Origin of the sequence: Pseudidiomarina sp. (assembly GCF_048268165.1) — a bacterium.
Lineage (GTDB): Bacteria > Pseudomonadota > Gammaproteobacteria > Enterobacterales > Alteromonadaceae > Pseudidiomarina.
On sequence record NZ_JBLWWA010000005.1, the window covers coordinates 1 to 51208 of the forward strand.

Here is a 51208-nt window from a genome sequence, read left to right on the forward strand (position 1 = left end):
CTTCTGAACCGGCGTCATCACTTGGTGACAACGGCGGCGAATTATAAGGATCGCCGCCAACTGCGCAAGATCTTTTTTCATATTTTAGTTCAACTGATTTATTTTTACCCAAATTGAACAAAGTTTGACTATTGTTTGTCTATAAAGACTGCTATCTTTACAAACGGTCACTTATTATTACTATAAAGACATAATGATTTAATCGGGGTGCGCCTATGAAAGTTATACCAACTTTATTGGCTGCGAGCGTATTTATGACATGCGCTACATACGCGGCAGATTCTGCTGTCATTGAAGCTTCTAAGGCTAAAACTTACGTTTTAGACGAGGAAAATCAACGCCTAGCCGAAACTTACGCACGGATGCTTCGATATTACGAACAGCGAAATTTTTCTTCAACTCGATCCGTAAGGGTTCTAATGGGTAATTATCCACAACATGTGGAACCTATCTTATATGCCGCTTTTGATCGATATCCAAACCATTATCGCCATATAATAAAAGCCGCAATTGACGCCGAGCCCGCATTTACTCGCGACATTATAACCGTCGCTTTAAACCTGGAAGTTGCAGATCCAGCCGAAATCGTTCGTATTGGCGTCGAAACTGAACCAAGTTATGCTGAGGCAATGGTGAATACGGTTGATCAAATTAATCCCGAACAATTTAATGAAGTAATTCGGGTTGCTGTATTAACTGAACCTCATACAGCCGATGGTATTTTACGCGCCAATAAAGAAGCTGAAGTTGGCAAGCTTGAGTCAATCATTCGCTCAGTACTTGCAGCTGCACCAGCTCTCGGTGGTTACCTTGCCGACACCATCAGCGATATCATAGGTAGCGCTTCAGATACCGATGAACTTCAAACACAAGATATTGAACGTCAACGTGCAATTGCTTTGTTACGAAGTGCTTATGATGCTGGCGGGATCACCATTGAACAACTGAAAGTTATCGCTGCTCGACACGAACTTTCTGAAGATGAGCTTGAACAAATCCTTAATCAGTAAAAGTTGATTATCAAGAAACGAAAAAGCCGCTCAATTGAGCGGCTTTTTTATGTAACTTCTTTCAAAGCTACTTATTCTACTACTGCAACTTCTTCAGTTTCAGTAACGTCTACTTCTGGACGGTCAACAAGTTCAACGTATGCCATAGGTGCGTTGTCTCCAGCACGGAAGCCACACTTCATAATACGAGTGTAACCACCAGCACGCTCTTGATAACGTGGACCTAGTTCATTAAACAGCTTACCAACTACTTCTTGGTCGCGAGTGCGAGCAAAAGCCATACGGCGGTTTGCTACGCTATCTTGCTTAGCTAAAGTAATTAGCGGCTCGATAACGCGACGCAGTTCTTTAGCTTTTGGCAACGTGGTTTTGATCACTTCGTGACGAACCAGTGAGCTTGCCATATTGCTGAACATCGCTTTACGATGGCTGCTGTTGCGGTTGAGTTGACGACCACTCTTACGATGGCGCATACCTATACCCTTCTCAGTAAATCTCTGTAAAAGATAACTTAGTCTCGATCAACCAAGCTTGCTGGTGGCCAGTTCTCTAGGCGCATGCCTAGCGACAAACCACGTGATGCAAGCACGTCTTTGATTTCGGTGAGCGATTTTTTACCCAAGTTCGGAGTCTTTAACAACTCAACTTCGGTACGCTGCACTAAGTCACCAATGTACTGAATAGCTTCTGCTTTTAAACAGTTCGCAGAACGCACAGTTAATTCCAAATCGTCTACCGGACGCAAAAGAATCGGATCAAATTCCGGTTTCTCTTCTTTCTCTTCTGGCTCGCTCATGTCACGTAACTCTACGAACGCTTCAAGCTGTTGAGCAAGAATTGTTGCAGCGCGACGAATCGCTTCTTCTGGATCCAACGTACCGTTGGTTTCCATATCGATAACCAATTTATCCAAGTCAGTGCGCTGCTCAACACGTGCTGAATCAACACTGTAAGCAATACGCTCAACTGGACTGAAAGAAGCGTCAACTAGTAGAAGACCGATTGGACGCTCTTCATCGTCAGCGGACTGACGTGCCGAAGCTGGAACATAACCGCGACCACGCTCTACTTTGATTGACATTTCAATCTCAGTATCACCTGTTAAAGTACAGATGAGGTGGTCAGAGTTAAGAATTTCAACATCACCATCATGCGTGATGTCGCCAGCCTTGACAGGGCCCGCTCCGGATTTTTTCAAGGTCAGAATCGCTTCATCTTTGCCTTCCATGACTACTGACAAACCTTTAAGGTTCAACAGAATCTCGATGATGTCTTCCTGAACACCCTCTTTGCTGCTGTATTCGTGCTGTACACCTTCAATCTTAACTTCAGTAACTGCCACACCTGGCATTGACGAAAGTAAGATGCGGCGCAACGCGTTGCCCAGCGTGTGACCAAAGCCACGCTCAAGAGGCTCCAACGTCACTTTAGCGTGAGTCGGGCTAATTTGTTCGATATCGACTAGCCTTGGCTTTAGGAATTCGGTAACAGAACCCTGCATTGTGTCCTCTCTTTATGCTTAAGCTTTACTTAGAGTAAAGCTCTACGATCAACTGTTCGTTAATTTCAGCAGACATATCTGCACGCTCTGGAAGACGTTTAAACTGACCTTCCATCTTAGTGCCGTCTACTTCCAACCATACTGGCTTCTCACGCTGTTCTGCGAGTTCCAATGCGGCTGCGATCCGCGCCTGCTTTTTCGCTTTTTCGCGAATTGTCACAACGTCTTCCGGGCGTACTTTAAACGACGGAATGTTGACTACCTGACCATTCACTACTACTGCTTTGTGGCTTACCAACTGGCGTGCTTCAGCACGAGTTGATGCGAAGCCCATACGGTACACCACGTTATCAAGGCGTTGCTCAAGCAATTGCAGCAGGTTCTCACCAGTGTTGCCCTTAATACGGGCAGCTTCTTTGTAATAGTTACGGAATTGCTTTTCCAGTACGCCGTAAATACGACGAACTTTTTGCTTTTCACGTAACTGCAAACCGTAATCAGACAAACGGCCGCGACGTGCGCCGTGCTGACCCGGTGCGCTTTCGAGCTTACATTTCGTATCGATTGCGCGTACGCCGCTTTTCAGGAACAAGTCTGTTCCTTCGCGACGACTCAGTTTGAGTTTTGGACCCAAATATCTAGCCATGTTCTTTCTCCAACTATCGTTTGGCGCCTATTAAACGCGACGTTTCTTAGGCGGACGACAACCGTTGTGAGGAATAGGCGTCACATCAGTAATGTTCGTGATGCGATAACCTACAGCGTTCAATGCGCGAATCGATGATTCACGACCAGGACCTGGGCCCTTAACGAACACTTCTAGGTTTTTCAAACCGTATTCCTTCGCCATTTCACCCGCGCGCTCAGCAGCAACCTGTGCAGCAAATGGGGTAGATTTACGTGAACCACGGAAACCCGAACCACCTGCAGTTGCCCATGCTAACGCGTTACCTTGACGGTCAGTGATGGTCACAATGGTGTTATTGAAAGATGCATGGATGTGAGCCATGCCATCAGCGACTTGCTTTTTAACGCGCTTACGAGTACGAGTTGGTTGTTTAGCCATTTCTTCTCAACTCCCTACTTCTTAATTGGTTTACGCGGACCTTTACGGGTACGCGCATTTGTTTTAGTGCGCTGTCCACGTAGAGGCAAGCCACGACGATGACGTAGACCACGAAAACATCCGAGATCCATCAAGCGTTTTATGTTCATAGATACTTCACGGCGAAGATCGCCTTCAACAGTAAACTTAGCTACTGCTTCACGAAGTACATCCAGTTTTTCTTCTGACAAAGAGCCGATTTTAGTATCTTCCGGTAACTCGATCGAAGCTAGGATAGCTTTAGAACGAGTACGGCCGATACCGTAAATCGCAGTCAAGGCAATGACTGCATGCTTATTGTCAGGAACGTTAATGCCAGCGATACGGGCCACTAACACGTCTCCTTTAGTTTATGGGTGACCGGATTTGAAAAGCCCGTTAGGATACTCAACCAGTCGCCAATTTGCAAACATATCAAAGCCGCAGCCAAAAATTTAATTTTGACTGCGGTCTTCTTCATCGAATTAACCTTGCCGTTGCTTGTGCTTAGGGTCACTGCAAATTACGCGCACAACACCGTTGCGCTTGATAACTTTACAGTTACGGCAGATTTTCTTCACGGAAGCACGAACTTTCATTGCTACACTCCGTAATTATCCAATCTTAACGGCCGAAGCCCTTCAGATTAGCTTTTTTCAGGACCGAGTCATACTGATGTGACATCAGATGAGTTTGGACCTGCGCCATAAAGTCCATGATAACAACTACGATAATTAAAAGCGACGTACCACCGAAATAGAATTGTACGTTCCACGCAATCATCATGAACTCAGGAACCAAACAGACAAAGGTAATGTATAGGGCGCCCGCAAGCGTCAAACGTGTCATCACTTTATCAATGTAACGGGAGGTTTGCTCACCTGGACGAATACCAGGGATAAACGCGCCCGACTTCTTCAAGTTATCTGCTGTCTCGCGTGGATTAAATACCAACGCGGTGTAGAAGAAACAGAAGAAGATTATTGCTGCTGCATAAAGCATTACGTACAGGGGCTGACCCGGTGACAATGTCAACGAGAGCTCTTGTAAGAAGTTTGCTACCGCACCTTCACCTTGGCCAAACCAAGTTGCGATGGTGCCTGGGAACAAAATAATACTTGATGCGAAAATCGGTGGAATTACACCTGCCATATTAACTTTCAATGGCAAGTGTGTGCTTTGCGCTGCAAACACCTTACGGCCTTGCTGACGCTTCGCATAGTTCACTACAATACGACGTTGACCGCGTTCTACGAACACAACGAAATATGTAACTGCGAGAACAATAACACCAATTAGCAATAACAATAATAAATGCAAATCACCTTGACGTGCTTGCTCTGCCGTCTGACCAATGGCCGACGGAAGGCCTGCTACAATACCGGTGAAGATCAGAATAGAGATACCGTTTCCAATTCCACGTTCGGTAATCTGCTCACCTAACCACATTAAGAACATGGTACCGGTAACCAAACTCACGATAGCCGTGAAGTAAAACCCAAAACTCGGGTCAATAACCAGACCTGGCATTAGGTTTGGCAAGCCAGTGGCAATACCAATTGATTGGAAAGTTGCAAGTACTAACGTACCCCAACGCGTATATTGGCTGATCTTACGACGGCCACTTTCACCTTCTTTCTTAAGCTCGGCTAAGCGCGGATGAACCACACTTGCCAATTGCATAATAATCGAAGCTGAAATGTACGGCATAATACCTAGTGCAAATACCGATGCGCGTTCAAGCGCACCACCGCTGAACATGTTAAACATGGCCACGATGGTGTCTTTTTGCTGATCGAATAGTTGCGCCAATACTGCGGCATCTATACCAGGAATCGGCACAAAGGAGCCCGCACGGAACACGATTAACGCGCCGAGTACGAACAGCAGTCGACGTTTAAGCTCCGACGTGCCACCTTGAGCTCTGTTAGATTCCAATCCTGGTTTAGCCATGTGCTCTATCCTTCGATTTTGCCGCCAGCAGCTTCAATAGCTTCGCGGGCGCCTTTGGTGACCTTGATGCCTTGAACTGTAACTTTACGGCTGATTTCGCCTGACTTGATGACTTTTACAGTCAACACGTCGTGACGAATTAAGCCAGCTTCTTTTAATGAAGCTAGGGTTACAGTATCACCAGCAACTTTTGCAATCTCTGCCAAGTTTACTTCAGCAGTCGTAATTGACTTGCGTGAAGTAAAGCCAAACTTCGGCAAACGACGTTGAATTGGCATTTGTCCGCCTTCAAAACCTGGCTTAATAGAACCGCCAGAGCGTGAAGTTTGACCTTTATGACCACGACCACTCGTTTTACCAAGGCCTGAACCAATACCACGGCCGAGACGCTTTTTGCTAGTTTTTGCACCAGGTGCAGGGGAGATCGTATTCAAGTACATAAATTAATCCTCCACCTTTACCATGTAAATGACTTGGTTAACCATGCCGCGGACGGCTGGAGTATTTTCCAGCTCGACCGTGTGACCAATCCGGCGCAGACCAAGACCACGAAGTGTAGCTCGATGCTTCGGTAAACGACCGATTGAGCTACGCGTCTGGGTTACTTTGATTGTCTTATTCGCCATCGCTCACTACCCCAAAATTTCGTCAACGCTCAATCCACGTTTAGCCGCTACTTGCTCAGGCGACTTCATACCGTGAAGTGCCTTAATAGTGGCACGAACAACGTTGATTGGGTTGGTTGAACCATATGCTTTTGACAGCACGTTGTGTACACCTGCAACTTCAAGTACTGCACGCATCGCACCACCGGCGATGATACCTGTACCTTCCGAAGCTGGCTGCATAAATACCTGTGAACCTGAATGACGGCCTTTAACAGGATGCTGTAAGGTATCACCTTTCAGCTGAACAGTTACCATATTGCGACGCGCTTTTTCCATTGCTTTTTGAATAGCAGCTGGAACTTCACGTGCTTTACCGTAACCGAAACCCACTTTACCTTGACCGTCACCAACTACAGTTAGTGCAGTGAAACTAAAGATGCGACCACCTTTAACAACTTTCGCTACACGATTAACCGTAATCAGCTTTTCTTGCAGATCACTTTGTTGAGCTTCTACATTTGCATTTGCCATGTTCGTCTCCTAGAACTGAAGTCCAGCTTCACGTGCTGCGTCAGCCAAAGCGGCGACACGACCGTGATAACGGAAGCCACTGCGATCGAATGCGACGATTTTCACGCCTTTTTCAATCGCCCGTTCAGCGATCAGCTTGCCAACTGCTTTAGCAGCTTCAACGTTACCAGCAGCTTTAAACTGCTCACGCATAGCTTTTTCTACAGTTGATGCTGAAGCGAGTACTTCAGAACCGTTCGATGCAATAAGCTGAGCGTAAATGTGCCGTGGTGTACGGTGAACGACCAGGCGGTTTGCACCCAACTCTTGCATTTTCTTACGAGGGCGCGTTGCGCGACGTAAGCGAGCTGTTTTTTTGTCCATAGTCTTACCTTACTTTTTCTTGGCTTCTTTACGGCGCACTTGCTCATCGGCATAACGTACACCTTTACCTTTATAAGGCTCAGGCTTACGGTACGCACGAATGTTAGCGGCAACTTGACCCACTAACTGCTTGTCGACACCTTTAACGACTACTTCAGTTTGTGCTGGGACTTCGATAGTGATTCCCTGAGGGATATCGAACTCAATAGGGTGTGAGAAACCTAGCGTAAGGTTCAATTTCGAACCTGCAGTATTGGCACGATAACCAACACCGATTAGCTGTAGTTTTTTCTCATAACCCTGCGCAACACCAACCACCATGTTTTGCAGTAATGCACGTGCTGTACCTGCTTGCGCGTTAGCGTTCGCAACACCTTCACGTGCAACAGTGCGTAAAACGTTGTCTTCTTTGACAAGTTCTACAGCATCGTTAACTACACGGCTCAATGAGCCTTTGGCACCTTTGATTGTTACTTCCTGGCCATTTAGCGTAACTTCAACGCCAGCAGGAATGGCAATCGGTGCTTTAGCAACTCGTGACATTTCCTAACTCCTCGTTAAGCTACGTAGCCAAGAACTTCACCGCCAAGACCCGCTTTGCGAGCGGCGCGATCAGTCATTAGGCCTTTCGAAGTTGAGACTACTGCGACACCTAAACCACCCATTACTTTAGGTAGTTCATTGCGTTTCTTATAGATACGCAATCCAGGGCGACTTACGCGCTCAATTGTTTCAATAACAGGCTTACCTTCAAAGTATTTCAGAGTAACTTCAAGTTCAGTTTTCACTTCACCTGAAACGCTGAAATCCGCGATATAACCTTCTTCTTTAAGAACTTGGGCAATAGCCAATTTCTGTTTAGAAGCAGGCATGCGCACGGCAACTTTGTTAGCACCCTGAGCGTTGCGGATGCGAGTGAACATATCCGCAATTGGATCTTGCATGCTCATATTTGCTTTCTCCCGTGACTCGTGGCTTACCAGCTAGCTTTTTTCAAGCCAGGAATTTCACCGCGCATCGCTTTCTCACGTACTTTAATACGGCTCATGCCGAATTTACGTAGGAAACCGTGTGGGCGGCCCGTTACGCGGCAGCGGTTACGCTGACGGCTTGGGCTCGAATCACGAGGAAGACTTTGCAATTTAAGCACGGCTTCCCAACGCTCTTCGTCCGAAGTACTCGGATCGCTGATCACAACTTTAAGTGCGATGCGTTTCTCTGCGTATTTAGCTGCTAGCTTTTGACGCTTCAGCTCACGCATTTTCATTGACTCTTTTGCCATAACTCTACACCTTACTTCTTGAACGGGAAGTTAAAGGCAGCGAGCAAAGCGCGAGCTTCGTCATCAGTGCCTGCAGTAGTGGTGATAGTGATGTCAAGACCACGAACCTTGTCGACTTTATCAAAGTCGATTTCTGGGAAGATGATCTGTTCACGTACGCCCATACTGTAATTTCCCCGACCATCGAAAGATTTCGGGTTCAAACCACGGAAATCACGAACACGCGGGATTGCAATAGTAATTAAACGTTGCAAAAAGTCCCACATGCGTTCGCCACGCAGAGTCACTTTACAGCCAATTGGGTAGCCTTCACGGATTTTGAAGCCAGCGACAGATTTACGAGCAACAGTTTTAACTGGACGCTGACCAGAAATAGCTTCTAGGTCTGCGGCAGCGTTGTCGAGAATCTTTTTGTCTGCCAGAGCTTCACCAACACCCATGTTAAGGGTGATTTTTTCAATCCGAGGGACTTGCATGACGCTGTTGTAGCCGAACTGTTTAACCAGTTCTGGAACTACTGATTCTTTGTAAAAATCATGCAGTTTCGCCATCGTAAAACTCCAAATTAAAAATTAAATGATTGCGTTGTTAGATTTGAAGAAGCGAACTTTCTTGCCATCTTCAATCTTAAAGCCAACACGATCTGCTTTATCAGTCTCTGGGTTGTAAACTGCTACGTTAGAAACGTGGATTGCTGCTTCCTGCTCCACGATACCGCCAGCTACGCCCAATGCAGGGTTTGGCTTTTGGTGTTTCTTAACGATGTTTACGCCTTCAACGAATACACGATTCGAAGCGGTATCGACTTTAAGCACTTTACCGCGCTTACCCTTGTCTTTACCTGCCAGGACTACTACTTCATCATCACGTTTGATTTTTGCCGCCATATCTGGACTCCTTACAGTACTTCTGGTGCCAGAGAAACAATCTTCATAAATTGCTCAGAGCGCAATTCACGAGTCACTGGTCCAAAGATACGAGTGCCAATCGGTTGCTTGTTATTGTTCAACAAAACAGCCGCGTTGCGGTCAAAACGGATGACTGACCCGTCTTGACGACGGACGCCTTTCTTGGTGCGAACGACCACCGCATTCACAACATCACCTTTCTTCACTTTGCCGCGAGGAATCGCTTCTTTAACAGAAACTTTGATGATATCGCCAATGTTTGCATACCGGCGGTGCGAGCCACCCAGAACCTTAATACATTGTACGCTGCGTGCGCCGCTGTTATCAGCCACGTCCAGAGTAGTTTGCATTTGGATCATTGCAGTGCTCCGCTTTATGTAAAAAACAGACTCTTTCGAGCCACTGATGTCCAGCCATCCTCAAAGACATTTGAGAATATAAGACTTCCCCTTATAAAAGGGCGGCGAATTGTAACAGATATAATTTTCAGATGGTAGTAAGAGATGTGAAATAAAAACAGAAAAGTTTGGGTGGTAAGGGTACTATGCCGAAACCCTGTTGAGTTAGGTTTCAACACCTGCCTCGAAATAGAGGCGTCACTATACCACAGAGAGCATTTTAGTCCATCGCTAATTGCCCTTCTTATTTATGAGTTCTGATCAATACGCAATCACGGTAAGCGGCGTATATCAAGCGTTCGAAGCTGTTGGCAACCGCTTGAGCTAAGTGGTAAATTCAGTAATACGAAATCAATAACTGATAGAAATTTGCAACCTAAGGATTCACATGAATCTCGCTATCATTGTTATGCTGCCGTTTGTTGGCGCGCTATTCCCCATGCTGGTGAGTCATAAACCACGCTGGGTTAGCACAGCCCTAGCCGCAGCAACGACAACCATTAGTTTAGCGCTACTACTAAGTTTGGCACCACAGACACTCAATGGCCTGATACCAAGTTATGCGGTGGATTGGCTACCATCTCTGGGCTTAAGTTTTAGCTTTCGACTTGATGGATTGTCATTACTGTTTGCGGGCTTAATTCTCGGTATTGGTCTGCTCATTGTCATTTATGCCCACTATTATCTGAGCACTAAAGATGACGCCGGTCGGTTTTTTTCCTGCCTACTGCTTTTCATGGGTTCAATGCTCGGTATAGTGACCGCCGATAATCTCATTCTTTTATGGTTGTTCTGGGAATTAACCAGCGTTTCATCATTTTTACTTATCGGTTATTGGTTCCATCAAAGTAACGCGCGCCGAGGGGCTCGCATGGCACTAGCTATTACTGGCGCCGGCGGCCTAGCGTTGCTTGCGGGTATTCTACTGATCGGTAATATTGCTGGCAGTTATCAACTCGATGCGGTGTTTGCAGCAGCTGACGCCATCCGAGCGCACTCGCTGTACTTACCAGCCCTAATTCTGGTTCTGTTGGGGGCATTTACAAAATCGGCGCAATTCCCTTTCCAGTTCTGGCTACCCCACGCCATGGCGGCTCCAACGCCGGTAAGCGCCTACTTACACTCGGCCACGATGGTAAAGGCCGGCATTTTCTTAATGGCGCGTTTATACCCAGTGTTAGGTGGCACCCCTGAGTGGTTCACAATTGTCACCCTCACCGGTCTTGCAACCATGTTATTTGGTGCATATTTCGCGCTATTTAAGACCGATCTAAAGGGCCTTCTGGCATTTTCAACCATCAGCCATTTAGGCTTGATTACTATGCTGCTGGGCTTGGGTAGTCCAGCTGCATTGCTGGCTGCGTTGTTCCACATTCTCAACCATGCAACCTTCAAAGCTGGCTTGTTTATGATTGCCGGTATTATTGACCACGAGACAGGTAGCCGCGATTTACGCAAGCTAAGTGGGTTAAGAAAGTTCATGCCATACACCATGGTTCTAGCTGTAATTACTTCGGCATCAATGGCTGGCATTCCACTATTTAATGGCTTCTTATCAAAAGAAATGTTCTTGATGGAGTCGTACCAGCAGCATTTGTTTGGTGGGCTTTCATGGCTTGTACCTGTGCTTGCAACTGTCGGGGCAATGCTTTCTGTGGCTTACTCGATTCGATTCGTGCACGGTGTATTTTTCGATAAAGTAGCGGAAAACCTCCCCAAAACACCGCACGAGCCACCGTTAATGATGCGTGTGCCCGTAATTATCCTTGCAGCGCTATGTATTGCCGTGGGTATCGCGCCGATGCTGTTTGTTGCCGACATTCTAACACCTGCCCTTGCTGCCGTTAGCCCTGCGCCAATGGAAATTGATATTTCCATTTGGCATGGTTTTAACTTGGCGCTACTTATGAGTGTATTGGCAATTGTCGGCGGTATAGGCATCTATGCTAACCGTGCCGATTTGCTGTCATTTAATCGTCAGTTTGATCATCACGATGCGAAAGAAGTATTTGCCCGAATTGTTAAGTCGGTCACTAACTTCTCTGATGCACTTATGAACCGTATCGAAACCGGTTCACTGCAACGCTACATTGCTGCATTGCTAATTTTGACTGTGGTTTTCGTTATTCCTGAGTTATACAACATAGATCAATTAACTGGCGGACGTGAGCAATTGCCAATAAATGTCGTCAGCCTAACTGGAGCAGTTATTGTCATTCTTGCTGCCATCGGCACCGCAGCATTCCATCATCAGCGCCTTACTTCGTTAATGATGCTGTCGGTGGTTGGTCTCATGGTTTCATTAACTTTCGTACATTTTTCAGCGCCTGATCTCGCGCTGACCCAACTTGTGGTTGAAGTCGTGAGCATCATACTCATGATTTTGGCGCTATTTTTCATGCCACAGCGCATACCAAGGGCGTCAAGCGGTGGCCGCGTAGCGCGTGATATTTTGCTGGCTGGTTTCGTTGGTGGAATCGTTGGTACGCTGAATTATGCGCTCTTGACGCGCCCCGCCAACAGCATCTCTGATTTCTTTTTAGAAAATTCAGTACCCGGTGGTGGCGGTACCAATGTGGTTAACGTTATTTTGGTCGACTTCCGTGGTTTCGACACCTTGGGTGAGATCACGGTATTGGCCATCGCTGCCGCCGGTATCCATAAATTGCTCAATAACTTGAGACCTTTCATGCCATCCAGCGACGTTGATGGTCGTCCCTGGCACCGCGTGAAGCACCCGCTCTTGGTACAAACTGTTTCGCAAGCGATTCTGCCTTTAGCATTAATGGTATCGGTTTATATTTTCTTGCGCGGCCACAATTTACCTGGTGGCGGCTTTATCGCGGGCCTGATTACCGCATCGGCAATGATTCTTCAGTACATGGCCAACGGTGTGGATTGGGTAAAACATCGCTTTAACTATAACTATCAAACCCTAGCTGCCGTAGGCGTTATGATTGCTCTGTTTACTGGTGTTGGCAGCTGGTTCTTTGGACATAATTTCCTAACGTCTTGGTTCACTCATGTCGACTGGCCGATTGTTGGTGAGTTTGAAATTGCCACTGCAATCTTATTTGACCTAGGTGTTTACCTCACGGTAATTGGCGCCACGCTGATGATACTTGCCAACTTTGGCCAAATGACCACACGCCACCGCCCTCGACAGGAGAAGCATTAATGGAAGCTCTGTACGCTATTACAGTGGGCATGCTTACCGCATGCAGTATTTATCTCATTCTTCGTGGTCGGTCATTTCCAATTGTGATCGGTATCACCATGCTTTCTTACGCGGTGAACTTATTTTTGTTCTCGACGGGTCGCTTGGTGCTGAATCAATTACCAATTATTGGCAATCAAGAGAATTACACTGACCCGCTTCCGCAAGCTTTGGTGCTTACTGCGATAGTAATTGGATTTGCGATGACTGCGTACTCGATTATTTTGGCAGTGCGGGTGCGCGGTGAGCTCGGTACTGATGAAGTAAACGATCCGAGCCCCGTTGATGATGAGGGGCAACGCTAATGCTTACTAAACACCTCGTTATATTACCGTTGCTAATACCTATGCTGGCAGCTCTGCTGCAGTTGTTACCTTGGGGTGAAAACCCTCAGCGCTATCGGCGGGCTATTGGCATGACGTCCTGCTCGTTGCTCATCGTTGTAGCTATAGCACTCATACAACAATCAAACGCAGGCCCGTTAGTTTATGCACTAGGTAGCTGGGAAGCGCCGTACGGAATTGTCTTGGTCGCGGACGGCTTATCGTCATTAATGGTGCTACTCACCTCAATCTTAGCCTTACCTGTGCTCTGGTACGCTTGTTATGGTGAAGACAATCTTGGTTCACATTTCCAAGCGTTGTTTCAGTTTCAGCTACTCGGCATTCTTGGCGCATTTTTGACCGGCGATTTATTTAACCTATTTGTATTTTTCGAAATTCTACTTATTTCAAGCTATGCCCTGCTGATGCACGGTGGTGGTAAACAAAAGCTGCGCGCTTGCTTACATTACGTGCTTTTAAACCTGACCGGTTCGGCTATATTCCTCATTTCATTGGGCGTGTTATACGGCATTACCGGCACGCTTAACATGGCTGATTTAGCGGTGAAGATTGCTGCGCTCACAGGCGACGATGCAAGCATCGCGAGGGCTGGCGGATTGCTATTGCTCATTGTATTTGCACTTAAGGCCGCGTTACTGCCTTTATATTTCTGGCTACCGCAAGCCTATGCCATGACTACAGGTACCGTTGCTGCACTGTTTGCAATTATGACAAAAGTAGGTATCTACGCGATTATTCGCGTCTTCACACTAATGTTCGGTGATGATTCGGGCGCAGCTGCCTTATTGGGTTACGACTGGCTGTGGTGGCTAGGCCTCGGCACCTTAGCCATTGGCGGCATCGGCGTTATGGGAAGCCGCGATCTTCGCTTGGTTATTTCATATTTAGTGGTGATTTCAGTCGGCACCATGTTAACCACTTTCAGCATGAATACTGAACGTTCAATCACAGCAGTCATGTATTATATGTTGCACTCAACTTTAATTACGGCGGCTCTTTTCCTCATCGTTGATGTGGTAGCTAAACAGCGTGGAAAAACCGCCTCGCGCATTGTTAAAGGCCGAAAAATGGCGCAGCATGCAACTTTGGGTATCATGTTCTTTGTTGCCGCAATCGCGATTATTGGCATGCCCCCTTTCTCCGGATTCATTGGCAAACTATTTATACTTGAAGCCGCACGAACTGGGGCGCAAGTAGCATTGTTATGGCCGCTAGTATTGGGCAGCACCTTTTTAGTGATGGTTTCATTATCACGTGCCGGTAGCAGAATGTTTTGGCATACTTTTGAAGGTAAGCCTGGAGATGTTACCAATCCACCCAGCCAACTTGTGGCGATAGGTTTGTTATTAGCTGCAATTGTCGCCTTAACCTTATTCGCCAACAGCATTAGTGGATTCATTGAAGGCATCGCCTATGATGTCATGCACCCGTCAACATATATCGAGGCAGTGCTTGGAGGGAGTCAACCTTATGAATAAACTTCTACCAGCACCTTTTTTAAGTCTGTTTCTATTAGTGTTCTGGCTACTGCTGCAGAATACAGTTTCTGCTGGGCTTATTGTTATCGGCATAATTTTAGCGATATTGATTCCGCTGTACACCAATCGCGGTCGGGACTTTCCTGCAACAATCCATAAGCCCTTTAAGGCGATTGAGTACTTTTTCTTGCTGATGGTCGATATCCTTATTTCAAATCTCAATATTGCCGCAATTATTCTGTTGCCATCACGACGAATCAAGCCAGCCTTGATTGAATACCCGCTCGATATCGTTGGTGAAGTTCCCATCACAGTGCTCGCCAGTACCATCAGCCTGACCCCAGGTACGATTACGGCAGAAATTCGACGAGACGGCCGAGCGCTAATGATCCATGCATTAAATGTTGATGATCATGAGAAACTCATTGCCTCAATAAAACAACGCTACGAAATGCGTTTGAAGGAGATTTTCAAATGCTAATTTACGCTGTGCAGTTCGCATTCATTGCATTTTGTGTTGCGCTACTACTTAACTTATGGCGCTTGTTCCGCGGGCCTGATTTGCCCGACCGCATTCTCGCGCTCGACACCATATACATCAACTCGTTGGCATTATTGGTTTTATTTGGCATCTGGCATGGCACTGCCTTTTATTTTGAGGCGGCACTGCTTATCGCTATGCTTGGATTCATTGGCACCGTGGCTGCGGCTAAATTTTTATTGCGCGGCGATATCGTCGAATAATTAAAGCAAAGGTATCATTATGGTAGAACTTCACGGTTGGGCTGATTGGTTAGTTTCTAGCTTACTTATTATCGGCGCTTTATTTGCACTTATAGGCTCTGTTGGCTTAGCTCGGTTGCCGGATTTTATGGCTCGTTTACACGCACCAACCAAGAGCACAACCTTAGGGGTTGGAGGTGTTATTCTCGGGTCGATTGTCTACTTCTCGGTAACAGCATCATTTTCATGGCACGAGCTGTTAATTACAATTTTCCTGTTTTTAACCGCACCCATCAGTGCACATTTGCTTGCCAAAGCGGGTTTGCATTTAGAGCTTCGCCGCGTTGAGAATACGCGAGACTTACGTGCTCAACCTAAGCAATACTCTGACGAAGATTAAAATGGCGATGGCCCTGGGGCTTGTTTGTCCATGTAATCACTTAATTCCTGATACTGAAGATTAATTCGGTTCAGTAATGCTTCAATTTGGGGCGCCATATATCGTGTACCCGCAAAGTAATCGACATATAATGCGCCCGGAATAGTAAGCTGTTCAATAGTGCCTTGTTGCGTCTTCAGCTGGCTCAACGTCATTAATTCATTAATATTGATAGTTTGCGTTGTCAGTCTATTCACTGAAGTAATATTAAAGCTAGCCATCGAGAGTGCGCTGTTCATGGTTGCCGGTGCTACTCGGCTTAGCTTGGTTGACTCGAGTTCGGAGTCAACGGCTTCAGCCCGCATGATAAGCCCAACGCTAGTTTCTGCAACAACTAAGTATTCAGGCTGAATTGTTGCACTGATACGCTCAACAATCTCTTGTTGCACGTTCAACCAACTTAAACGAAAATCCAATCCCTCTCGAACACCTAACAAATAACTCGGCGGTTCAGGCAGTTGATAACTAGCTGCCAAAGCAGTTAATGAATCAGGCCATACACCATATTTCTCGTAGTAACTAAAAACAGCTCGTTGCCAATGCCACCACATCGCGTGACGATAATTCGCACGCTGAACATTAAGCGCATCTTGCGATGGCGGAAGCGGTATCACCGTAGCCGTAACCAGCAGAGCAAAACCAAGCATAAGCGGTAAGAAGAAGCCTTGTTGCTTAATCATCGCTATTCATTTCTGTTGAATATCCTGCTACACCATGCAAGCGCCCCAGTTCGTTCAATAAGCGGGTATAGTTGACGGCAAAGGAAGATGCGCTACCCGTCTCGTTTATCTCAGGAATATAAGCGCGGCCTGTTAATAAAAACTCGGTAGCTTGACGCAACTTTACTGCCGCCAGGTTATGCCATATTTCAGGCTGCTCTGGGGTTATCGACAAACATTTTTGATAAGCATTCGTTGCCGCCAAATAGCGATTTAAACGGTAGTTAATATGCCCCAGCTGACACCAACTTACACTGTCTTTGGGTAGGCTCGAAACGATGCGTTGCAAGTAACCTTCAGCGACATGTAAGTCGCCTTGTTGATAGGATTTAGACGCAATTGCTCGCTGTTGCTCAAGGGTATTAAAGGTGGTTTTCCCGGTAGCGGCGCAGCCCGACCCCATGACCACTGACGGCAGCACCGCGAGTACACATAGCTTAACTATCTTCATAACAGACTTCCTTGCTCATAAATTCCAACGCTTCCCCCTGCCATAACTCCAAAGGTAAAGGACAACCTGCTTCGCATTCGATAATGGAATCCACGTTAACCAGCCGAACAACATTTGCCGGCTGCACATTTCTGATAACCGTTTGAATACGCTGGTGCTTATCCAGGCCTATTACGTCGATTGCAAAGCGCATCCCCCACGTATGCACAGAGCTGCAACGAGGAAACCAAAACGCGCGCTGTGGCGACGCAACGCGCAAGTACAGCATTCCTACTAAGCGTTGCGGGAAATATTCCATCACTTTTACATCGCGCCAAACGCAACGACCTGTTTTGCCTAAATAGAAACTTCCTTGTTTCATGAAAAACCTCCTTGTGTAAACCCAATAAAAACGGGACCTAAAATTAACAGCATGGTGACTGGGAAAAAGCAAAAGATTAGTGGAAACATCAGTTTCACAGACACTTCTTGAGCGCGTTTTTCTGCTTCCAGCAACTGCTGCTGCCTAAGTTGCGTCGCTTGCTGTTGTAACGTAGTAGCTAAACCACCGCCGGTTGCTTGTGCTTGCACAACCGCGCCAACAAATAGTCGAACCCAAGGGTGCGGTAGCCTTATTGATAGACTCTCCAGAGCTTGTGCAAGGCTATATCCGCTTTGCTGTGCGCGCTGAACTCGCACCAGCTCATGAATAGCTGGCGAATCTTTTGGGGCGCTTTGAAATGCATGAATTGATGCGCGAAGTGATAACCCTGAATGCATAAGCATTGCTAAAATATCTAAGGCACTTGGCCACTCCCGTAATGCTCTGCGAATGTGCCATTTACGCCGTTGAATTTGCCGTAGCCCAGCAATCGCGAAGAACAGCGTAACTCCTATTTTCATCGACAGCGATACCGGCAATAGCCATACAAATAAAATAGTCACTAGAGTTACCATTCGACGTAACAACCAACGCGCTGCTGACTGCTCCTCAAGAGCGCTTTGAGCAGAGCTCTCTATGGTTTCTTGAAACCACTCAGGCATAACGCTTAGCCGCTTAGCGAGCTGTTCTTCAATTTTAGGGTTACTAATAAGCGTCTGCGTAAAATTTAGCCACGCCCAAGCCAACCAAGCACTGAAGCTGCCCAACATTATCCAGAGCAATAATTCATTGCGCATAAGCGCTACCTAAAACTTTTCGAATTAGATAATTTCCCAATAGCATGAGTAAAAAACAACCGAATAGCAGATAATTCCCTGCAGAGGTTTCGATTAATACGCGCGTGTTTTGCGGATGCAAAAAGTGAAGAATAATAAATAGACCGACAGGAAGTAGCATCATAACCTTACCCTGCATGCGCGCCTGCGCGGACAAACTTTTCACACGCTCAATGGCGTAATGCTGCTGACGTAAAGACAGCGCCAAACGCTGTAAAACCTGGGCCTGTTGGGCTCCGTGCTGTAACCCGAGCTGAATCGTAAGGAGCATCTGTAATACGCCTTCCGTGGGCACACGATGATAAAAGTTTTGTAGCGCTGACGTTGTCCCTTCGCCTGTGCGTGTTAAGCGAGAAATCAATTGCCATTCGAAGCGTAAAGGAATTGGGAGCTGGCTGGCAGTCCGCTCTAAAGCAGCATGAAAACTTAGTCCTGCGCTGGTTGCTGTAACCAGCATATCGAGTGCATCAGGAAGTTGTCGGGTAATGAGATGATGACGACGCGCCAGCATAAAATTTTTCCCAACAACCACAGCAATCGGCAAGCACACAGCGCCTAGTACCGCAATATTGACCGAAATAGAAACCCCAACAACGCACAGAATGGGGGTTATTGCTAACGCTAAGCGAGCCCAGAATACACGCGCGGGCATGTAAATAAGGAAATCAGCCAGTGACTGTTCGGTACTTACTTTCAGCCAGTTTTGCGCTGGTGCTTGCCACTTCTTAACACACCATAATAAGCCATAGACCACAGTCATGTTCACCGCAAAAATGAATACAAAGAGTACGATTAGGTTTGTCATAGCCATTCGGATAACACTCCAGTCGCTTTGCATTCATTGTTATTTCTAACAAACATCTGGCTTAGCTGAATAACCTCAGCATCAACACCCGTAACTTCACTGATCTCGGAAATAACACGTTGACCGTTACTGCTCCGATGTATTTGAATCACGATATCGATTGCCGAAGCTATTTGCTGACGCACTGCCGTCAGCGGTAAATCCAGACCAGCCATAAGCACCATTACTTCTAAACGTTGGAGTGCATCTCGCGCTGTATTGGCATGCAACGTCGTCAATGAGCCTTCATGACCGGTATTCATGGCTTGCAACATATCGATTGCTTCGACACCGCGGCACTCGCCTATGATTATTCTATCGGGACGCATCCTTAAAGCATTAATAAGTAACTCTCGAATACTAATTCGACCATTCCCTTCTGCATTTGCGGGCCGCGCTTCTAAGGCAATTAGGTTTTGGTGATTGAGTTGCAACTCTGCTGCGTCTTCAATCGTGACCAGCCGCTGATGTGCAGAAACGGCGCTAGCTAAGGTATTAAGCAATGTGGTTTTGCCAGTGCCAGTTCCCCCGGCAATCAGGATGTTTCGCCGTTGCTCAACAGCTTTTCGTAAATACTCAGCAGCATCTGCCGATAAAACATTTTGAAACACCAAGTCGCTGAAATTTAACTGTTTTGTTAGAAATTTACGAACGGTGAGACAGCTTCCATTTAATGCAATGGGGGAAAGTACAGCATTAATGCGTGATCCATCTGGCATGCGCGCGTCAACCATTGGCTGAGAGCTATCTAAACGACGACCTAATGGCGCAATAATTCGGTCGATAACACGCAATAGATCATCTTCAGATTCAAAAACCACCGGCGATTGATGCAGCTGCCCGCAGCGTTCAATAAATATTGTCTGGTAATTGTTAACCATGATCTCGGTAATACTGGAGTCATTCAGTAGAGACGTTAATGGACCAAACCCGATGCAATCGTTAATGATTCCATCCTTTGCGGCGTGTAAATCAAACTGCTCTTGTTCCGAAAGCCCTTGACCATAAGTTTGCAAGATTTCCATCGAATGTGCGCGAAGCTCGTCTACGGCCATGAGCTCAATATTTGATTCACTGCGTTGCAAAGACTGGCGTAAATAATGACGCGCATGATTGATATCAATAGCCATCGATAAGTCCTACGCAAGAAGCTTGGTCACGAAATTCATGGATTGCACGCTGCGCTGCAATGTGGCGCAGAGATTGCCGCTTGATTTGCTGACTGAGCCTTGGTGTAACCACCACTACGAGCTCGGTTTCTGCATCTCTGAACTCTTTCGATGTAAATAAGCGACCTACAATCGGAATTTGGTGTAGAAATGGAAATACATCTGCTTGATACGATTGTTCGTGACTAATTAAACCCGAAAGCACGATTGATTCACCGCTAGCGGCGGTGATCATTGAACTAACTCGCCGCGTTAGCATGCCGGGAATTCCATTGACACTGGTCGCAGGATCGATAGTGCTTATTTCAGCCTTAATGGATGTCGCAATTCGCTGCTTCCCCAAGTCTTCAGGGGACATCGTTAAGGTAATTCCGTACTCTCGAAAATCAACATCCTGCAAACCTTGAGCAACAACTTGTGGAACTGGGAACTCCCCCCCAACCAAGAACTCGGCCTGCCCACCGCTCGCTGCGGTTAATTTGGGCTCAGCAAGTACTTTTGCACTACCGCTTTGCTCCAGTAGGTTTATCGTCGATTGCATCGCAACTGGGAAGCTCAGCCACTGCCCTACATCACGAGTTATCAATGGACCATTAACTGCACTTGGCCACGACAACCCCAAGTTTTTTAAATGATGTCGTTTTACTTCGAGTATCTTTACTTCAAGCTCAATCATTTGAGCTAGTGATGCTTCTGGTCTGGTAATTTGTAATAGCCAGTTAGGGTTTCGTTGAGCGTGGTTCAGTAGAAGTTGGTGGTCAGTTTCGTCCAGTTCACCGGCGATAATCACGATGCCTTCTGTCTCCGTGATAGAAAGCTTTGGCATATTCGCCTTTATCCAGTTTAATTGTGTTTGCTCAGTTTCATTTTTAAAGCCGTTTATAGTTACTTCAATGCGCTCTGTCAGCCCGTTTGGTCGTCGTAATAACAGTTCAGTGACACCGGGCTTTAGCGCTTTAATAATTAACGTGTCGGTACCTAATAATTGCACCTGCGCTACGTTGTCATCGCCGATTACAATATCAGTTACTTCTTGCATAGTGATTACACGCGTTTTGCCAACTACCAGTTCGATAGTCGAGTCCACCGCGGCAACTGGCCTCGACATGATCAACAAACCAAGTAGCACCTGTTTAATAAGTCGCATGCGGGGATGCCTCAATAGACTTTAATCGGTGTATTGCAATCGGTTCATCGACCTTTATATCCATGTAGGGTGTGTCTGGATGCTGCAACCAAACAGCAAAGCTTTGCTGCCTCATCGTCTCAAAAACAATCGCTTGAGAAGGCGTAAGCTCAAAGGTAATGGTGCTTGGTAGATACTGTGTAGCCGACATATCGAACTGACTGTTATGATCAAAATTATCCAATGCGACAACTTCTATATTTACCAGTACGGCTTGTTGCGCTTCGCTCATAGCGTTGTGCGAAACTAAGGTCACTTTGTCGCCCACTCGAATCAGGCCATTGTGAAGCTGCTGCTTCGATATCATGCTCGTGACTGCGTAGTTACCCGATTGAATTCTTTTTGAAAAGCCATGGTTATCGAGCGGCAAGAGCGCATCCGCAGTTAATGGCTCGCCCTTCTCAATATATCGGGTGGTTGATAATCCAATTATCATTGGCGCATCTTCTGGACGCAACCAGCTATCCTGAACCAAACTCATCGGGTAACTCCTTCTAACGAGACCTTCTGCATCTATGATTTCACCGGCGAGAAGATCGTCTCGGCTGACCAGAACCGCAAACATGTGCTCTTGCTGTTGTTGAATTTCAATGCTCGCTTTCTCTTCAACGTAACTTTGAATCAGCTGATAGCCCGCAATGGTCATTAATAAACTCACCAGAATAAACGAGCTGATCTTTGCACGCTGACTAACCCTCATTGACTACCTCGGCTATAAAACCAATGGATTTAACGTGAACTGCGTCCATATCCACGCCACATGGCGCGAGGTGGACTGCGCAATTTGCTCGAATAATGTAATTACAGTCGCTTGTGCTGACGTGACAGGTGTTAGCCAAATGGCTGCAGCAACAAGCATCATCAACAAGATTTCAATCGCGCTCTGCCCGCATTGATATTGCAATCGTGTCCGGCGCGGCTGCCGGCTCAATTTTCTGTTGGATAACCAGCAAATCCTCGCGCGGCGCACGCAATTGCACGTGATAACGTCCATACTCAATCTCCCTGATAGAAACGATACGCGTGGCCTGGCGAAACCTAAATCCGCGAATTAAAGTGTCCGCCGAGATCCGATTGCGATAAGTGGAAAGTACAAATCCATCAATTCTGTACTCACCTAAATGCTCACCAAACCACGCATGATGAGCGGCACTGTCGCGCGTCAATGATTCTCTTAATTCAAAACCTTGCACATAGTGCTTGCTGCCAACTTCGCTAAACAACCAAAGCCGCGTCGGCGTGCGACACCACCTTTGTCGTTCCATCTCCAACTTCTGCACACACGGCAAACGCGCTTGCAGAACATGTACATCTGCTGCTTCCGATATTTGCCACAATTCGCTTTCACGTGAATTGGTTATGAGCTGCGCATTTACCGCCAGCCATGCGGCGGCTATTGACATGATGCGTCCAAGCATCTGAGTTCGAATGGGGTAATTTCGGCATCCACCTTACCGAGTACCAGGGATTTATTTCTTAGCTCTTGAGCAATCGGAAGATGACCAACACCATCAAACACTGCATTAAAACCCATACTTTTCAGGTGATGGCTGACTGTTAGCTGGGCAGGACGTTGGGTAAGTTGAACGAATGAGTCAGCTTGCCACCCGTGTGAAAGGCGCGCTAGCTTGTATGGAGAGTTTTCAGCGTGCACTTGAATGACGTTATTCATTGGTAAATCAAATTGAACCACTGCATTAAGCGCATCAACGACAGGCTTTACACGCTGACTAAATTCGTCGTTCGGTTTGTGTTGCCATTGCAACTGAGGAATTGGCTGAAAAATTTCAGCACGGAGCTTATTCAAGTGCCCATGCTGAGCAATCATACTTTCATTCAATTTCCCCAAGGCAAATGACAGCATGACTGACATCACACCAAGCGCCGTCACCAACTCAATAATTGCTTGTCCATGGTGTTTGTTCATGACTGTTGCTCGCGAAGTTGACTGATAATTAGCTTTTCTGGTCGCGTCAGTGATTGCAGTTCAGGTTCCCAAATTGCATTAAAGAGATTAGCCCGTTCGCTACGCCCATCGCGACGGGGGAAAACGGCATGCGGCCGTGAGAACCGTATTCCAGCTTTGGCAACCACATCATCAAATTGAATAATTACCGACGGCCAGTGCGCGGGTTCAAGCTCTTCGCGGTTGAAATAGCTTGGTGTGCTCATTCCACCTAAGCTATGTTGTTCCGTAAGTGCCCAACGTGCCGTTCTCGGATTCTTTCTTGCACTGCCACCAAACCGCTGCACCTGTAGTCTTGTGACTCTTCTATCCGTGTGGGTAACACCGTTGCCCCACGGGACTTCTTCGCGACCAAACAATAACCGAACATGCAGCGCAACCGTATCCATCGACTGCCATGACCAGCTACCTTGTTGACTCACTACAAGATCGGTTCCGCCGGTTTTTTGTGCTTTGATAAGCCCAACGTTGAACCAGGTATAGGTTCGATGCTGAGAAAATGAATCCTGACTGCGACGCACCAAATCGGCCAGCAAGCCTTTATCGCCAGCGGCTGACTGCGGCGGGATAAACGTCCACCACAGCCATGGAAACTGGACTAAACCCGGACCATGTAACAAGGTCCATTCATGCTCAGAAATATTCTGTAGCTGCGCCAGCTCTGCTAGAGTTTTGGGAATTATCATGGCAAATGAATAGCGCACCATAATTTGAGCGATGCGCAATGACTCAACCAAGGCACGTTGCAATATGAGGCCTGCTGCTAAGAAGGTTTGCAATGGCGTATTGAGATGCCTTGTAGCGTTCGCAAGGTGACGCGTAACCACGTTCAAATAAGGAATCCAGCTACTTACCAGCGCCAGCCGATCAGTAGCTGTAGCAAGATTGCGATACCAGCTGGACAGTCCTAGCAGTTGTGCTTGCGCCACTTGATTGGCAATCAACGCCCGATTAAGCACCGCGAGTAAATTAAATTCACGGGCCATAATCGTTGCGGCACTGTGAGCCATGGTGTCCGCAGCACTTTGCAAATGCCAGCGTTGCTGAAGCTTGTGCTGCTGGCTGACAACGCCAAGTAATAGCATCAGCAAACCAGCTAATGCGGGCAAGATTAAGACGCTGACATATCCGTTGTGGTGCCTCATATTAATTGCCCGACTCGGTAACTTCATCGTAATTACCCAGGCTCACATCCTGGCGACCCAATGTATTGGCTCGTCGAGCTGCAGAACGTGCGCTATTAAGTTGTTCAGATGAGCTTTGACCGGTTATTTCATTAGCTATGCCGGCAACTTGACCGCGCACAGTTTTGCCCAGCAAGGAATAAACGCCGATGGCAGCAACGGCAATGAGTGCAACGATAATGATGTATTCGGTCATGCCCTGACCACGGGTTCGTCTAATTATTGGATAGGTACTGGAATGTAAGTAACGGCGAGCCATCTGAATTTCCTCTTGCTGCTGGGCACTGGAAACTCAGTATAGGAATAACTAAATGGCAGAGATTAAAAGTAGGCTGAGCGCCTACTCGATTTTGAGATACTTGTGCAACTGGGCAGACAGACGCCAATTTCTCTCGATACAAACCTTAATCGCAAGCTCGGTGGCGCGTGGACGCTGGCTAATCGGTTGTAACGCGATGATAGCCTCAGGTCGTGGCGGACAAGCTTTTAAGAGTTTATCAAACTGTTCAATGTGCTTTTGCATGGCAACCGGGTACTTGATCTCGTTCGCGCGATTCATACAGTCGGGCCGCACAAGATAGCCGCCCGGCATGTCTAACTTAGGCGATACAGTTACCCAAGTAGCGGGCGTTACCTGAATTGCGAACGTTCCACTCGTTTCAATTTGAAGCTGATAGCCCTTTTCCTCTAACGCCTGCCCAAGCGGAATAAGATTAAACATTGCTGGCTCACCGCCAGTAATCACCACATGCTTCGCAGTGTAACCTTTATTCTGAAGCAACTTAACCATTTCATCGGCAGTCATGGAGGCCCAGTTTGAGCTTGGTTGTTGCTTTTCAAAGACCTCTGTTGCATCAACCTGATCACTCTCACGTTGCTCCCAAGTATGTTGCGTGTCACACCATGGGCAACCCACCGGACAACCTTGCAGACGGATGAATATGGCTGGCACGCCAGTGAATATCCCCTCGCCTTGAATGGTTTGGAATATTTCGTTAATCGGATACAGGGTGCTAATAGGATTCTCCAACATCTGCTAAAAGAATTGCGATACAATACACGTGCGCATATTTATACATTGAGCGCATAATTTTAGCGTAAATTCAGTAAGAATAGGATCTTCTAATGGCAAAAGTTGTCGTTATTTACTCAGGTGGTATGGATTCCTTTACCGTGTTGCATCATGCACTAAAGCAAGGACACGACGTATACGCCTTGAGTTTCAACTATGGGCAACGCCACGTTCGCGAGCTCGATGCAGCCGCCACTGTCTGCAAATCTTTAGATATTCATCACAAAGTAGTGGATATTACAGCGATTAATACGTTGCTGGCTGGAAGTTCTTTGACCTCAGATATCGACATCCCTGAGGGGCATTACGAAGCCGAATCAATGCAGTCAACTGTTGTACCGAACCGGAATATGATTTTGCTTGCGCTTGCCATCGGGTACGCGGTGAGCATTAAAGCTGAGGCGGTATATTACGGCGCGCATTCTGGTGACCACGCAATTTACCCTGACTGTCGCCCTGAGTTTGTCGAAAAGATGAATGCCGTTAGCCTAATCGCCAACTATGAACCGATACCTATCGAAGTGCCATTTTTGACCAACACGAAAGCGGAAATTCTTGCAGCTGGTTTAGCCATGGGCCTCGACTACGCGCAAACATGGACCTGTTATAATGGGCGTGAACAAGCATGCGGTAAGTGTGGCGCCTGCGTTGAACGACTTGAGGCATTTGCAGCGAACAATCGTGTTGATCCGCTGCCTTACGCCTCAGTCTAACCTATTACGAGTCAGTTGATTCCGACGCCATTTCTGACAATATTGCCTGCGCTGCGTGCCAGCGCGGGTGATTATGTAGTACCGATAAGGTCATGCCTGCTGGCTTGGCCAACTGTTGGTAGCAGCGTTCTTGTTGTTTATTGAGCTGCGCCAAGCGTGGCTCTATTGCTTCGATGACTTCAATAGCGCCTGCTCTATCATTACAGACCAACACCATGTCACAGCCCGCATCCAAAGCAGCATAAGCGCGATCCGTCATAGAACCCGCAACCGTTGCCCCAGCCATACCTAAATCATCACTAAAAATAATACCTTTAAACTGCAGTTGTGCACGCAGAATATCCTGTAGCCAATAGTGCGAGAAACCTGCTGGTTTATCATCAACCGCCGGATAAATAACATGGGCAGGCATCATCGCATCGAGGCTACTGGCGAGCTCGATAAAGGGTGGAAGGTCGGTCTCAAGAATTTCATTCCAGCTGCGCTCATCAATCGGTATTTCAATGTGTGAGTCGGCACGCACAGACCCATGCCCTGGAAAGTGCTTGCCTGTAGCTTTCATGCCAGCTTGGTGCATGCCTCTGATAAAAGCTCGAGCGACAGGTATGATTTGCTTGGCTTCAGTGGCAAATGCACGGTTACCAATTACTTCGCTGATGCCGTCAACATCGAGCACTGGCGCAAAACTGATATCAATGTCCATCGCCAGCACTTCTGTTGCCATCAACCAACCCATTTCTTGAGCCCAATGTAAGGCCTGCTCATCGCTTGCGGCTTTTACCAAGATATCTGCCATGGCAGGAATTTTGCTAAAGCCGTCTTTGAATCGTTGTACCCGACCGCCTTCATGATCAACTGCAACTATCAGTGGGTTTCTCGCTGCGGCACGTGTTTGTCGCACCAGTTCCACCAACTGCTCAATGTCATGAAAATTGCGACTAAATAAAATCACCCCACCTACCGCTGGATGCGCAAGCAATTCGCGCTCCTCAGCTGTAAGCTCATGGCCTGTTAAATCGATCATTACTGCGGTCATAGATGAATCTCTTAAAAACGACGTGGCAGGCAGTGTGCCAAATTTGATGACGCGCGTCACTAGGGAAAGTTTGGCGATTTGCGTAAAAATCTGTCATCTTAATAACGTACATATTACCTGTAGAGAGATTGATAGAATGAAAACAAATCAAAAGTTTGTACTGTCGAGTCTAGCGAGCTGCTTTATTCTTGCGGGATGCGGAAGTGATAGTGGCGAAGAGTTTACACCTATCGTGGATCAGTGCAGTAACGCTGGTCAAGTGAGTCGTTTTTACGACTACATGCAGGACGACTACTTGTGGAATGAAGATTTGCCAACCAATGTCAATCTGGCGAACTATTCCAATGTGTATGACTTGCTTGAAGATTTGGTCATTCCTGAAGATCGCTACAGTTTCATTTTAACCGAAGAAGAATACCAAAGTCGCTTTGTGGATGCCGAGTATGCCGGACTTGGGTTTAGCTCTCGAATCACCACCGATAACCGTGTTTTTATTAATTACGTTTACGCCGAATCGCCAGCCGAAGTGGCGGGTATGAAACGCTCTGATGAAATCACGCACATTAACGGTGTGTCGGTGCAAACTTTGCTTGAGCAAAACCGCTACGAAGAGGAGCTAGGCGCCAGCGACGTTGGCGTAAGCGTTGAAATTACCTGGCGGGAACAGGCCGGAACCAGTTTTACTGATGTCTTGACCAAAGACATTGTCGAAACCAATACAGTTTTGGCTGTTGACCGCTTTGCAGTTGACGGAAAAGATGTCGGGTACTACGTACTCAATAGCTTTATTAATCGTACCGGTGAAGATCTCAATTCGGCCTATGACCAATTTGCCGGCGTCGATGAGCTGATCATCGATGTTCGCTATAACGGCGGTGGCTTAACACGATTCGCCAACCAAGCGGCAACACAAAGCGCAGGGGATAACGTTATCGGCGAAGTGTTTACCAAGTATCTGTTTAATGCCAATAATTCTGACTCTAACTTTATTGAGCAATTCCAACTGTATGAAGGCATCGAGCAGCTCAACCTGAACCGTGTTTACGTATTAACAACACGGGCCAGCTGTTCCTCATCGGAATTGATCATTAATGCGCTAGACCCATACGTTGAGGTTGTTGTTATTGGCGGGCCAACGTGTGGCAAACCAGTTGGTCAAATTCCTGAACTGCTCTGTGACAAACGCGCTTTTGTCGTCAACTTTGAGACTGTTAATGCGCTTGATGAAGGGCGTTACTTTGACGGCTTAGCACCAAACTGCGCCGCCAGTGACGTGCTTGTTGGTGACTGGGGCTCTGCCGATGATCCGATGTTGCAGGCTGCTGCTTATCACATGACATTTGGCCAATGCGAACCGGTCAGCACCAAAGGCGCAGACTCTGTGCAACGCAGCCAGTCGGCCACAACGAACGCTGTTCGCTTAGAATCACGACCGCTTACATTGCCAGAATTATGGCGTCAGGAACATTAAAGGCGGCGCGGCAACATAGCCACACCTTTTGGATTACATAACCAATCAACGCTAACCTTGTACGCAGTGGCAAGGTTAGCGTCTGTTAATACTTGGTTGGGTGTGCCATGCGCCAGCAAGGCACCATGATGTAAAAGAAGAATTTGATCGCAATATTGCGCTGCCAAGGCCAAATCATGCAGGGCAACAAACACCAGTTTTCCCTGCTGACTGCTAGTTTTAAGCCAATCCATGGTGAGTAACTGATAGTTGAGATCTAAGCTGGCTGTTGGCTCGTCAGCAATTAACAATGGCCGGTTCATGGCATGTGTACAGGCCAACGTCACGCGTCGCTGTTCACCACCTGATAGCTGGGTCACCGCTCGCTCTAAAAGAGCTTCAAGCTCAAACTGTTCAATACTTAACTGACGCCACTGAGCTAACTCTTGCGCGCTAGCACGAAGATTGATTTGCGCAGTTCGCAATAAGTCGGCAACCGTTGCAGGTTCCTGAAATTGTGTTTGCTGTGGAATAAAGGCTAGGTGTTGGCGGCGCTCGATTGCCGACCAGCGCGTTATATCCTGATCACCCCACGTTGCCACGCCTGATACATCGTTAAGTAGCCCGGCGATAATTTTGAGTAGTGTCGATTTACCAGCTCCATTTGCACCAATCACACCAATCAGTTGCCCTGTTCCTGTGCGGAAGCTTAATGATTTAAGGCGCTCCGAGTGTGCAATATTATCCAGTTTAAGCATCACGACTTTCCTGCTTTGTCAGCAGCACCAGAAGCCACGGAGCACCTAATAAAGCAATAACCACACCAAGCTGCAACTCAACACGGGTGTCCATAGATTTTACCAAAGCGTCTACAGCAACCAATAAAACACCGCCAACAATACCGCTGAAAATGACAAGAGGTAACGGGCGGTTAACACCCAGCAGCCGAACCACATGGGGTGCGACTAATCCTATAAAACCAATAATTCCGGCGGTCACTACCGAAGCGGATACCAGCAATGCCACCGCTAACAGTAACAGGAACTTACTTCGCCCTTCATGAAAGCCTAATGTCTCAACGGTTACCTCATCGAAAACTTGTGCCTGCAGGTAACTGCGCTGACTTACCAATAACGCAATCGCAAACACCACAGCCGGAATCATCAACCACACATAAGCCCATCCTCGGTTTGCCACCGAGCCCATTAACCACAACGCCCACTCTTGAAAAGCGAACGGATTGGGCGCCAAATTCAACACCACTGCAATCAACGCGCCGGAAATTGCAGCCAACGCCACACCAACCAAAATTATGCGTATACCACGCGGCTGAGAACCCGCAAAAACCCACAATAAGGCGAGCGTTATAAGCCCTCCAGCCATACCAATAAACGGTAACCACCAAACCACTGGGCTTACTGCACCCCAGTAAAGGGTAACTACAGTAGCCACGGCTGCACCGCCGGCGATACCCGTGATTCCTGGCTCTGCCAAAGGGTTTCGTAACAACAATTGCAAAACACTGCCCGCAACACCTAAAGCAACTCCATTTAACAGAGCCAGCATGAGACGGGGCGCGCGGATTTGTTCAAGAATGTAGTAATCAAGTGTACTTTGCGGAATCAGTGACCAGCTTTGACCACCGCTACCAAGGTGCCAAAGCACAATCAGTAGCGCCAAAGTGGCAATAATTAATAGCCGCACGGTCATGATTGCGTCACCTTATTCAGATAGTCATGGGCGCGCTGGGCTGGACAACCACCCAGCTCTGTCGGTATTTGCACCACCTGCCGCTGCTGCAGCCATGGCTGCAGCGCATTATGCCAAAGCCAGTCGTTTGCGCGCGCATAGTCACTTGCAAAGCCATCCAAAACAACGCGTTGAGGTTGCATCTGAATAAGTTGCTCTAAGCGTATTTGAACCAACGCAACATCTTCATCAGCAACGTTCACGGCAACCCCATGGTGACGCAACATATCAACAATAAAACTGCTCCCACCCCAGCTGTATTGGTTCGGCATAATAATTAATATGTCTTGCTGGAAATTTTTCCCGACCGACATGCGCTGCTCTTGTTGGGTTGCCCAGCTTAAAATCTCATCGTCCAGTTGCAGGGCATCACCGACGGTCGTCAAACTCCGCTGCCACTGTGACCACGAGTTCGGTTCATCCACCAACACAATCTGAGTTGCCTCATCGAGCGCTGCAACTAAGCGCGCATTGGTATATGTACCATAAAGAACAACATCAGGTTGCTCGGCTAAAATACGTTCCAACCGATTTCCATGCACGGTGCTCGGCACAAATTCCCATGACGTCGGCAACCATTGCGGTACCCATGCATCGAAACAAGGATTCAACGATACGAGGCGCTGCGCAGATACATTGCCACTCATCATGCAGGTCATCAAAACCAGACCAAGCGTTCGCAACACTGTCAAATCGCCTCTAAAGCATCTTGTAGGCTTTTAACACCGATAACTTGCATACCTTCTATCGCTTCTTTGGGTTTATTACCAAAAGGTACGATGGCTCGCGTAAAGCCGTGTTTGGCAGCCTCATGCAGGCGTGCTTGCCCATTTGGCACAGGGCGAATTTCACCTGACAGCCCAACTTCGCCAAATACAATTAAGTTTTTCGGTAACTCATTCTCACGAAAGCTTGAGACAATAGCCAACAGCAAGGCTAAGTCAGCCCCAGTTTCGGTAACCCGAACGCCACCAACCACATTCACGAATACGTCTTGGTCGGACATATGTAAACCACCATGCCGGTGGAGTACTGCGAGCAACATAGCCAATCGGGTGGTTTCCATGCCCACTGCAACCCGCCGCGGGTTCGCCAACTGACTTGCATCAACCAATGCTTGTAATTCCACCAATAACGGACGTGTACCTTCCCAAATAACCATCACCACCGAGCCACTACCATGTTGCTCACCGCGCTGTAAAAATATTGCTGATGGGTTAGTCACTTCTTTCAGCCCTTGACCGGTCATTGCGAATACACCCAGTTCATTCGCAGGGCCAAAACGATTTTTATGGCCGCGCAGCGTACGAAACCGTGAGTCAGTGTCACCCTCAAGAAGAATTGAGCAGTCAATGCAATGCTCCAGTACCTTAGGGCCCGCGAGTGAACCGTCTTTGGTTACATGACCAACCATGACAATCGCTACCCCATTCTGTTTCGCGTAGCGAGTTAAGAAGGCCGCACACTCTCTAACCTGTGAGACACTGCCTGGTGCTGACTGAATATCGGCTAAATGCATTACCTGAATGGAGTCAATCACCATAACTCGTGGCTTTTCTTTATCCGCTAAATCACAGATGGTCTCAACTGACGTTTCGGCCAGCATCCGCAGCTTATTAGTTGGCAAATTGAGGCGCTGAGCACGCAACGCAACCTGCTGCAATGACTCTTCACCCGTTACATAGAGCACAGCCATGTTCTCAGCTAAACGGCACATAGTTTGCAGCAGTAAGGTACTTTTACCAGCTCCTGGCGACCCACCTATCAGGATAGCCGAGCCAGGCACAATACCGCCTCCCAATACGCGATCAAACTCTGCAAAACTGCTACTAAAGCGCGGTAGCTCTTCAAGGTTAACATCGCTAAGTGTCTGCACCGTTGCACGCGTAGAGCCAGCATAGCCGCGCCGTTCGGCGCCGGTCGGTTTAGCACTTGCCAGGCGCAATTCTGTAATTGTGTTCCACGCCTTGCACTCAGGACATTGCCCTAGCCAGCGCGCAAAGTCTGCTCCGCACTCATTACATACAAACGTTGTTTTTGTTTTTGCCATAGCGAATTTTTCCTGAGCTACCAAGCGTGTGATGGGGTGTTTATTGTCTGTTGTTCGAAATAACGCACGATGGCCATTAAATCAGGTTCATCAATGACCAAATCTGCAATTTCCCGCAAGGCAGGTTTTGCACAAAATGCAACGCCAAAACCGGCGGCGGTCAGCATAGGAATATCATTGGCACCATCACCAACAGCCAATGTCTGATGCAACGGAACATTAGCTTCACTGGCCCAGCGTTCAAGGCATTCCGCTTTAATTCGGGCATCCACAATGGGCTCGTCAACGTCACCGGTTAGCATGTCATTGTCCCATACCAAGTGATTTGCAAGGCAAAAATCAAGTTTGAGCGCCTTGCTTACCGATGCAGCAAACCAAGTGAACCCGCCTGAAACTAGTGCTGTTTTCCAACCTTTTTGGTGCAACCAGTGCAGCAACTCTTGCGCCCCTGGCGTAAATGGAATGGGGTCAAACAGCTGCTCCAACTGAGCGCGTCGCACGCCACGCAATGCGGCAACGCGTGCCTTTAAACTTTCTGCGAAGTCTAGTTCGCCGCGCATAGCACGTTCCGTAATAAGGCTAACTTCGTTCTTGCATCCCGCTATCGCGGCGATTTCATCAATGCACTCAATGGTTATTAGGGTTGAATCCATATCAAAAATGGCAAGTCCCGGTTTAGAAAAATCAAGCATCAAGCTTTAGCCTCTGGCGTTAATTTTGTTGCGAAACCCATACATATCAACGTATATTTGACCCATGATAAAAATCCCTACTCATGTTAACAGCCTATTTAAACTTGTCTATCGGCGTGGCCGTCGGTTGGGCTTGGCTGTGCTTATCATACTACTCATTGAGCAGTCTTGGACTGCTATGCATACAACCAGTTTGCAGGAGTTTCAAGCGCACAGCCACAACTTAGTGAGCCTAACAGCTGAACAGGCCGCCTCAGAAGCGCACTACTGGCTTGAAACTGATCAAGTCGTGAACTTGCAAGAGTTGGTGAATAACTTACAACAGCAACCGTTTGTTGCTTCAGCTCAAGTTCAAAACCGCTATGGCCAGAACGTTGTAGAGTCGACTTCATTAAGCGATACCGATGAAGTGCAGCAGGCTTTAACCGTCGTGAAAGAAATCACCAATGAAACCCAGGTAATCGGCTACCTAACGTTAACGATAGATGAAACGTTATTATTACAAGGCCCTGTAAAAACCCATGCCTATTTGACTTTTTATGGTCAATTTTTGCTGTTCTTTGCAATTATCGCGGGTGTATTTATCGCAATCACGTTCAACCGCTGGCGTTACCGTCGCTTACCCATGCCAACCAAATAAACGACACGCGTTGTTCCAAGTTGCAACAGCGAGTTCTTCAGCTGATTCCTCCCGCAATTCCGCCAACACCCGAACGACGTTGCTACAGCGAGCCGGTTCATTGCGCCGACCTTGATACCCCGAAATTGGCATATCTGGCGCATCGGTCTCTAGTAGCAAATGCGAGAGCTTTACTTGCGCCACTGCTGCACGCGTTTTACTGGCCCTGTCATACGTAATAGTGCCGCCAACGCCCAGCATAAATCCAAGTTCGATCCACGCATTGGCCTGCTCTTTACTGCCACTAAAAGCATGAATGACACCTGGGTTTTCAGGCAGTTTATTACGAGCTTGCTTCAGTTTACGCAGTAATTCCGGCTGTGTTTTACGGTGGTGAATGACAACGGGACGCTGAAACTCACAGGCGAGGTCTACTTGTGCGGTAAATAATCGGGTTTGAATAGCGTAGTTGTCGCAGCACGCATCCAGACCAATTTCACCAACAGCTGCGGTGGGGTGGCTTTCCAGTTGCTGCGCCAGCCACTGTAAGTCATCATCATGATGTTGCTGAATAAAATACGGGTGCAGCCCAAAGCCTTGCAGCAGCGCAACACCAGCACAATCGCCCGGCCATTGATTGTCGTTACGCGAATTGCTAACGCTTTGTTGACGCGAAACACCGGGCACAAAAATTGCGCGAACACCGGCATTTAAGGCGCGAGCAATAACGTCTTTGCGGTCTGATGCGAAGGCGTCGAAATCAAGATGACAGTGACTATCAAATAACTTCATAACGCCCTCCGACCATTTTAAATAAGTTAATGTTCGCGCGTGTGACTAAACACAATCTCCGGATAGCGCTCCGTGGCTAAACTAAGGTTAACCATTGTTGGTGCAATGTAAGTGAGGTTATCGCCACCGTCGAGCGCCAAGTTTGACTCTGCTTTACGCCGAAAATCATCAAGTTTCTTCGCATCAGAACAGCTTACCCAACGCGCGGTCGCTACATTAATACTCTCATAAACAGCATCCACGTTATATTCAGATTTCAAGCGATGTACAACCACATCAAACTGCAGCACACCGACCGCACCGACAATCAAATCATTATTACTTAATGGGCGAAACACCTGCACAGCCCCTTCTTCAGAGAGCTGCACAAGGCCTTTTAACAACTGTTTTTGTTTCAATGGGTCTTTCAGGCGAATACGGCGGAATAGCTCCGGTGCAAAATTAGGTATACCGCTAAACTTGAATTTCTCGCCGCCCGTAAACGTGTCACCGATTTGAATGGTGCCATGATTGTGTAAGCCGATGATATCCCCCGGATAAGCCTCTTCCACGTGTTCACGATCACCAGCTAAAAAGGTGAGCGCATCTGCAATGCGGACATCTTTACCAATGCGCACCTGATGCATCTTCATGCCCTTTTCATACTTCCCCGAAACGATTCGCATAAACGCCACACGGTCGCGATGCTTCGGATCCATGTTTGCCTGAATTTTGAACACAAACCCAGAAAACGCTGGATGCGTTGCTTCTATCACCTCTGCGTTATCGGTTTCGCGGGACAGTGGTGTCGGGGCCCAGTTAACTAGCCCATCAAGCATATGGTCAACACCGAAGTTTCCTAAGGCGGTACCAAAATAGACAGGGGTTAATTCACCCGCTAAAAACATTTCTAAATCAAAATCGTTCGAGGCGCCTTTTACCAACTCTATCTGCATCCGCAAGTCGTCTGCATAGTCACCAATGCGCTTATCGAGCTCTGGATTATCTAGCCCTTTAATCACATCAACTTCTTGAATGCGGTGACCTTGGCCAGTCTTGTAGAAAATAATTTCATCGTTAATAAGGTGATAAACCCCTTTGAAATTCTTCCCCGAACCAATCGGCCAAGTAATTGGGGCACACATTATCTTCAGTACATTTTCAACTTCATCGAGCAGTTCGATTGGATCGCGAATATCGCGGTCAAGCTTATTCATGAAGGTAATAATCGGCGTGTCACGCAAGCGCGTAACTTCCATTAATTTAATGGTTCTATCTTCTACGCCTTTTGCGCCGTCGATAACCATTAAGCACGAGTCAACCGCGGTAAGGGTTCGATAGGTGTCCTCAGAGAAATCTTCGTGTCCCGGTGTATCGAGTAAATTGACCAAAGCACCGCGATACGGAAATTGCATCACCGAGGTCGTGACCGATATACCACGTTCTTTCTCCATTTCCATCCAGTCAGACTTTGCATGCTGACCTGATTTCTTTCCTTTTACAGTACCGGCCTTCTGTAACTTTTGCCCATGCAACAATACCTTCTCGGTAATGGTGGTTTTACCCGCATCCGGGTGAGAAATGATCGCAAAAGTGCGGCGTTTAGCGACTTCTTTTGCAATTGATTTAGCCAGTTCTGACATGCGTTGACTCTTTTTACCTTAAGGAACAGAATTGAATACGAAAGTGCCGCGAATTCTAACCGAATTCGCGGCACTTTTGTACGATTAACTCAATTCTGGCTTAGGTCACTTAATGATGCAGCAAGTGATTATCATCGATTACTTTAATTAAAGCCGCGGCGGCGGCGTCTATAGGGCGATTCAATCCTTCAGTACGCTGCACAATACGCCCTTGTGTATCGAGCACTGTAACGAGATTACTATGATCAAAATCGCCATCTGAACGTTTGCGATAGCGCACACCTAGCAAAGTAGCCAGCGCGCGAATGTTGTTATCGTCACCATGTAAAAATGTCCAAACATCATCGCCAAGCCCATATTTATCGGCATATTCAGCAAGTGCAGCTGGCGTGTCACGATCTTGATCGAAGCTAACCATGACCAATTTCACATGCGCCTGATACTGCTCAGGCAATGCTTCGAAAACGCGACGCGCATCATTCACTAGCACTGGGCACGCGGTGGTGCAACTGCCGTAAATCATTGAAATCACAACGGGCTGCCCCTGTAGGTCAGCCAGGGTTAAGGTTTCACCGGTGTGGCTCTGCCATGTACCATCTAAATGATAAATAGAGTCGTCCTGGCTTACTTCTGCAGCACCCAACGTGGTGTGGTTTTTGTGATCGTGATGGCTGTGTTGGCTGTGATCTTGCGCAAATGCAGCCCCAGATACCAAGCAGAAAGTTGCGAGCGCCAAAATTAATTTGTTCATCGTTCGTTACTCCATGTCATATGCACAACGGAAACCTAGCGTGCTGGTTGTGCTTTGGGCGCGATAATTACTGCGTGACTGATAGCGGAAGAATGTTGCATAGCTGGCATCGCCAAAGTCAGCCATAAACCGCGCGCTATCGCCGCAAGAGCCCGCCAACAAATCTGTGTTATCGCCGTTAGTGAGCAACAACTGGAAATCTTCCACCCACTCGTTGACTCGATCATGCATATGCATCAATTGTTTCGAGCCACTTTCGATTGACTGCTGTGCGTAAGCGGTCGGATTGCTATGTCGGCCAAACAGCAGCCGCGCATAGGCTTTGTCACTTAGCCCTTGTTGCTGCAGTTGATAATTCGAGGCATATTCCCATTCATCCAGTGTTGGTAGACGTCCACCTTGAGCTGAACAATATGCTCGAGCAGCAAACCAAGACACTTGGGTGATCGCTGAATCGGCGCGCTTCGCAGGAATGCTTTCGGCGCTCGGCCAATCACCTAAATAATTACCATCGTGGAAGATGGCGGCGATATTATCTCGCCGCCACTTCTTATTGGCTTGTGTAAACACCAAGTAATCTGCATAAGTGACTGGTGTCGCATCGAGCTTGAACGCTGGCATAACCACTGTGTCAACGGACTCGTCCAACAATACGGCAGGCTTATACTCGCCGGCTGGAATAATTACCGGGTCTGCATTCACGCTGGCTACTACCAATAAACTCAAAACACTCAGCCACTTAGTCATTTCATCACCTCAATTACTTAGTTTTGCGAGGGCCTGCGTATAAAGCGCCAGCAGCACCACGTTCAGCATCAGCAAATTCATGGTCAACTAACTTGTACACGCCTTCTTCTGGCACAATAAACTCTACGGTTGCGCTGCTACTCGCGCCCAACAGCACGGTCTGCATGCCATACCAAGTGTTACGCGGGTCACCTTCAGCCCACACGCGGTCAAAAATGGCACCAATAACGTGGAAGCTTGAAGTGCCTGACGGACCAGCATTTAAGAAGTGAATACGTACACGGTCACCAGCATTAGATTTCAGCGGGTTTTCGCTTAGAGCTGACACGTGGCCGTTAAATACTACGTGGCTTGGGTCACGTGCTAACGCTGCGGAATGGTCGTAAATGTAGCTATCACCCATTTCTGATAGGTACATTTCTGACTGAACAATTACGTATTCTTGATCAACTTCTTTGTCAGTTGGGTAGCCTTCTTTTGGTGATACAACAACAGCACCATATTGACCCATCGCGGTGTGCATCAACACGCTCGAAGTACCGCAATGGTACATGTAAGTACCCGCATAGTTTGCAATCCATTCAAACTCAATAGTTTCGCCTGGGGCAATAGTCGCCCATTTATCGTTGGCTGCTACGGTACCGCTATGAAAGTCCATTGAGTGCGGCATTGGCGCTACAACAGGTTCATGTTTTTGCAGTTGGTTTTGCGCGACTTGATTGTAGTAAGGCGCTGCACCTTTAAACGGCTTAGTAATAACCACTTCTTCGGTTGAGCGGTTTTTCATTTTGAATACCACACGATCACCTTCGCGAACGTGAAGTACTGGGCCTGGAACACTGCCACCGAATGTCCATGCGTTATAGCTAACACCTGGCGCTACTTCTACTTTTTGTGAAAAAACGTCCATGCGTACTTCGTGTTCTTTATTACCTTTATAATCAAGCTCAGCAAGGTGCGGCACCATAGTTACATAGTCACCAACAACCGCTGGGCCGTTGTAATCTTCACGGTAGATTTTAGCTTTTGGCATGCCGTAGATTTTACCGTCAATTACGTATTCGCTGTCATGCTTAAGTGGAACGTTTGCATCAGCGATTGCTGGTAAACCGGCAATAGAGACTAATAGCGCACTAGCAACTGCAGTTTTAACAAAGTTTTTCATGAGACTTACTCCAAGTAATAACTAATTATAAATTAACGAACCGCTTTAACTTCTTCAGCTGTGACAGTCTTGTTGCCGCCTGCAAACTTCTCGTTCACATAATTCACAACTGCTGCTATGTCTGCATCGCTCATGTATCCCATGGGCGGCATCATGCCGTTGTAATCGGCACCATTGACGGTGATTTTGCCTGACTTACCTGCAATGATTGTTTCCGCCACATAGTCTGGCTTATCGATAATGTTTGAATTACCAGCAAGCGGTGGGAATACTGCTGCCATGCCTTGGCCATTTGCTTGATGGCATGCCATGCAATTTTTTTGATAAACCGAAGCACCCGCGTCCGCTTGAGCGACACCGCTAAAAAGTGCAAGTGCAGCTGCTGCACCAACAAACATGCCTGATTTAATTTGATTAAATTTAGTCATCTTAATACCCCTATCCGAAGTTCTATTTGATGACTATAGATTAGCGGAAGCCCGCTTATTTACGAGTGAAATGAGGGAGTAAGTAGAAGCTACCCCTTTCAGGTTATAGCCTCTATTACCGGGGGGTAAAATTTAATTTTGAATTAGAAAAAGTTATTAAAGGCAGTATTTATTAACAATTAAATGAGGGCATCGAGGGTCAATTGCACCATGTCGCGAAAACCGCTTTGGCGTTCACTTGAGCTCATGGCTTCGCCGCGCGCGATATGATCAGAAACAGTAAGTACTGTCAGTGCCGCAACACCATATTCAGCTGCAACTCCGTACAATCCGGCTGCTTCCATTTCTACACCGAGAATGCCGTGTTTACGGAGTAACTCCAGCCTCGACTTATCGTCCTGATAAAAAAGATCGGCAGAAAACACATTACCAACTCGCACGTTGAGGTTTGTTCGCTCGGCTTGCTCCACCACTTTTCTAAGCAACCCAAAATCTGCAATCGCAGCAAAATCCAAACCATTAAAACGCTGGCGATTTACGCCTGAGTCGGTACTGGCACCCTGCGCTAAAATGATGTCGTGAAGATTGATATCCGGTTGCACTGCGCCGCAACTGCCCACGCGGACAAGTTGCTTAACACCATAAAAGCGGACCAACTCAGTGGCGTAGATTGAACAGGATGGTATACCCATACCGCTGCCCATCACAGACACCGGCACTCCTTTGTAGGTACCCGTGAACCCCAACATATTGCGTACATCGGTTACTTGCTTAGCATCAGTTAGGAATGAACTCGCTATAAATTCGGCACGAAGGGGGTCGCCAGGGAGCAAACAGATTGGTGCAAAAGCATCTTTGGCTGCATTAATGTGGGGTGTCGTCATGATTATATTTACTCAGTTAAAAAGCTTTTGCCGTAATCGAGCGGTGCCAGGTTTAGCCATTGAGCCACTGTTTGGCCTATATCTGCGAAGGTTTCCCGACGCCCCATGGAGCCAGCCTCAATTTTTTTACCAACAGCAATTACCGGCACATACTCTCGCGTGTGATCGGTGCCCGGCCACGTCGGATCACAGCCGTGGTCTGCGGTAAGTATCAATATATCATCCGGTTGCAGTGCCGCTTTGAGTTGGGGCAACAGTTGGTCAAATAACTCCAACGCAGCGGCATAGCCACTTACATCGCGGCGATGCCCGTAGTCGCTGTCAAAATCGACCAAATTGGTGAATATAATACTGTTGTCAGGCGCTTCTTTTAGCTGCGCTATGGTAGTGGCAACCAAAGCCGGTATACCCGTCGCTTTTAGTTGTTTGGTAACCCCCTGATGCGCAAAAATATCGGAAATTTTACCAATACTAATAACTTCACCACCCGCCTGAACAAGCTTATCCAATACCGTCGGGGCCGGCGGTGGAACGGCATAATCGCGGCGGTTTCCAGTGCGTTTGAATGTAGCTGCATCATCACCGATAAATGGACGAGCAATAACGCGCCCAATGTTATATGGCTCAAGCAACTCGCGCGCGACTTCACTCAGGCGGTACAGCCGCTCAAGTCCAAAACTTTCCTCATGACACGCTATCTGAAACACCGAATCTGCCGATGTATAAAAAATAGGTTTACCCGTTCGAATATGTTCTTCACCAAGCTCAGCAATAATGGTGGTTCCAGAGGCATGACAATTACCTAGGTAGCCTGGCAGATTGGCTTTCGCAACAATCGCGTCAAGTAACGAGGTTGGAAATGAATTCTGTGGCTCAAGAAAGTAGCCCCAGTCAAATAAAACCGGTACACCCGCCATTTCCCAGTGTCCGGACGGGGTATCTTTGCCCGACGACAATTCTTGCGCCCATCCAAAACGGCCGGTTATCTCTGCCGCCGGCTCAATGCCTTGGGGCTGTTCATTGGTTGCCCCATAATAGGCTTCACCTAAACCTAACTGAATCAAGTTCGGTATGCTTAATGGGCCAGTTCGCCCGACTTCTGCGCGCCCTTCGGCAGCTTCTTGCGCGATATGCCCAAAGGTATCAGCGCCAACATCACCAAACTTGTCGGCATCCGCTGCTGCACCAATACCAAATGAATCAAGCACCACAATAATTGCACGCGCCATAATATACCGTCCTGTTCGGGGCTAATTCTAATTACGAATATAGCGGTAGATGACTTTACTCGCCGCCACCGGTTCAGCTGCTACTGTCACAGCGTTGCGTACACGTTCTGCAGCAAGTTCCCAACTGTCTTCGTCTCGAGCATAAAGCATCGCGACGGGTGTCTTATTGTCTATATACGCTCCCAAACCCACAATTGCATCAAGACCAACACCAAAATCCAGGCTGTCTGTGCTGCGTTGACGCCCGCCCCCCAGTGCAACAACCGCCATTCCCACCGCACGTGTGTCAATCTGCGTGACGAACCCAGTCGCGTTCACAAATACAGGTTTAGCCACCTTAGCGAGCGGTAAGTGACGATGGTAGTTAGAAAGTAAATCGTTCGGCCCACCTAACTGCCCTACCATTTGGCTAAAGTGCTCTGCTGCTGCACCGCTCGATAAAGCCTGTTCAACCTTACTTTGGGCTTGCTCAAAGTTTTCCGCCAATCCGCCTAACAACAGCATTTCTGCCGAAAGCGCCACGGTCACTTCATGCAGCCGCGGCGCTCTATATTCACCGGTTAAGTACCTAATGGCTTCACGCACTTCAATGGCATTGCCAGCAGACTCTGCCAACACTTGATTCATATCGGTCAGAATAGCACTCGTCGCTAAACCGGCACCGTTGGCCACCACAACCAAGCTTTCTGCAAGCTCTGATGCATCGGATTCGCTCTGCATGACTGCACCATTGCCAACTTTCACGTCAAGTACTAAACCCTCAAGACCTGCTGCGAGTTTTTTTGACAGGATTGAAGCGGTGATCAGCGGAATCGATTCAACTGTTGCGGTAATATCTCGCGTGGCGTAAAAACGCTTATCGGCGGGAGCCAAATCACCCGTTTGGCCAATAATAGCAACACCTGTCAGCTTCACCACACGCCGCAAGGTTTCAAGGTCAGGCAGCGTTTGATAACCGGGTATCGAATCCATTTTATCGAGCGTACCGCCGGTATGCCCTAGCCCACGCCCAGAAATCATCGGCACATAACCGCCGCACGCAGCAATGATTGGACCCAGCATTAAGCTAACGACATCCCCAACACCACCCGTTGAATGCTTATCCAAAACTGGCCCATCCAGATCCATGGCTTTCCAGTTCAACACTGTACCCGAATCGCGCATAGCTAGGGTTAAGGCGACTGTTTCATCGGCCGTCATTCCACGAAAAAATACCGCCATCGCGAGCGCAGATATCTGACTTTCAGAAATCGAGCCTTTGGTAAGCCCCTCAACAAAGAACCTAATTTGGTCAGATGTAAGCACACCACCATCTCGTTTAATTCGAATAATTTCTTGTGGTAAATACATTTAGTATCCTTCGCTAGCCGCTGGATTTTGTCCCGCAAGTGTCGCCAGCAGATTCTTCAATAAACTGCTGGCACCAAAGCGGAAGTGCTCCGCGGTAAGCCATTCGCGACCCATTATCGACTCGGCTAAAATCAAATATTCAGCGGCTTCAGCAGCAGTGCGTACGCCACCAGCTGCTTTAAACCCGCTATTCTTACCGCTAACTTTGATAGCGGTGAGCATAACTTCTGCAGCTTCAAGCGTTGCATTAACAGGCACTTTGCCAGTTGACGTTTTAATAAAGTCAGCGCCCGCTGAAATCGCTATTTCACTCGCAGAACGAATTAAATCTTTGGTTTGCAGTTCACCACTTTCGATAATCACTTTAAGCTGCGCTGTATCTGCACAGACGGTTTTACACGCTGACACTAAATCAAAACCGCATTGGGTGTTACCGTCTTGCAACGCTCGCCAAGGAAATACCACGTCCACTTCATCGGCACCGCAGGCAACTGCGCGTTCAGTTTCAGCAACTGCGCGGGCTATATCTTCACTGCCGAAAGGAAAGTTAGTTACCGTAGCAACCCTTACGTGCGGCAAGTTTAGCCGCTGTAATTCATGCTTTGCCCACACCACCATTTCTGGAAATACACAAACCGCCGCGGGGGAACCAAAAGGCGTATCTGCAGCGGCACACAATGCGCTAATGTCTTTGGGCGTGTCGTTGTTATTTAAGGAAGTAAGATCGGTAAAGTGAAGTGCTTTTAACGCAGCCTGTGAAATATCCATAGCAATTAAACTCTGTATTTTTCGATATCGAAGTGAAAGGCGTCCGGCAGTAACGTCGCAACGGTCCAACTTTTCTGGCCCGTATCGCAGGTTGATATAACTTCCGTTTCTGGTTGAAAAAACTCTGCCATTACCTGCCGGCAAGCTCCACAAGGAGAATAGACTTGCTCACTGGGTGTATAGATAACCAATTGTTTAACTTTAGAGAGGTCAACGCCTTGTGCAACAGCAGTAAAAATTGCAGTGCGCTCCGCACAATTTGACAGCCCGTAAGAAACATTTTCCACATTGCAGCCCGTGATAAGTTTGCCAGCATCCGTGACCAACGCAGCGCCGACTTTAAAACGACTATAGGGCGCGTGTGCATGCGCAGCTGCTGCTTTTGCTGTTACATGCAGATGGTGCAGTTCTGAGCTTTTATTACTCATAATGAATCTTCTTTGTGTATGGCAGTAAAGCTTACTCCGTTAGCCTTTCGAATTAAAGTACGCCAAATGGGGGAGGTTAATTAAGTAATGACTAAATTAATGATGCAAATCACTTTGCGATTATAAAATTTAGAGCTATGCTAATTTAGAAACTTCTTAATTACGGAGAGTATCATGAGTGTAGAACGTGCTTTAACTGCCTTTGCTGGCTTTATGGTGTTATTATCTGTTGCCTTAACCGTATGGGTTCATCCAAATTGGATCTGGTTAACTGTGTTTGTTGGTGCTAATTTATTCCAGCAGTCATTCACTGGCTTCTGTCCAGCCAAGATTTTTCTTAAAAAAGTCTTTAAATTGAAAACCGAGCGCGAGCTCGCTCAATCAAACCAATAGAGAGATAGTTATGAGCATGCTGATGGATGCTGAAATGCAAACCGATGAAGCACAAGATGCCGCAGCGTTCTTGCGCTCAATTGCGAACGAACATCGTCTGCAAATTTTGTGTCACTTGGCCGGTGGTGAAAAAAGTGTTGGTCAATTAAACCAGCATTTTCCGCTTAGCCCATCAGCATTCTCACAGCATTTAGCTGTATTGCGTCAACAAGGGTTAGTGAAATTCAGAAAAGAAGCTCAAACTATTTTTTATTCCATTAATGACCCTGACACCATGCAATTTATGCAGCTTTTGCGCAGTAAGTTTTGCCCAACTTATACCGATTGAATCTCAGTAGGTTTGTTCCAGAGCATCACAATCGCATCCTCTTTCGTGCCACTCAGGGTTGGATAATAATTCTTGCGCAAGCCAATCTCTTGAAAACCCACCTTCTGATAGAGCTTTCGTGCTGCGTTATTGCTTGAGCGCACTTCTAAAAATACCTTCGCCGGCTGCCGAGCCGCTTTCGCCACTACGTACCGAACTAAAGCTTCCGCATAGCCTCGCCGTTGCGCCTGCGGTACAACCGCAATATTAATAATGGTCCATTCATCAGCAAGGGGTTGATGAACTAAGATAAAGGCGTACAACTCGCGTGCATCGTGTGACCAAATACCGAAATTTTGATAATCAGCCTCAAAGCATGATCTTAAATTCATTTCTGACCAAGGTACTTCAGCAGCAGCGACTTCGACTTTACTAACCGCTGGCGTCCAGTCGAGGGGTAAAATGGGGAGTGTTGAGGTCACAACAAGCGGCTAACTATCTGATTCCACGTTTCGCGTTTAGCCGCAGCCGGAAATACGTTGCCAGGCTCTAAGGCTAAATAAATGATGTGTTCTTTCGGCCAGTTTTCGATGGTACTTGCCGCTGTTTCAGCCAGCGCACCAGACTTTTCCTGATCTAACGTGTGAACTAAATCATTCAGCCATTGTGGGCGGTTTACGGGAAGTGGACTGTCGGTCACGATTAACCAACTGCTCAAGCGATAACAATGTCTCTGCTGTCTTGGTGGCACATCCACATTAGTGGAACGCTCATGCCAAAGCGGCAGACCAATTGCTGCTAATGCATTTTGTTGTGATTTATTAAAAAGAGGAGTCGTTCGATCTGTCATGCGATTAGCCTAGCCCAAACGCTCAAGATAAGAAAGCATTAAAAAGCTGGCAGGGGTGGAGGGATTCGAACCCCCAACCGTCGGTTTTGGAGACCGCTGTTCTACCAATTGGAACTACACCCCTGCAATCAAGGTCTGAATTATACTGGCCAAACATTCTCTGGCAAGCTATTTGTAATGTTCTATCGCTTAACTGCGGCATTTTTCACCACTTCACGGTGAGGTGGGTGCTATACTGCTGTTTTTGTATGTACTTATTTGAAAGGTAATTCATGGGTGTTTGCGGTCGCTGTTTTCAGGGAATGTTAATCGTAGTCTCACTGTGCTTCATACAAGTGAGCTATGCGCAGTCGTCGTGGGAGCAAAGTGATGCAAAGCTTGCTGTACGGATTGAAGGAATCGAAGGGCAACTCCTGCAGAATGCTCGAGCTTACATTGGTATCAAAGCACTCGAGGGCCAAACAGTCCCATCGATATTTCGAGTACGTTATCTTGCTCGAAAAGGTGAGCGAGAACTCCTAACGGCTATAGAACCCTACGGTTTCTATAATGCTCAAGTAAAAAGCGAAGTTATTGAGGGAGACGACACTTGGACTGTGATCTATACCGTCGAAGTGGGCCCCGTCACCACCTATGGTGATGTAAATATCCAGCTTACCGGAAGTGCACAATATGATGCCGCATTTCAGAAATTGCTCGAAGAAAGGCTTCCCTCTCGTGGCCAACCATTTAACCATCAAGCCTATGAAAATTTAAAATCCGGACTACGTAATCTGGCAGCAGAGCGCGGTTATTATGATGCTCAGTTCTCGACACATAACATTAAAGTAGAGCGCGACAAGCAGGTTGCGAATATGACGTTGGTGTTTGAATCTGGCGAGCGTTATTTATTTGGTGAAACCGCTTTCTGCTGTTCGTTTCTTAATGAGAGTTTGCTTGAACGTTTCATCCACCACCAACGCGGTGAACCATTTAACACGCGTGCACTGCTTGATTTGCAAGTTGACTTAGCCGGAAGTGAATACTTTAGTGCCGTTGAAGTATCACCGCGATGGGATCAAGCAACAACCAATCAAGTGCCTATTGATGTAACCCTATCGCCAAATAAGCGCGACCGTTATCAAGTCGGTTTAGGTTATGGTACTGATACCGGCGCACGGATTACCATGGGCTTCGATCGGCGCTGGGTGAATGATCGTGGCCATCGTTTGAGTAGCGTAATTCGTTTATCTGAAGTACAAAATACAGGCTATGTAAGTTATATAATTCCCGGCAATGATCCGGCTCGAGACTCTTATAGTTTTAACGGTGAGATAACCGATCGCTCCTTTGAAGCGCAGCGTTCAAAGTTATACCGCGCCTCCTTTAAAGACATAAGACACTATGAACGATGGCATCGCACTTACCAGTTAGCCTATCAACGCGAAGAGTTTTCGTTTGGTGATGAGCCTACAACCAGTTCAAACTTTCTAATTCCCTCGGTTGAATGGAGTCTTATCGAAAGCTCCAGTCTGCCGGCAAATCGTAATATTATCGATGATGGATACCGTATCTCCATTATGCTGCAGGGCGCCCATGAGAGTTTCATGGCGGACACAAACTTTGCCTCGGTAAAATTGAGTGCGAAATGGGTACATCGACTGAACGACGAATGGCGTGTGCTTATGCGAAGTGAAGTTGGTGCTTTACAGACAGATGATTTTGAGGTGCTTGGTTCAACATTGCGCTTTTTTGCCGGTGGTGATCATAGTGTCCGCGGTTATGCATATCAGCAGCTTGGCCCCACTAATGATGAAGGTGTTGTGGTCGGTGGTCGCTTTATGACTGCAAATTCTATTGAAGTGGATTATGCCTTCAAATCGAACTGGCGGGTCGCTCTTTTTACCGATATCGGTAACAGTATGATGGACTGGAACGATCGGCTGAAACAATCGGTCGGTTTTGGTATTCGCTGGGTCTCGCCCATAGGCCCGGTGCGGTTAGATTTAGCTATGGCCATGGACGAACCAAGTAACCCATGGCGTTTACACTTGACGCTGGGGCCTGACTTATGAAGTTCGTAAAATATCTCGCCTGGCTCATTGTGATTCTGTTCGTTATTATACCAAGCGCCATTGTGGCTTTACTGATGACCACCAATGGCTCGCGCTTTATCATCGACCAGTCCACGCGTTTCACGCATCTTGAAATCAATTACACGGCCATACAAGGAAACCTGCTGAGTTCACTTGAACTAACCGGTTTAGAGATAAAAAACGAGTTTTGGCAACTCTCTGCGGATACGGTAAAAGTCTCGTGGCAACCAATGGAGCTTATAGAAAAAAGGTTGGTTTTCGAGCAAGTTAACACCGACAAGCTGTTGTTTAAAACATTCAATACCGCTGCGCCTCAGTCAACTGATACAACAATTACGTTGCCAGATATTCAGTTGCCAATTCACCTAGTAATTAAACAGTTCAGCACCACGAAAAGCGCGTACGCCTCGCCCGAAGCGACAACGTCACTGCCCAACCTGAGTGGGCAATTGGCATGGAAAGGTGATCAACTCTCCATACCCAATCTACAAATAAATTATGAAGCTATCGATGCAACAGTTGCTGGACGAATTCAAACCTCGGGTACATATCCGTTGCGGCTTAACGCTAAGTGGTTCATGGCTGACCCAATCAAAGGTGCGCAGATTGCTGCAGTGTCTGGTCAATCGACACTAGTTGGTGACGTAAAGCAACTTCGTATCGAAAACGCGTTTAGCGTTTCATCCAACGCAACGAAGCAAATGGCTGCTATAGATATTAAGAACCTGCTTGATAACCCCAGTTGGCTTGGCAAGGTTGAGCTTAACCAGCTAGCAGTCGCACCTTTCTTACCGATGTTCCGTGAACAAGACTCGCCATTATATAGTTGGTTAAGCAATAGTTCGACAAGCGCACTTGCGACAGTCGACAACCAACAAATTATGATTGAGCGATTAAACGTAGACCAGATTGGCGACAAGCTCGGCACCATTGAGCTACGGGGTGTCGTTTCAAACTATCTGCAAGCGACAACGGCTCCAGAGCAGGTTGATTTCGACGTAAATCTAACCGCGCAGCGTATCGCAGTTCCGAATGAACTCATTCCACAGCCTCTATATTTTGAATCGGCTGTCGGCGAAGTGCGCGGCAATTTATCAGCCTATGAACATAAATTTGTAGCTGCAGGAGCGTATGCAGATAATCAGTCGGTTAATATCAACTTTCACGGTCAAGGAAGTGCGGAGAACATTAATTTTGAAGTTGCTTCCATAACTTCCAAACTAATTACTACAGAATTTACCGCACAGGCCAACTGGGCATCCGAACTTAAAGCAGAGTTAGATATACACAGTCTCACTGCCTTTCCGCCTGAGTTAGCTAGCTACAGTGACCCCGAGCTATCTGCAAAGGGTAAACTGTCCTTCCTCAGCAATCGCCTAAGCGCCCACGATTTCAATATTTCGTGGATGGATAACGAGGTTGTACTTGATGGCGCGATGACGAAGGAATCACCACTATCTGCATTAATTAAGATACCAAACCTCGAGGCGCTTTATGACAACGACTATCTGGCTGGAACACTCGATGTGAAATTAGCTGTCGTTGGTCAAATTGATAAGTCGTTACAAATAGAGGTTAAAGATTTTAATGCGAATCATCCCGACTTTGGTCAATGGCGCACCAATAAACCAGCCACAGTTAATTTACCAGTCGATCAGCCTCTTGCCTTTTCGGTAACCGATTTTTGCGTTATTTCTAAAGGTAGAACAGCTGCTGCCGAACTATGTTTAGCAAGCGCATCTGAAGGCACAAAGCAAACCACACAAATAAATGGTTCGAATCTGCCATTAGCATTACTCAACCGATTTAGATCTGCTGAGGTTGCTGAAAGAATTTGGGGGCTCGCTACTCTTAATAGCACCATCGTGTATGACACAGAAACTTGGACGCTCGATCACACTCAAGGTAACGTGGGTAGTGAGCGTACTGTTTTGTTCGCGCTTGATGAAGAAGTGAGCACGCGATTTGAATACTGGCGAATTAATTGGGCCGGAAATACCGAATCGATCAAAGCAGAAGTTACTGCTGAATTAGAAGAAGACCGTGGTCTCGTTATAGGAGACATCACTATCTCTGACCTGACGGATGTCGCAGCACTGCAAGGCGAGATCATCATGGAGCTGCATGACCTCACAGTACTACAGTGGGTATTGCCGGATTTACGATATGAAGAGGCCCAAGCATTAGCCCTAATCACCATTGGTGGCAACGCCAAGGCACCTGAAATAACCGGTTCCGTTGAGCTTGCAGCAAAAGAGATTGGCTTTGCACAAAGTGGCTTACTGCTTACCGATGTCAGAATCGCGGCTTTTGACACGCCGAATGTTGATGCTTCAATTACTCTTGATGGCCAAGCACAATCGGGCGATGGCTGGATAAGTATAAAAGGCAATGTTCAGCCCCTGGCAACTGAACTTGATATACAAATTGAAGGTGAAAGCTTCCGTGCAGTGCAGTTACCGACAGCCACTATCGATGTCAGCCCGAATATCAATATTCGTGTAAAGAATCAACGTATCGACATTACCGGCGATGTGCTCATTCCTTACGCTGTAATTGATCAACCTGAACTCAGCGAGATTGCAACCACACCCTCTGCAGATGTGAAAGTATTTGAAAATGGCGAACCTGTAACGCAACAAAGCGATTCTATTTACCCTTTATATGCCGACGTAAGGGTAACCTTAGGGGATAAAATTCAGGTGACAGGTTTTGGTTTTGAAGGTGAACTAGCTGGAAGCCTTCGTGTTTCCGAAACTCCAAGTCGTGCTCTAACCGCTACCGGCGGTGTTTCCGTTACCAAAGGTTTTTATGAGCTATATGGTCAACGTTTAGAAATTGAACGGGGCTCTTTAATTTATAGCGGTGGGCCAATAGCTAATCCAGGTTTAGATTTGCGGGTTGTTCGAGCACAGGAAAATATTATCTCAACAGAACGGGTTTCGGTTGGCGCACAAATTAGTGGAACACTCCTAGAGCCAGACTTCCGGCTGTATTCAACGCCAGCAATGCCTGACAGTGAAGTGTTGTCGTACTTAATACTCGGTCGAGGTTCTGGAGTAAGTTCTGCGGGCAATGAGAACTTGCAGTTACAAGCACTGATACTGTTAGGGTCTAAGGGAACAGATTTACTCGGAGAGTCCCTACAAGATACCTTTGGGTTTGATGAGTTTGGTATTGATTCTACGATGAACCCGAACGATACGTCATTTTACGTGGGCAAGTACTTATCACCGAAGTTATATGTGAAATATGGTGTGGGCTTATTTGAGAACACCAATAGCTTTTTAATACGCTACCTACTATCTGAGAAGTTGATTATCGAGACGACGACCAGTGGTCAATCTCAAGGCGGCGATATCTTCTATACAATAGAAAAGTAAGAAGGCGTTAATCGTTAATCGTTAGGCATAAAAAAACCCCGAGCGTTAGCTCGGGGTTCTCGATTTAAAGCCTGGCGGTGTCCTACTCTCACATGGGGAA

Annotated in this window: 63 protein-coding genes and 1 tRNA gene; 14 read left to right on the forward strand and 50 right to left on the reverse strand. The window is 47.2% G+C overall.

Annotated elements, in window-relative coordinates:
- The first annotated feature begins 419 nt into the window (after positions 1-419).
- Positions 420-1010, forward strand: coding sequence for a hypothetical protein (locus tag ACN0UY_RS10820; RefSeq protein WP_417667023.1), 591 nt, complete (start codon positions 420-422; stop codon positions 1008-1010).
- Positions 1011-1081: 71 nt separating this feature from the next.
- Here the strand turns inward: ACN0UY_RS10820 and rplQ are convergent, their stop codons facing one another.
- From rplQ to rplN, 17 genes are all read right to left on the reverse strand, one after another.
- On the reverse strand, positions 1082-1483 hold the full coding sequence (rplQ, locus tag ACN0UY_RS10825; protein WP_128353117.1) for a 50S ribosomal protein L17: 402 nt from the start codon (positions 1481-1483) through the stop codon (positions 1082-1084).
- A 38-nt stretch (positions 1484-1521) separates the two neighbouring features.
- Positions 1522-2511 carry a DNA-directed RNA polymerase subunit alpha gene (locus ACN0UY_RS10830; protein WP_339880511.1) on the reverse strand — a complete coding sequence of 330 codons (990 nt, stop codon included), beginning with the start codon at positions 2509-2511 and terminating at the stop codon, positions 1522-1524.
- A 25-nt stretch (positions 2512-2536) separates the two neighbouring features.
- Entirely contained in the window at positions 2537-3157 is a 621-nt protein-coding gene (rpsD, locus tag ACN0UY_RS10835) for a 30S ribosomal protein S4 (RefSeq protein ID WP_128353115.1), read from the reverse strand.
- A 30-nt stretch (positions 3158-3187) separates the two neighbouring features.
- Entirely contained in the window at positions 3188-3577 is a 390-nt protein-coding gene (rpsK, locus tag ACN0UY_RS10840) for a 30S ribosomal protein S11 (protein ID WP_034734070.1), read from the reverse strand.
- A gap of 14 nt (positions 3578-3591) precedes the next feature.
- Positions 3592-3948 (reverse strand): 30S ribosomal protein S13, encoded by a 357-nt coding sequence (rpsM, locus tag ACN0UY_RS10845; RefSeq protein WP_128353114.1) that lies wholly within the window; start codon positions 3946-3948, stop codon positions 3592-3594.
- A 132-nt stretch (positions 3949-4080) separates the two neighbouring features.
- Positions 4081-4194, reverse strand: coding sequence for a 50S ribosomal protein L36 (gene rpmJ, locus ACN0UY_RS10850; protein ID WP_055439830.1), 114 nt, complete (start codon positions 4192-4194; stop codon positions 4081-4083).
- 25 nt (positions 4195-4219) lie between these two features.
- On the reverse strand, positions 4220-5548 hold the full coding sequence (gene secY, locus ACN0UY_RS10855) for a preprotein translocase subunit SecY (protein WP_128353113.1): 1329 nt from the start codon (positions 5546-5548) through the stop codon (positions 4220-4222).
- Between the two features lie 5 nt (positions 5549-5553).
- Positions 5554-5988 carry a 50S ribosomal protein L15 gene (gene rplO / locus ACN0UY_RS10860; protein ID WP_128353112.1) on the reverse strand — a complete coding sequence of 145 codons (435 nt, stop codon included), beginning with the start codon at positions 5986-5988 and terminating at the stop codon, positions 5554-5556.
- Between the two features lie 3 nt (positions 5989-5991).
- Complete coding sequence (gene rpmD / locus ACN0UY_RS10865; protein ID WP_128353111.1) at positions 5992-6174, reverse strand: 50S ribosomal protein L30; 183 nt, start codon at positions 6172-6174, stop codon at positions 5992-5994.
- 6 nt (positions 6175-6180) lie between these two features.
- Entirely contained in the window at positions 6181-6687 is a 507-nt protein-coding gene (gene rpsE, locus ACN0UY_RS10870) for a 30S ribosomal protein S5 (protein WP_055439826.1), read from the reverse strand.
- Positions 6688-6696: 9 nt separating this feature from the next.
- Entirely contained in the window at positions 6697-7050 is a 354-nt protein-coding gene (gene rplR, locus ACN0UY_RS10875) for a 50S ribosomal protein L18 (protein ID WP_128353110.1), read from the reverse strand.
- 9 nt (positions 7051-7059) lie between these two features.
- The gene (rplF, locus tag ACN0UY_RS10880) at positions 7060-7593 is read right to left on the reverse strand and encodes a 50S ribosomal protein L6 (RefSeq protein WP_128353109.1); all 534 of its coding nucleotides are present in this window, start codon (positions 7591-7593) and stop codon (positions 7060-7062) included.
- A 14-nt stretch (positions 7594-7607) separates the two neighbouring features.
- Complete coding sequence (rpsH, locus tag ACN0UY_RS10885; RefSeq protein WP_128353108.1) at positions 7608-8000, reverse strand: 30S ribosomal protein S8; 393 nt, start codon at positions 7998-8000, stop codon at positions 7608-7610.
- 26 nt (positions 8001-8026) lie between these two features.
- Positions 8027-8332 carry a 30S ribosomal protein S14 gene (rpsN, locus tag ACN0UY_RS10890; RefSeq protein WP_128353107.1) on the reverse strand — a complete coding sequence of 102 codons (306 nt, stop codon included), beginning with the start codon at positions 8330-8332 and terminating at the stop codon, positions 8027-8029.
- A gap of 11 nt (positions 8333-8343) precedes the next feature.
- Positions 8344-8883 carry a 50S ribosomal protein L5 gene (gene rplE, locus ACN0UY_RS10895; RefSeq protein WP_128353106.1) on the reverse strand — a complete coding sequence of 180 codons (540 nt, stop codon included), beginning with the start codon at positions 8881-8883 and terminating at the stop codon, positions 8344-8346.
- A gap of 21 nt (positions 8884-8904) precedes the next feature.
- Complete coding sequence (gene rplX, locus ACN0UY_RS10900) at positions 8905-9219, reverse strand: 50S ribosomal protein L24 (RefSeq protein WP_128353105.1); 315 nt, start codon at positions 9217-9219, stop codon at positions 8905-8907.
- Between the two features lie 11 nt (positions 9220-9230).
- Entirely contained in the window at positions 9231-9599 is a 369-nt protein-coding gene (gene rplN / locus ACN0UY_RS10905) for a 50S ribosomal protein L14 (RefSeq protein ID WP_055439819.1), read from the reverse strand.
- 427 nt (positions 9600-10026) lie between these two features.
- On the opposite strand from rplN, the gene ACN0UY_RS10910 reads away from it, so the two are divergent.
- From ACN0UY_RS10910 to ACN0UY_RS10935, 6 genes are read left to right on the forward strand one after another with little or no spacing between them, the layout of a single operon-like run.
- A complete protein-coding gene (locus ACN0UY_RS10910) occupies positions 10027-12816 on the forward strand; it encodes a monovalent cation/H+ antiporter subunit A (protein ID WP_417667025.1) in 2790 nt (929 codons plus the stop codon).
- Entirely contained in the window at positions 12816-13160 is a 345-nt protein-coding gene (locus ACN0UY_RS10915) for a Na+/H+ antiporter subunit C (RefSeq protein ID WP_417667027.1), read from the forward strand. The genes ACN0UY_RS10910 and ACN0UY_RS10915 overlap by 1 nt, the downstream gene beginning before the upstream one ends.
- Complete coding sequence (locus tag ACN0UY_RS10920) at positions 13160-14677, forward strand: monovalent cation/H+ antiporter subunit D (protein ID WP_417667029.1); 1518 nt, start codon at positions 13160-13162, stop codon at positions 14675-14677. Before ACN0UY_RS10915 ends, ACN0UY_RS10920 begins: the two co-directional genes overlap by 1 nt.
- A complete protein-coding gene (locus ACN0UY_RS10925; protein WP_417667031.1) occupies positions 14670-15158 on the forward strand; it encodes a Na+/H+ antiporter subunit E in 489 nt (162 codons plus the stop codon). Before ACN0UY_RS10920 ends, ACN0UY_RS10925 begins: the two co-directional genes overlap by 8 nt.
- Entirely contained in the window at positions 15152-15421 is a 270-nt protein-coding gene (locus ACN0UY_RS10930; RefSeq protein WP_128353100.1) for a K+/H+ antiporter subunit F, read from the forward strand. Before ACN0UY_RS10925 ends, ACN0UY_RS10930 begins: the two co-directional genes overlap by 7 nt.
- A gap of 19 nt (positions 15422-15440) precedes the next feature.
- Entirely contained in the window at positions 15441-15800 is a 360-nt protein-coding gene (locus ACN0UY_RS10935; RefSeq protein WP_417667033.1) for a Na+/H+ antiporter subunit G, read from the forward strand.
- Here the strand turns inward: ACN0UY_RS10935 and ACN0UY_RS10940 are convergent.
- From ACN0UY_RS10940 to queE, 13 genes are all read right to left on the reverse strand, one after another.
- Entirely contained in the window at positions 15797-16519 is a 723-nt protein-coding gene (locus tag ACN0UY_RS10940; RefSeq protein ID WP_417667035.1) for a hypothetical protein, read from the reverse strand. The two genes, ACN0UY_RS10935 and ACN0UY_RS10940, sit on opposite strands and share 4 nt — an antisense overlap.
- Positions 16512-17009 (reverse strand): tetratricopeptide repeat protein, encoded by a 498-nt coding sequence (locus tag ACN0UY_RS10945; RefSeq protein WP_417667037.1) that lies wholly within the window; start codon positions 17007-17009, stop codon positions 16512-16514. Before ACN0UY_RS10945 ends, ACN0UY_RS10940 begins: the two co-directional genes overlap by 8 nt.
- Positions 16996-17370, reverse strand: a complete 375-nt coding sequence (locus ACN0UY_RS10950) for a DUF192 domain-containing protein (protein ID WP_417667039.1) — start codon at positions 17368-17370, stop codon at positions 16996-16998. The genes ACN0UY_RS10945 and ACN0UY_RS10950 overlap by 14 nt, the downstream gene beginning before the upstream one ends.
- Complete coding sequence (locus tag ACN0UY_RS10955) at positions 17367-18167, reverse strand: type II secretion system F family protein (protein WP_417667041.1); 801 nt, start codon at positions 18165-18167, stop codon at positions 17367-17369. The genes ACN0UY_RS10950 and ACN0UY_RS10955 overlap by 4 nt, the downstream gene beginning before the upstream one ends.
- Positions 18157-19011: a type II secretion system F family protein gene (locus tag ACN0UY_RS10960; RefSeq protein ID WP_417667043.1), complete on the reverse strand. Its 855-nt coding sequence runs from the start codon at positions 19009-19011 to the stop codon at positions 18157-18159. The genes ACN0UY_RS10955 and ACN0UY_RS10960 overlap by 11 nt, the downstream gene beginning before the upstream one ends.
- The gene (locus ACN0UY_RS10965) at positions 19008-20180 is read right to left on the reverse strand and encodes a CpaF family protein (protein WP_417667045.1); all 1173 of its coding nucleotides are present in this window, start codon (positions 20178-20180) and stop codon (positions 19008-19010) included. The genes ACN0UY_RS10960 and ACN0UY_RS10965 overlap by 4 nt, the downstream gene beginning before the upstream one ends.
- Positions 20170-21366 carry a type II and III secretion system protein family protein gene (locus tag ACN0UY_RS10970; RefSeq protein ID WP_417667047.1) on the reverse strand — a complete coding sequence of 399 codons (1197 nt, stop codon included), beginning with the start codon at positions 21364-21366 and terminating at the stop codon, positions 20170-20172. The genes ACN0UY_RS10965 and ACN0UY_RS10970 overlap by 11 nt, the downstream gene beginning before the upstream one ends.
- A complete protein-coding gene (gene cpaB / locus ACN0UY_RS10975; RefSeq protein WP_417667049.1) occupies positions 21353-22105 on the reverse strand; it encodes a Flp pilus assembly protein CpaB in 753 nt (250 codons plus the stop codon). The genes ACN0UY_RS10970 and cpaB overlap by 14 nt, the downstream gene beginning before the upstream one ends.
- A 172-nt stretch (positions 22106-22277) precedes the next feature.
- A complete protein-coding gene (locus ACN0UY_RS10980; RefSeq protein WP_417667051.1) occupies positions 22278-22808 on the reverse strand; it encodes a hypothetical protein in 531 nt (176 codons plus the stop codon).
- Positions 22799-23332, reverse strand: coding sequence for a hypothetical protein (locus ACN0UY_RS10985; RefSeq protein WP_417667053.1), 534 nt, complete (start codon positions 23330-23332; stop codon positions 22799-22801). The genes ACN0UY_RS10980 and ACN0UY_RS10985 overlap by 10 nt, the downstream gene beginning before the upstream one ends.
- Positions 23329-24543: a hypothetical protein gene (locus ACN0UY_RS10990; protein WP_417667055.1), complete on the reverse strand. Its 1215-nt coding sequence runs from the start codon at positions 24541-24543 to the stop codon at positions 23329-23331. The genes ACN0UY_RS10985 and ACN0UY_RS10990 overlap by 4 nt, the downstream gene beginning before the upstream one ends.
- Complete coding sequence (locus ACN0UY_RS10995; protein ID WP_417667056.1) at positions 24518-24814, reverse strand: Flp family type IVb pilin; 297 nt, start codon at positions 24812-24814, stop codon at positions 24518-24520. Before ACN0UY_RS10995 ends, ACN0UY_RS10990 begins: the two co-directional genes overlap by 26 nt.
- Before the next feature lie 81 nt (positions 24815-24895).
- Positions 24896-25588 (reverse strand): 7-carboxy-7-deazaguanine synthase QueE, encoded by a 693-nt coding sequence (gene queE, locus ACN0UY_RS11000; protein ID WP_417667058.1) that lies wholly within the window; start codon positions 25586-25588, stop codon positions 24896-24898.
- A 92-nt stretch (positions 25589-25680) separates the two neighbouring features.
- Between queE and queC the strand changes: the two genes are divergently transcribed.
- Positions 25681-26340 carry a 7-cyano-7-deazaguanine synthase QueC gene (queC, locus tag ACN0UY_RS11005; protein ID WP_417667060.1) on the forward strand — a complete coding sequence of 220 codons (660 nt, stop codon included), beginning with the start codon at positions 25681-25683 and terminating at the stop codon, positions 26338-26340.
- 4 nt (positions 26341-26344) lie between these two features.
- Here the strand turns inward: queC and nagZ are convergent, their stop codons facing one another.
- Positions 26345-27376: a beta-N-acetylhexosaminidase gene (gene nagZ / locus ACN0UY_RS11010; protein ID WP_417667062.1), complete on the reverse strand. Its 1032-nt coding sequence runs from the start codon at positions 27374-27376 to the stop codon at positions 26345-26347.
- A gap of 136 nt (positions 27377-27512) precedes the next feature.
- Here nagZ and ACN0UY_RS11015 point away from each other — a divergent pair, with 136 nt between their 5' ends.
- Positions 27513-28847, forward strand: a complete 1335-nt coding sequence (locus ACN0UY_RS11015) for a S41 family peptidase (RefSeq protein ID WP_417667064.1) — start codon at positions 27513-27515, stop codon at positions 28845-28847.
- Here ACN0UY_RS11015 and ACN0UY_RS11020 read toward each other — a convergent pair.
- The 5 genes from ACN0UY_RS11020 to serB are packed head-to-tail and all read right to left on the reverse strand — an operon-like array spanning position 28844 to position 33317.
- Positions 28844-29584 carry an ABC transporter ATP-binding protein gene (locus ACN0UY_RS11020; protein ID WP_417667066.1) on the reverse strand — a complete coding sequence of 247 codons (741 nt, stop codon included), beginning with the start codon at positions 29582-29584 and terminating at the stop codon, positions 28844-28846. The genes ACN0UY_RS11015 and ACN0UY_RS11020 overlap by 4 nt on opposite strands.
- A complete protein-coding gene (locus tag ACN0UY_RS11025) occupies positions 29577-30536 on the reverse strand; it encodes a FecCD family ABC transporter permease (protein ID WP_417667068.1) in 960 nt (319 codons plus the stop codon). The genes ACN0UY_RS11020 and ACN0UY_RS11025 overlap by 8 nt, the downstream gene beginning before the upstream one ends.
- The gene (locus ACN0UY_RS11030) at positions 30533-31261 is read right to left on the reverse strand and encodes an ABC transporter substrate-binding protein (RefSeq protein WP_417667070.1); all 729 of its coding nucleotides are present in this window, start codon (positions 31259-31261) and stop codon (positions 30533-30535) included. The genes ACN0UY_RS11025 and ACN0UY_RS11030 overlap by 4 nt, the downstream gene beginning before the upstream one ends.
- A 2-nt stretch (positions 31262-31263) precedes the next feature.
- The gene (radA, locus tag ACN0UY_RS11035; protein WP_417667072.1) at positions 31264-32625 is read right to left on the reverse strand and encodes a DNA repair protein RadA; all 1362 of its coding nucleotides are present in this window, start codon (positions 32623-32625) and stop codon (positions 31264-31266) included.
- Positions 32626-32642: 17 nt separating this feature from the next.
- A complete protein-coding gene (gene serB, locus ACN0UY_RS11040; protein WP_417667074.1) occupies positions 32643-33317 on the reverse strand; it encodes a phosphoserine phosphatase SerB in 675 nt (224 codons plus the stop codon).
- 178 nt (positions 33318-33495) lie between these two features.
- On the opposite strand from serB, the gene ACN0UY_RS11045 reads away from it, so the two are divergent.
- A complete protein-coding gene (locus ACN0UY_RS11045; RefSeq protein WP_417667076.1) occupies positions 33496-33957 on the forward strand; it encodes a hypothetical protein in 462 nt (153 codons plus the stop codon).
- Here ACN0UY_RS11045 and ACN0UY_RS11050 read toward each other — a convergent pair.
- The 11 genes from ACN0UY_RS11050 to ACN0UY_RS11100 all read right to left on the reverse strand — a co-directional run bounded on the left by ACN0UY_RS11050 (position 33937) and on the right by ACN0UY_RS11100 (position 44100).
- A complete protein-coding gene (locus ACN0UY_RS11050) occupies positions 33937-34728 on the reverse strand; it encodes a TatD family hydrolase (RefSeq protein ID WP_417667078.1) in 792 nt (263 codons plus the stop codon). The genes ACN0UY_RS11045 and ACN0UY_RS11050 overlap by 21 nt on opposite strands.
- Before the next feature lie 26 nt (positions 34729-34754).
- Positions 34755-36350: a peptide chain release factor 3 gene (gene prfC / locus ACN0UY_RS11055; protein WP_417667080.1), complete on the reverse strand. Its 1596-nt coding sequence runs from the start codon at positions 36348-36350 to the stop codon at positions 34755-34757.
- A gap of 109 nt (positions 36351-36459) precedes the next feature.
- Positions 36460-37101, reverse strand: a complete 642-nt coding sequence (locus tag ACN0UY_RS11060; protein ID WP_417667082.1) for an SCO family protein — start codon at positions 37099-37101, stop codon at positions 36460-36462.
- 6 nt (positions 37102-37107) lie between these two features.
- Positions 37108-37848, reverse strand: a complete 741-nt coding sequence (locus ACN0UY_RS11065) for a formylglycine-generating enzyme family protein (RefSeq protein WP_417667084.1) — start codon at positions 37846-37848, stop codon at positions 37108-37110.
- Between the two features lie 13 nt (positions 37849-37861).
- A complete protein-coding gene (locus ACN0UY_RS11070; RefSeq protein ID WP_339879816.1) occupies positions 37862-39013 on the reverse strand; it encodes a multicopper oxidase domain-containing protein in 1152 nt (383 codons plus the stop codon).
- Positions 39014-39045: 32 nt separating this feature from the next.
- A complete protein-coding gene (locus ACN0UY_RS11075; protein WP_417667086.1) occupies positions 39046-39441 on the reverse strand; it encodes a c-type cytochrome in 396 nt (131 codons plus the stop codon).
- Between the two features lie 179 nt (positions 39442-39620).
- Positions 39621-40325, reverse strand: a complete 705-nt coding sequence (deoD, locus tag ACN0UY_RS11080; protein WP_417667088.1) for a purine-nucleoside phosphorylase — start codon at positions 40323-40325, stop codon at positions 39621-39623.
- Positions 40326-40333: 8 nt separating this feature from the next.
- Positions 40334-41554: a phosphopentomutase gene (locus ACN0UY_RS11085; protein ID WP_417667090.1), complete on the reverse strand. Its 1221-nt coding sequence runs from the start codon at positions 41552-41554 to the stop codon at positions 40334-40336.
- 27 nt (positions 41555-41581) lie between these two features.
- Positions 41582-42904 carry a thymidine phosphorylase gene (deoA, locus tag ACN0UY_RS11090; protein WP_417667092.1) on the reverse strand — a complete coding sequence of 441 codons (1323 nt, stop codon included), beginning with the start codon at positions 42902-42904 and terminating at the stop codon, positions 41582-41584.
- On the reverse strand, positions 42905-43672 hold the full coding sequence (gene deoC / locus ACN0UY_RS11095) for a deoxyribose-phosphate aldolase (RefSeq protein ID WP_417667094.1): 768 nt from the start codon (positions 43670-43672) through the stop codon (positions 42905-42907).
- Between the two features lie 5 nt (positions 43673-43677).
- Positions 43678-44100: a cytidine deaminase gene (locus ACN0UY_RS11100; protein WP_417667096.1), complete on the reverse strand. Its 423-nt coding sequence runs from the start codon at positions 44098-44100 to the stop codon at positions 43678-43680.
- Positions 44101-44274: 174 nt separating this feature from the next.
- Between ACN0UY_RS11100 and ACN0UY_RS11105 the strand changes: the two genes are divergently transcribed.
- The gene (locus ACN0UY_RS11105; RefSeq protein ID WP_417667098.1) at positions 44275-44493 is read left to right on the forward strand and encodes a DUF2892 domain-containing protein; all 219 of its coding nucleotides are present in this window, start codon (positions 44275-44277) and stop codon (positions 44491-44493) included.
- Between the two features lie 10 nt (positions 44494-44503).
- Positions 44504-44821 carry an ArsR/SmtB family transcription factor gene (locus ACN0UY_RS11110; RefSeq protein WP_417667100.1) on the forward strand — a complete coding sequence of 106 codons (318 nt, stop codon included), beginning with the start codon at positions 44504-44506 and terminating at the stop codon, positions 44819-44821.
- Here the strand turns inward: ACN0UY_RS11110 and rimI are convergent.
- From rimI to ACN0UY_RS11125, 3 genes are all read right to left on the reverse strand, one after another.
- Positions 44809-45282 (reverse strand): ribosomal protein S18-alanine N-acetyltransferase, encoded by a 474-nt coding sequence (rimI, locus tag ACN0UY_RS11115; RefSeq protein WP_417667102.1) that lies wholly within the window; start codon positions 45280-45282, stop codon positions 44809-44811. The genes ACN0UY_RS11110 and rimI overlap by 13 nt on opposite strands.
- Positions 45279-45650, reverse strand: coding sequence for a hypothetical protein (locus ACN0UY_RS11120; protein WP_417667104.1), 372 nt, complete (start codon positions 45648-45650; stop codon positions 45279-45281). Before ACN0UY_RS11120 ends, rimI begins: the two co-directional genes overlap by 4 nt.
- A gap of 47 nt (positions 45651-45697) precedes the next feature.
- A tRNA-Trp gene (locus tag ACN0UY_RS11125) sits at positions 45698-45774 on the reverse strand.
- 178 nt (positions 45775-45952) lie between these two features.
- Here ACN0UY_RS11125 and ACN0UY_RS11130 point away from each other — a divergent pair.
- Together ACN0UY_RS11130 and ACN0UY_RS11135 are read left to right on the forward strand one after the other, a co-directional pair.
- Complete coding sequence (locus ACN0UY_RS11130) at positions 45953-47704, forward strand: autotransporter assembly complex protein TamA (protein ID WP_417667106.1); 1752 nt, start codon at positions 45953-45955, stop codon at positions 47702-47704.
- Positions 47701-51108, forward strand: a complete 3408-nt coding sequence (locus tag ACN0UY_RS11135; RefSeq protein ID WP_417667108.1) for a translocation/assembly module TamB domain-containing protein — start codon at positions 47701-47703, stop codon at positions 51106-51108. Before ACN0UY_RS11130 ends, ACN0UY_RS11135 begins: the two co-directional genes overlap by 4 nt.
- The last annotated feature ends 100 nt before the right edge of the window (positions 51109-51208 follow it).

Excerpts from the sequence above, each read along its gene's own strand:
- ACN0UY_RS11020 (WP_417667066.1), bottom strand. The coding sequence starts at position 29,584 with ATGCTTAAACTGGATAATATTGCACACTCGGAGCGCCTTAAATCATTA.
- ACN0UY_RS11045 (WP_417667076.1), top strand. The coding sequence starts at position 33,496 with ATGCATACAACCAGTTTGCAGGAGTTTCAAGCGCACAGCCACAACTTA.
- ACN0UY_RS10985 (WP_417667053.1), bottom strand. The coding sequence starts at position 23,332 with ATGAACAAACACCATGGACAAGCAATTATTGAGTTGGTGACGGCGCTT.
- ACN0UY_RS10910 (WP_417667025.1), top strand. The coding sequence starts at position 10,027 with ATGAATCTCGCTATCATTGTTATGCTGCCGTTTGTTGGCGCGCTATTC.
- rplQ (WP_128353117.1), bottom strand. The coding sequence starts at position 1,483 with ATGCGCCATCGTAAGAGTGGTCGTCAACTCAACCGCAACAGCAGCCAT.
- ACN0UY_RS11110 (WP_417667100.1), top strand. The coding sequence starts at position 44,504 with ATGAGCATGCTGATGGATGCTGAAATGCAAACCGATGAAGCACAAGAT.
- rpmD (WP_128353111.1), bottom strand. The coding sequence starts at position 6,174 with ATGGCGAATAAGACAATCAAAGTAACCCAGACGCGTAGCTCAATCGGT.
- ACN0UY_RS11060 (WP_417667082.1), bottom strand. The coding sequence starts at position 37,101 with ATGAACAAATTAATTTTGGCGCTCGCAACTTTCTGCTTGGTATCTGGG.
- ACN0UY_RS10950 (WP_417667039.1), bottom strand. The coding sequence starts at position 17,370 with ATGAAACAAGGAAGTTTCTATTTAGGCAAAACAGGTCGTTGCGTTTGG.
- rpsH (WP_128353108.1), bottom strand. The coding sequence starts at position 8,000 with ATGAGCATGCAAGATCCAATTGCGGATATGTTCACTCGCATCCGCAAC.
- ACN0UY_RS10920 (WP_417667029.1), top strand. The coding sequence starts at position 13,160 with ATGCTTACTAAACACCTCGTTATATTACCGTTGCTAATACCTATGCTG.
- ACN0UY_RS11065 (WP_417667084.1), bottom strand. The coding sequence starts at position 37,848 with ATGACTAAGTGGCTGAGTGTTTTGAGTTTATTGGTAGTAGCCAGCGTG.
- deoA (WP_417667092.1), bottom strand. The coding sequence starts at position 42,904 with ATGTATTTACCACAAGAAATTATTCGAATTAAACGAGATGGTGGTGTG.
- ACN0UY_RS10820 (WP_417667023.1), top strand. The coding sequence starts at position 420 with ATGGGTAATTATCCACAACATGTGGAACCTATCTTATATGCCGCTTTT.
- ACN0UY_RS11085 (WP_417667090.1), bottom strand. The coding sequence starts at position 41,554 with ATGGCGCGTGCAATTATTGTGGTGCTTGATTCATTTGGTATTGGTGCA.
- ACN0UY_RS10970 (WP_417667047.1), bottom strand. The coding sequence starts at position 21,366 with ATGCGACTTATTAAACAGGTGCTACTTGGTTTGTTGATCATGTCGAGG.
- ACN0UY_RS10965 (WP_417667045.1), bottom strand. The coding sequence starts at position 20,180 with ATGGCTATTGATATCAATCATGCGCGTCATTATTTACGCCAGTCTTTG.
- serB (WP_417667074.1), bottom strand. The coding sequence starts at position 33,317 with ATGCTTGATTTTTCTAAACCGGGACTTGCCATTTTTGATATGGATTCA.
- radA (WP_417667072.1), bottom strand. The coding sequence starts at position 32,625 with ATGGCAAAAACAAAAACAACGTTTGTATGTAATGAGTGCGGAGCAGAC.
- rpsK (WP_034734070.1), bottom strand. The coding sequence starts at position 3,577 with ATGGCTAAACAACCAACTCGTACTCGTAAGCGCGTTAAAAAGCAAGTC.
- deoD (WP_417667088.1), bottom strand. The coding sequence starts at position 40,325 with ATGACGACACCCCACATTAATGCAGCCAAAGATGCTTTTGCACCAATC.
- rpsD (WP_128353115.1), bottom strand. The coding sequence starts at position 3,157 with ATGGCTAGATATTTGGGTCCAAAACTCAAACTGAGTCGTCGCGAAGGA.
- ACN0UY_RS11135 (WP_417667108.1), top strand. The coding sequence starts at position 47,701 with ATGAAGTTCGTAAAATATCTCGCCTGGCTCATTGTGATTCTGTTCGTT.
- ACN0UY_RS10940 (WP_417667035.1), bottom strand. The coding sequence starts at position 16,519 with ATGATTAAGCAACAAGGCTTCTTCTTACCGCTTATGCTTGGTTTTGCT.
- secY (WP_128353113.1), bottom strand. The coding sequence starts at position 5,548 with ATGGCTAAACCAGGATTGGAATCTAACAGAGCTCAAGGTGGCACGTCG.
- queE (WP_417667058.1), bottom strand. The coding sequence starts at position 25,588 with ATGTTGGAGAATCCTATTAGCACCCTGTATCCGATTAACGAAATATTC.
- rplR (WP_128353110.1), bottom strand. The coding sequence starts at position 7,050 with ATGGACAAAAAAACAGCTCGCTTACGTCGCGCAACGCGCCCTCGTAAG.
- queC (WP_417667060.1), top strand. The coding sequence starts at position 25,681 with ATGGCAAAAGTTGTCGTTATTTACTCAGGTGGTATGGATTCCTTTACC.
- rplO (WP_128353112.1), bottom strand. The coding sequence starts at position 5,988 with ATGTACTTGAATACGATCTCCCCTGCACCTGGTGCAAAAACTAGCAAA.
- rplE (WP_128353106.1), bottom strand. The coding sequence starts at position 8,883 with ATGGCGAAACTGCATGATTTTTACAAAGAATCAGTAGTTCCAGAACTG.
- ACN0UY_RS11015 (WP_417667064.1), top strand. The coding sequence starts at position 27,513 with ATGAAAACAAATCAAAAGTTTGTACTGTCGAGTCTAGCGAGCTGCTTT.
- ACN0UY_RS10930 (WP_128353100.1), top strand. The coding sequence starts at position 15,152 with ATGCTAATTTACGCTGTGCAGTTCGCATTCATTGCATTTTGTGTTGCG.
- prfC (WP_417667080.1), bottom strand. The coding sequence starts at position 36,350 with ATGTCAGAACTGGCTAAATCAATTGCAAAAGAAGTCGCTAAACGCCGC.
- ACN0UY_RS11100 (WP_417667096.1), bottom strand. The coding sequence starts at position 44,100 with ATGAGTAATAAAAGCTCAGAACTGCACCATCTGCATGTAACAGCAAAA.
- ACN0UY_RS11105 (WP_417667098.1), top strand. The coding sequence starts at position 44,275 with ATGAGTGTAGAACGTGCTTTAACTGCCTTTGCTGGCTTTATGGTGTTA.
- rpsE (WP_055439826.1), bottom strand. The coding sequence starts at position 6,687 with ATGGCAAATGCAAATGTAGAAGCTCAACAAAGTGATCTGCAAGAAAAG.
- ACN0UY_RS10945 (WP_417667037.1), bottom strand. The coding sequence starts at position 17,009 with ATGAAGATAGTTAAGCTATGTGTACTCGCGGTGCTGCCGTCAGTGGTC.
- ACN0UY_RS11070 (WP_339879816.1), bottom strand. The coding sequence starts at position 39,013 with ATGAAAAACTTTGTTAAAACTGCAGTTGCTAGTGCGCTATTAGTCTCT.
- ACN0UY_RS10980 (WP_417667051.1), bottom strand. The coding sequence starts at position 22,808 with ATGTCAATAGCCGCCGCATGGCTGGCGGTAAATGCGCAGCTCATAACC.
- nagZ (WP_417667062.1), bottom strand. The coding sequence starts at position 27,376 with ATGACCGCAGTAATGATCGATTTAACAGGCCATGAGCTTACAGCTGAG.
- ACN0UY_RS10830 (WP_339880511.1), bottom strand. The coding sequence starts at position 2,511 with ATGCAGGGTTCTGTTACCGAATTCCTAAAGCCAAGGCTAGTCGATATC.
- rplN (WP_055439819.1), bottom strand. The coding sequence starts at position 9,599 with ATGATCCAAATGCAAACTACTCTGGACGTGGCTGATAACAGCGGCGCA.
- ACN0UY_RS11120 (WP_417667104.1), bottom strand. The coding sequence starts at position 45,650 with ATGACAGATCGAACGACTCCTCTTTTTAATAAATCACAACAAAATGCA.
- ACN0UY_RS11025 (WP_417667068.1), bottom strand. The coding sequence starts at position 30,536 with ATGACCGTGCGGCTATTAATTATTGCCACTTTGGCGCTACTGATTGTG.
- ACN0UY_RS11050 (WP_417667078.1), bottom strand. The coding sequence starts at position 34,728 with ATGAAGTTATTTGATAGTCACTGTCATCTTGATTTCGACGCCTTCGCA.
- ACN0UY_RS11130 (WP_417667106.1), top strand. The coding sequence starts at position 45,953 with ATGTTAATCGTAGTCTCACTGTGCTTCATACAAGTGAGCTATGCGCAG.
- deoC (WP_417667094.1), bottom strand. The coding sequence starts at position 43,672 with ATGGATATTTCACAGGCTGCGTTAAAAGCACTTCACTTTACCGATCTT.
- cpaB (WP_417667049.1), bottom strand. The coding sequence starts at position 22,105 with ATGAGGGTTAGTCAGCGTGCAAAGATCAGCTCGTTTATTCTGGTGAGT.
- rpsN (WP_128353107.1), bottom strand. The coding sequence starts at position 8,332 with ATGGCAAAAGAGTCAATGAAAATGCGTGAGCTGAAGCGTCAAAAGCTA.
- ACN0UY_RS10990 (WP_417667055.1), bottom strand. The coding sequence starts at position 24,543 with ATGAAGTTACCGAGTCGGGCAATTAATATGAGGCACCACAACGGATAT.
- ACN0UY_RS11075 (WP_417667086.1), bottom strand. The coding sequence starts at position 39,441 with ATGACTAAATTTAATCAAATTAAATCAGGCATGTTTGTTGGTGCAGCA.
- rplF (WP_128353109.1), bottom strand. The coding sequence starts at position 7,593 with ATGTCACGAGTTGCTAAAGCACCGATTGCCATTCCTGCTGGCGTTGAA.
- ACN0UY_RS10915 (WP_417667027.1), top strand. The coding sequence starts at position 12,816 with ATGGAAGCTCTGTACGCTATTACAGTGGGCATGCTTACCGCATGCAGT.
- ACN0UY_RS10995 (WP_417667056.1), bottom strand. The coding sequence starts at position 24,814 with ATGGCTCGCCGTTACTTACATTCCAGTACCTATCCAATAATTAGACGA.
- ACN0UY_RS10935 (WP_417667033.1), top strand. The coding sequence starts at position 15,441 with ATGGTAGAACTTCACGGTTGGGCTGATTGGTTAGTTTCTAGCTTACTT.
- rplX (WP_128353105.1), bottom strand. The coding sequence starts at position 9,219 with ATGGCGGCAAAAATCAAACGTGATGATGAAGTAGTAGTCCTGGCAGGT.
- ACN0UY_RS10960 (WP_417667043.1), bottom strand. The coding sequence starts at position 19,011 with ATGACAAACCTAATCGTACTCTTTGTATTCATTTTTGCGGTGAACATG.
- rpmJ (WP_055439830.1), bottom strand. The coding sequence starts at position 4,194 with ATGAAAGTTCGTGCTTCCGTGAAGAAAATCTGCCGTAACTGTAAAGTT.
- ACN0UY_RS10955 (WP_417667041.1), bottom strand. The coding sequence starts at position 18,167 with ATGCGCAATGAATTATTGCTCTGGATAATGTTGGGCAGCTTCAGTGCT.
- ACN0UY_RS10925 (WP_417667031.1), top strand. The coding sequence starts at position 14,670 with ATGAATAAACTTCTACCAGCACCTTTTTTAAGTCTGTTTCTATTAGTG.